This window comes from Rhizobium sp. P38BS-XIX (genome assembly GCF_012641435.1).
Lineage (GTDB): Bacteria > Pseudomonadota > Alphaproteobacteria > Rhizobiales > Rhizobiaceae > Rhizobium.
Map to the genome: position 1 here is coordinate 845,973 of NZ_JABAIJ010000001.1, position 57,671 is coordinate 903,643.

Genomic DNA, 57,671 nt, shown 5'->3' on the forward strand with positions numbered 1-57,671 from the left:
CGTTTTCAAATATGCGTCTTAGCGCTTACGCCTTGCCACCGTTCTTCTTGCAGTCGCTCCGGAACTTGGAGCGAGCTTTGCCATGCAGGCCCTTGGCGTCGGCCTGAGTCGAGCACGCCTTGGATACAGCGGTCTGCGCCGGCTTCGCTGCCTTAGGCTTCATCGTGGAAGACTTCATCGAGTTGGTTGATGTCGTCGTGGTGCTCGGCGCCGTTGCGCTTGGTGTCGTTGTGGTGGTGTCCGTGCTTGGGGTTGCCGTCTGGGCCATCGCGCTGACGCTGAAGAGGGCTACAAAGGCTGCAGTCGTGAACATGGTCGCAATTCTCATGGGGGCTTTCCTCCGTTAAATAAGCTTAGGTGGAATGTACGTTGTTCTACGAACGAGGGCAGCTTGGACTGAGAATTGGGCGAAAAGTGAATTCTTTCATTTGGTTCCCGTGCGGCGTTTTGTCGCGCATGTGGATAGGCCCATTTGCAGCGGGAAGGACGGGACTGCCTCTGATTGCTTTGCGTTCAGGTTGCCACCCGCGAAAAGGTGATTGGCTTTCCGGCTTTCGCAACGTTAGGAAAAGGCGAAATGACATAGCCGGAGTTCACCGTGTCGCTTGCCGATATTTCGATTCTGAGCGCCTTGCTTGCCGGGGCGCTTTCGTTTCTCTCGCCGTGCGTATTGCCGCTCGTGCCGCCCTATCTTTGTTACATGGCCGGCATTTCCGTCGAACAGTTCCGCAATGGTGGGGCGGCCGTCGCTGAAAAGCCGAGCGTTCGCGGCAATGTGCTGATCTCGGCGCTTTTCTTTACTCTGGGCTTTGCCACAGTATTCGTTGCACTGGGAGCCGGCGCATCGTCCATCGGTCTGCTGTTGCGTCAGCATCTGGACATCCTCGGTAAGATCGGCGGCCTTATCATCGTCATCATGGGCCTGAACTTCCTTGGCGTCTTTCGCATCGGCCTTCTTGCGCGCGAGGCTCGCTTCCAGGGCAGCGGCAAACCGGCGACACTGACGGGTGCCTATATTATGGGGCTCGCCTTTGCCTTTGGCTGGACACCTTGCATCGGGCCGGTTCTCGGCGCGATCCTCGGCATCGCCGCCTCGCGTGAGACGGTCGGCGCCGGCGCAGGGCTTCTGGCGGTCTATTCGTTGGGCCTGGCCGTTCCGTTCTGGATTGCCGCAGGTTTCTCAGGCGCTTTCATGAGCTTTCTGTCGCGCTTTCGCCGCCATCTCGGTACGGTCGAAAAGGCCATGGGCGGCCTTCTGGTGCTCACGGGCCTTGCCTTCATTTTCGGCTATGTCAGCGATATGGCCATATGGTTTCAGCAGACCTTTCCAATCCTGATGAAAATCGGCTAAGCCGGGCCTGATGAAAATCGGCTAAGTCGGGGCGATATATCTCGCCCCCAATCTTCCCTGATAAAATGGAGCATTCAGGATGGCTCACACCCATGTCTGATATCGTCGGTCTGCTGCTCCCATTTTTCGGCCTGATCCTGATCGGTTATATCGCCGCTCGCGTTACCCGGCAGCCAGCCGAAGCGCTTGGATGGCTCAATACCTTCATCATCTATGCCGCCTTGCCGGCGCTATTTTTCAAGCTGGTGTCGCAGACGCCGATCGAACAGCTCACCCGCATCGATTTCATCGTTACCGATATCGTCGCGACCTATATGATTTTCCTGGCGCTGTTTGTCGTCGGTCGTTTCCTGCGCCGCAATTCGCTGGCCGATAGCACGATCCAGGCCTTCGCCGGCGCTTATGGCAACATCGGCTACATGGGCCCTGGACTGGCGCTGCTGGCATTGGGAGAAAGAGCCGCCGTTCCGGTTGCGTTGATTGTCTGCTTCGAAAACTCGCTGCACTTTATCGTCGCGCCGGCTCTGATGGCGCTGGAGGGTGGCGACAAGCGATCCGCCTGGCGGGTTGCGGCGGATATTGCCCGCAAAGTGCTGCTGCATCCCTTTATTTTGTCGACTGCACTCGGCTTCCTTGTTGCTGCTCTTTCTCTCCCTCAGCCGGAAGCCTTCACGCGCTTCGTCAATTATCTTGCACAGGCGGCAGCGCCGTGCGCGTTGTTTGCCATGGGCGTGACGCTTGCCCTGCGTCCCCTCAAACGGATCCCCGTCGAAGTCGGCTACATCGTCCCGGCAAAGCTGATTTTACATCCGCTGCTCGTCTATATCGTGCTGCAGTCTGTCGGCGGCTTCGATCCGATCTGGATCGAGGCGGCTGTTCTGATGGCAGCGTTGCCTACGGCGACGAATGTCTTCGTCATCGGGCAGCAATATGGTGTCTGGCAGGAGCGGGCTTCCGCGACAATCCTGATCACCACGGCATGCTCCGTGGTGACGGTTTCGCTGGTGCTTTATGCGATGAGAACCGGAATGCTACCGGCGCAGCTTTTCCCTTAACATCGAGGGAAAGCTGCGCAGGCTGCCGCCAGGCTCGATCCCCTCACGCATCACGATATTTCTGAGCGGCGCCACGGCGGACAACACATGCAAGCCTGCCGCGCGCAGCATCTGCACCGGCAGGAAATCCGAAAGGAGCGAACGATTGAGGAGGTCGACGCTGGCTGTGCGGCTGATGATGTCGGTGCGTCTCTTCCGGTCAAAACTATCGCCAGCCGATGCGGCGATCGGTTGATCGGAGTGGGCACACAGGATGTCGGAGAGAACCAGTATGTCTCGCAGGCTCAGGTTCAGCCCCTGCGCGCCTATGGGAGGAAAGACGTGCGCGGCCTCGCCGATCAAGGCGGCACGGCCCTTGCCGAAGTGATGTGCCGTCATGCCCGACAATGGCCAGACCTGCACATTGTCCTCGATCGTCACCCGGCCCAGCATCGATTGCATGCGATCTTCGACCAGCTGCCCCAGTTCTTCCAGCGATTTTTCCGCGTTGACGGCTGCCTCTGCCGGCTTTTGCACCCAGACGAGACTGGACCGTTTGCCGGGCAGCGGCACTTGCGTGAAAGGACCGCTTTCCGTGTGAAACTCCGTCGAGATATTCTGATGCGGCAGCGAATGTTCGAAATTCAGAACCATCGCCGATTGCGGATAGGACCATCCCTTGACCTTGATGCCCAGGGTTTCGCGCACCATCGAATTGCGCCCGTCGCTACCGACGACGAATGCGGCGTCGATCTCTTCGCCGTTGTCGAGCGCAATCGCCGCACCGTTGTCGTGGAATCTGATGCTGGACGCGGTGGCTTCGATCCGCGTGATGTTGCCTTCGGACGCAATAGCCTCGGCCAAACCGTTCAGCAAGACCGAGTTCGGGATGTTATAGCCGAAGGCATCGAGGCCGATTTCGGATGCGCGGAAGGAAACGGTCGGCGCTCGCAGCAGCCTCGAAGTCCCATCGATGATCCGCATGGTCTTCAATGCTGCAGTCGAAGGCGCGATCTTCTCCCACAAGGTCAGGCGTTCGAGAAAGCGGATCGATTGATCCATGAGCGCCGTAGTCCGCTTGTCCGCTTTATTGTGCGGTGCAGCAACGAGAGCGACAGATCTGCCGCCACGCGCAAGCGCGAAGGCGGTGATCATGCCGGCCAAACCACCACCGATGACGGCTACTTCAATCTGCTTCATATCGATGCCTCAATTGACTCTGTTTTCCGAAAATAAGCGCTTAGCCTGTTGAAATCCATGGGATGAAACATCGCAATGGGTGAAAATGACAGGAAGTCGCGCTAGCGTGCCGGGATGAACGCTTTTGCGCTGGCGGTCGCGACCAAAGGATGCATATCTAACAACAAAAACCGTCTGCCGGGGGCAGGCGCATAAGCTAGCGAGTCGTGGGGCGGATGAAAGTCTTCAATTACAAACGGGTGCCTTATGCGGAGATTCGTGCCTTCTCCGTGCATATTTTGACGGCATCAGGTTCATTTCTCGCCTTTCTCGGGGTCGTTGCCGCATCCGAACATCGCTTCGTCGATATGTTCTGGTGGCTTGGTCTTGCGCTGCTGGTCGATGGCATCGATGGCCCGATTGCCCGCAAGGTGCGCGTCAAGGAAGTTCTTCCCAATTGGTCGGGCGATACGCTCGATAACATTATCGACTATGTGACCTATGTGCTTCTGCCGGCGTTTGCGCTCTATGAAAGCGGCATGATCGGCGAGCCCATGTCCTTTGTCGCCGCAGGCATGATCGTGGTTTCAAGCGCTATTTATTACGCCGATACCGGCATGAAGACCGACGAGTATTTCTTCTCCGGCTTTCCGGTCGTCTGGAACATGGTGATCTTCACGCTCTTCGTCATCGATGCGAGCGCCACAACCGCCATGATTCTCGTCGGCTTTTCTGTCGTCCTGACCTTCCTGCCGATCAATTTCCTGCATCCTGTGCGCGTCAAGCGTCTGCGACCGCTGAACCTCGGCATATTCCTTTTCTGGTCGGCGCTCGGCATCTATTCGCTGCTGATGCACTTCGTGATGCCGCAATGGGCCGTTGTCCTCTTCATCATCAGTGGTATTTATCTCTATTGTATCGGCGCGGTGCTGCAGTTTTTCCCGTCCCTTGGACGTCAATAAGGATTGCACGTCATGAAGAAGACCAAGGTCATTCGCATCCACGAAAACGGTGGTCCTGAGGTCATGAAGCTGGAGGAGGTTGATCTGCCGCCTCCAGGCGCCGGCGAGGTACAGATCCGCCACGCCGCCATCGGCCTGAATTTCATCGACGTCTATTTCCGTTCGGGCCTTTACAAGGCGCCGCAGTTTCCATTGCAGCTCGGCAAGGAAGCTGCCGGCACGGTGACCGAGGTCGGTCCAGGCGTCACCGATTTCGCGGTCGGTGATCGTGTCGCCTATGCCAGCAGTGACGGTGCCTATAGCACCGAGCGCAACATCGAGACCCGCCATCTGGTCAAGGTGCCCGACGATATCCCGCTCGAAACCGCAGCATCGATGATGCTGAAGGGGATGACTGCCGAGTATCTGCTGAACCGCACCTTCAAAGTCGGCCCGGGAACGACGCTGCTGTTTCACGCGGCTGCCGGCGGCGTCGGGCTGATTGCCGGGCAATGGGCGAAGGCGCTTGGTGCCGAAACTGTCATCGGAACTGCGGGCTCTACCGAGAAGGTCGAACTCGCTCTGGCGCATGGTTATGACCATGTCATCGACTACGGCAAGGAGAACTTTGCCGGACGTGTGCGCGAGATCACCGGCGGCAAGGGCGTTGACGTGGTTTATGACTCGGTCGGGAAGGATACCTTTCCGCAGTCGCTGGATTGCCTGAGACCACGCGGCATGTGGGTTACCTTCGGTCAATCGTCGGGTCCGATCGAGAATTTCAATCTCGCCATCCTCAACCAGAAGGGCTCGCTCTTTACCACCCGGCCGAGCCTTTTTGCCTATGTCGGAACGCCTGAGGAGTTGAGAGCCAGTGCAAAGGCGTTATTTGCTGTTGTGCAAAGCAGCAAAGTGCGTATCAATATTCATCAGACCTATCCGTTGAGCGATGCAGGGCGAGCGCATGCGGATCTGGAAGCCAGGAAAACGAGTGGAACTACACTACTGATCCCATAGATCCGTAAAGGGCAGGACGGTGGGAAGGAAATGAGGGGAACGTGTCGTCATCTGATGCGCCGGTAACCGGTGCACTATTGTCCGTTCGCAAACTGACAAAACTCTTCGGCAGTTTTGCTGCGTGCAACGAAATCGATCTGGAAATCCAGCCAGGAGAAATTCATGCGCTCCTTGGCGAAAACGGCGCAGGCAAATCCACGCTCGTCAAGATGCTCTTCGGCGTGCTCGAGCCGACCCATGGGCAGATCGTCTGGCAGGGGCAAACTGCTTCGATCGACGCGCCGGGTACCGCGCGCAAGCTCGGCATCGGCATGGTTTTTCAGCATTTTTCTCTTTTCGAAGCGCTGACTGTCGCGGAAAATATAGCGCTCTCGCTCGACAGCAATATCCCGCTTGCAAAAATTTCCGAAGAAGCCGCAAAGCTCTCTCACGCTTATGGGCTGCCGCTCGATCCGAATGCGCACGTCGCCGATCTGTCCGTCGGTGAACGGCAGCGCATCGAGATCGTTCGCGCTTTGCTACAGAATCCGAAGCTCATCATTCTCGACGAGCCGACTTCCGTTTTGACGCCGCAGGAAGCCGACCGGCTGTTTGAAACGCTGTTCAAGCTCAGAGACGAGGGGCGTTCTGTCCTCTACATCAGCCATCGGCTTGAGGAAGTGCAGCGCATCTGTTCTCGCGCCACCGTGCTGCGCCATGGCAAGGTTACGGGCGCTTGCGATCCCAGGCAGGAAACGACCGGCTCGCTCGCGCGCATGATGGTCGGCAACGATGTCGCCAGCGTGCAGCACGAGGGACTTGGCTCGAAAGGCGATATTCTTCTTGAGATTGCGGGTCTTTCGGCGTCGGCGCGGACCCCGTTTGCCATGTCGCTCAAAGATGTTTCGCTGCGTGTGCGTGCCGGCGAGGTGCTGGCGATTGCCGGTGTTGCTGGCAATGGACAAGGCGAACTGTTCGATGTGATCTCCGGCGAATACACGATGGCAGCGGACGATCTTGTCCAGCTTCGTGGTAAGTCCGTTGGGACCAAGGGCATCAACGCACGCCGGTTGATCGGCGCGGGTTTCGTGCCCGAAGAGCGCCACGGCCACGCCGCGGTATCGGCATTGAAGCTGTCGGATAATCTCGTCCTTGCTCGCCACCAGTCGGACCGCAAGTCGTTTTTAAGTGCCGGGTTTCTCAATGTCATCAGGCATGGCGTCGTCAAGCAGGCGACGAAGCGGATCTGCGAGGCGATGGACGTGCGCAAGAGCGGCGAGGACCCGGCTGCCGGCGCGCTTTCCGGCGGCAATCTGCAGAAGTTCATCGTCGGCCGCGAACTGGATCGGCAACCGAGTGTTCTCGTCGTCAATCAGCCGACCTGGGGCGTCGATGCAGGTGCCGCAAGCCGTATCCGGCAGGCTCTGGTCGATCTCGCTCGCGACGGGTCGGCCGTGCTCGTCATCAGTCAGGATCTCGACGAGATTTTCGAGGTCGCGACCGATATTGCCGTCATCTCGGAAGGGCGTTTGTCTCAGTCTTATCCCGCCGGCGAACTCACGCGCGAAAAGATCGGCCTGCTGATGGGCGGCCTGCATGAATCGAAGACGCATTCGGAGCCTGCCCATGCGCATTGAACTGGAAAAGCGCCCGCAGGTCTCGAAGCTGTTCGGCTTGCTCTCGCCGTTGCTCGCGCTCGTGCTGGCCCTGATCGCCGGCACCATCATGTTTGCCATCATGGGCAAGGATCCCGTCGAGGCACTCAACGCGTTCTTCGTCGAACCGTTGCTGGAAGTCTGGTCTTTGCACGAACTCGCGATCAAGGCGGGACCGTTAATCCTGATCGCGGTCGGCCTTTGCCTCTGTTATCGCTCCAACAACTGGAACATCGGCGCCGAGGGTCAGTTCACCATGGGTGCCGTTGCCGGATCGTTCATTCCGATCATCTTCACCGATTGGCATTCGCCGATGGTGCTTCCGTTGATGCTGGTCGCCGGCGCGATTGGCGGCGCTCTCTATGCGGCCATTCCGGCGCTGCTGAAGGCGCATTTCAACACCAACGAAATCCTGACGAGCCTGATGCTTGTCTATATCGCACAGCTGTTTCTGGATTGGCTGTCGCGTGGGCCCTGGCGCGATCCGCAAGGTCATAACTTCCCGCAGAGCATCGATTTTCCGCCCGAGGCTGTTTTGCCGGCGATCATACCGGATTACTGGGCTGATATTGCCGGTCGTGCGCATTGGGGCATCGTCTTTGCCGTGGTGGCAGCGGTGCTTGCGTGGTTCCTGATGAAATACACGCTGAAGGGCTTCGAGATCACCGTTCTCGGCCAGTCGGCACGGGCAGGGCGCTTCGCCGGCTTCTCCTCGCGCAAAATGGTCTGGTTCGCCTTCGTGTTTTCCGGCGCGCTTTCGGGCCTTGCCGGTATCTCCGAGGTTTCCGGCTCGATAGGCCATCTGCAGCCGGCGATTTCTCCTGGTTATGGCTTCACCGCGATCATCGTTGCATTCCTCGCGCGCCTCAATCCGTTGGGAGCTATCCTGTCCGGTTTGGTGTTGGCGCTGACCTATCTCGGTGGCGAAGCCGCGCAATTGTCGCCCGGCATTTCCGCCAAGGCTGCCAGCGTCTTCCAGGGGCTGCTGCTGTTTTTCGTGCTCTCCTGCGACACGCTGATCTACTACAAGATCCGAATTGTCTGGTCGCGGGTTCGTGGAGGTGCAGCATGAGCGTCTTCGAAGCCATCCTGCTCACCATCATCACCGCATCGACACCGCTCGTCATCGCCGGCCTCGGGGAACTCGTGGTGGAACGTTCGGGCGTTCTCAATCTCGGCGTCGAAGGCATGATGATCATCGGCGCGGTGGCTGCCTTCGTCGGTGCGCAGATGAGCGGGTCCCCCTATGTCGGCCTGTTGGTCGGCATTGTCGCGGGCGCGCTGTTCTCGCTGTTGTTCGGCTTTCTGACGCTCACACTGGTGACGAACCAGGTGGCGACCGGTCTGGCGTTGACCATTCTTGGTCTTGGCCTGTCCGGCATGATCGGTGAAGGCTATGTCAGCGTGCCGGGTGTGCAGTTACGGGAGATCGTTTTTCCGTTTCTCTCTGAAATCCCGTTCTTCGGTCCGGTGTTCTTCAAGCAGGATCTGACTTTCTACCTTTCGATCGCGCTGCTTGTCGGCGTCAATTGGTTCCTGTTCCGCAGTCGTGCCGGCCTCAAGCTGCGCGCTGTCGGCGACAGTCATGGCTCGGCCCATGCGCTCGGCATCGACGTCATCCGCACCCGCTATCTCGCGGTCATGTTCGGCGGCGCCTGCGCGGGGCTTGCCGGTGCGCAGTTGTCGCTGGTCTACACGCCGCAATGGGTCGAGAACATGTCGGCCGGTCGCGGCTGGGTGACGCTTGCCTTGGTGGTCTTTGCGTCCTGGCGGCCGTTGCGCGTCATGGCGGGCGGATATCTTTTCGGCGCCGTAACGATTCTGCAGTTTCATGCGCAGGGTTTCGGCGTCGGCATACCCTCGCAGTTCCTGTCGATGCTGCCCTACGCGTCGACTATTGTGGTTCTCGTCATCATCTCCCAAAATCGCCGCGCGACCTTGATCAATACGCCCGCGTCGCTCGGCAAGCCCTTCGTTCCGGAGCGTTGATCGCAATACCGGACGGATTTCTGCAAAACATGTCAAACCAACAGGGGTAACCATGAAAAAACTAGCACTCGCCCTCACAACGACAGCCGCCGCCATCGTTGGTTTCGCTGCCGCTGCCGAAGCAGCACCGACCAAGGTCTGCTTCGTCTATGTCGGCTCGCACACGGACGGCGGTTATTCGCAGGCGCATGACCTCGGCCGCCAGCAGATCCAGAAGGAATTCGGCGACAAGATCGATACGCCTTATCTTGAAAACGTTCCGGAAGGCCCGGATGCAGAGCGCGCCATCGAGCGTCTTGCCCGTTCCGGCTGCTCGCTGATCTTCTCGACGTCGTTCGGCTTCATGGACGCGACCGTCAAGGTTGCCGCCAAGTTCCCGAAGGTGAAGTTCGAACATGCGACCGGCTTCAAGAGCGGCCCGAACCTCGCAACCTACAACTCGCGCTTCTATGAAGGCCGTTACATCCTCGGCCAGATCGCTGCGAAGACCTCGAAGAACCACGGTGCCGCATACCTCGCGTCCTTCCCGATCCCGGAAGTCGTGATGGGCATCAACGCATTCGAGCAGGGCGCCCGCTCTATCGATCCGAGCTTCAAGCTGAAGGTCGTATGGGTCAACACGTGGTTCGACCCGGGCAAGGAAGCCGATGCCGCCAAGGCCATGGTCGACCAGGGCGTCGACGTCCTGACGCAGCACACCGACACGACGGCGCCGATGCAGGTTGCCGAAGAGCGCGGCATCCATGCTTTCGGTCAGGCGTCCGACATGATCGCCGCAGGCCCGAAGGCACAGCTGACGGCCATCGTCGACACTTGGGGCAACTACTACTCCAAGCGTGTTCATGCACTCCTCGACGGCAAGTGGAAGTCCGAGCAGAGCTGGGACGGCCTGAAGGACGGCATCTTGAAGATGGCCGACTATACCAACATGCCTGACGACGTGAAGAAGATGGCGCAGGAAACCGAAGCCAAGATCAAGTCTGGCGAGCTGGCGCCCTTTACGGGCCCGATCAACAAGCAGGACGGCACGCCCTGGCTGAAGGCCGGCGAAAAGGCCGATGACGGCACGCTGCTCGGCATGAACTTCTACATTGAAGGCGTCGACGACAAGCTGCCGGCTTCGAAGTAATTCAGGCCAAATCGTCAAGGTTGAGAAAGGGCGCCAATGGCGCCCTTTTTTGTTGCGCTGCATCAACGAATGCTGATTTACAAAAGTATTACTATATGATTTTTTGATCGCAGGCCTGAGGAGATGGCCTGTGGAGGGAAATCATGAAATTCAAAACTGCACTGATCAGTGCCACGATGCTTGCTGCCTGCATGTTCACATCGGCATCGGCAAAAGATCTGGTCGTCGGATTCTCGCAAATCGGCTCGGAGTCCGGTTGGCGTGCGGCCGAGACGACCTTGACCAAGCAGGAAGCCAAGAAGCGCGGCATCGACCTGAAGTTTGCCGATGCGCAGCAGAAACAGGAGAATCAGATCAAGGCGATCCGCTCGTTCATCGCGCAGGGCGTCGATGCGATCCTCTTGGCGCCCGTCGTCGAGACCGGTTGGGATGCCGTGCTCAAGGAAGCCAAGGAAGCCAAGATCCCCGTCATCCTTCTCGATCGCACGATCAACGCACCGAAGGATCTATATCTGACCGCCGTCACCTCCGATCAGGTTCACGAAGGCAAGGTTGCCGGCGACTGGCTTGTAAAGACGGTTGGCGACAAGAAGTGCAACATCGTCGAACTTCAGGGCACGACCGGCTCCTCGCCGGCCATCGCCCGCAAGAAGGGCTTCGAAGAAGCCATCAAGGGCCATGCCAATCTGAAGATCGTCCGCAGCCAGACGGGTGATTTCACCCGTGCCAAGGGCAAGGAAGTCATGGAAAGCTTCCTCAAGGCCGAGAACGGCGGCAAGGACATCTGCGCGCTCTATGCCCATAATGACGACATGGCCGTCGGCGCGATCCAGGCGATCAAGGAAGCCGGTCTGAAGCCCGGCAAGGATATCCTGACCGTGTCGGTCGATTCGGTTCCCGATCTCTTCAAGGCCATGGCCGCCGGCGAGGCGAATGCCACCGTAGAGCTGACCCCGAACATGGCCGGTCCCGCCTTCGATGCGCTCGATGCCTATCTGAAGACGAAGAAGGAGCCGCCGAAGTGGATCCAGACCGAGTCCAAGCTCTACACCCAGGCCGATGACCCGCAGAAGGTCTACGAGGCGAAGAAGGACCTCGGTTACTGAGAGGAAAGCCGATCGCATGGGCTGCGAATACTGCCCATGCGATTTCTTGAAAGATGCCGGCGCATGAACGCCATGCGCCGGCTATCGCTTTCGCCCATGACTCAATGCAGGGACATCAGCGCTTCATGGCTCAAGACATCGAGCGACTTCTGACAGCGACAGGCTTTTGCAAATATTTCCCCGGTTCGACCGCTCTGGATCATGTCGATTTCACATTGATGCGGGGCGAGGTGCACGCATTGCTCGGTGAAAACGGCGCCGGCAAATCTACACTGATCAAATGTATGACCGGCGCCTATCGACGTGATCTAGGCACGCTCGTTCTCGACGGGGCTGAGATCGATCCGCATGATACGCTGTCGGCGCAAAGGCACGGCATCGGCACCGTCTACCAGGAGGTCAATCTTCTCCCCAATCTGAGCGTCGCCGAGAACCTCTTCCTCGATCGCCAGCCGCGGCGGTTCGGTCTGGTCAGCAGCCGCGTCATGAATGGAATGGCGCGAGACCTACTGTCGCAATACGGCATGGATATCGATGTGAGCCGCCAGCTCGATCGTTTCTCGGTTGCCATTCAACAGGTCGTCGCGATTGCCCGCGCGGTCGATCTCTCCGGCAAGGTCTTGATCCTCGACGAACCGACGGCAAGTCTCGATGCGCAGGAAGTCGAGATGCTCTTCGGTATCATCAGACGATTGAAGCAGCGCCGCTTGGGAATTGTTTTCATTACCCATTTTCTCGAGCAGGTTTATGAGATCTGTGATCGCATCACCGTACTGCGCAATGGTCGCCTCGTCGGGACGCGTGAAGTAGAAGGCCTTCCTCGGCAAACCCTGATCGCCATGATGCTCGGTCGCGAACTCGAGCAGACCGAAAGCGCAGTGAAGCAGACGGAGATCGAAAGCGGCCCCGTCAAATACAGCTTCACGAACTTCGGCAAGCGCGGAAAGATAAAGCCTTTCGATATGGAGGTGCGTGTCGGCGAGGTGGTCGGCATTGCGGGTTTGCTTGGCTCGGGACGAACGGAAACGGCCGAAGTGCTGTTTGGTGTCGAGCGTGCCGACAGTGGGCAGGCAAGGATCGAAGGAAACTCCATCGCGCTGTCCAGTCCGCGCGCGGCGATCAAGAGCGGCTTCGGCTTCTGCCCTGAGGACCGCAAGACCGATGGCATCATCGGCGACCTATCCATTCGCGAGAATATCATCATGGCATTGCAGGCACGCAGAGGCTGGGCAAGGCCTCTTGCCCGCAGCGAGCAGAACGCCATCGCCGACCGCTACATCAAGGCATTGGATATCCGCACGACCGACCGCGAGAAGCCCATTCGGCTTCTGTCTGGCGGCAACCAGCAGAAAGCGATCCTGGCGCGTTGGCTGGCCACCAACCCGAGCTTCCTGATCCTGGACGAACCCACCCGAGGCATCGATGTCGGTGCGCACGCGGAAATCATCCGATTGATCGAGGACCTTTGCCGGCAGGGGATGTCGCTCGTGGTTATTTCATCCGAACTCGAAGAATTGGTGGCCTACAGTTCACGCGTGATCGTCCTGCGTGATCGGGAACATATCGCCGAACTGGCCGACGGCGAGATTACAGCCGGCAATATCGTCAATGCTATTGCCTCGGCTCAAAAGAAGCGGGAGGACGCATGAGCTCGCAAATTAAGTCTTCTCTTCTTCGTCTGATGCCGCAGTTGATTGCGCTTTTGGCAATTCTTCTATTGAATTTCATCATGTTCCCACAGTTTTTTCATCTGGAAATTCAAAATGGGCGGTTCTACGGAAGCTTGATCGATGTCGTCAATCGCGGCGCGCCGGTAGCACTTTTATCAATCGGCATGACGCTGGTGATTGCCACGAAGGGGATTGATCTCTCGGTCGGCGCAGTGATCGCAATCTGCGGCGCAGTGGCAGCCTCCTCGATCGTCGCGGGCCATTCGCTCGCCTATACGCTTCTGCTGACGATCGGCATTGGCCTGGCCTGCGGCCTCTGGAACGGCTTCCTCGTTGCCGTGCTCGATATTCAGCCGATCATCGCGACGCTTGTGCTGATGGTTGCGGGCCGTGGCATCGCGCAATTGATCACCGAAGGAACAATCCTGACCTTCAACAATGATGGTCTGGTGTTTCTCGGCAGCGGTGCCTTCGCGGCTCTGCCCATGCCTGTCGTGATCTGGATTCTCGCGGCGCTCCTGGTGATCGCCCTGGTCCGACGCACGGCACTGGGAATGCTAGTCGAGGCCATCGGCATCAATCGACGCGCAAGCACGCTTTCGGGCATCCAGACCCCGATCCTTCTGGTGGCCGTCTATGCGCTAAGCGGCCTTTGCGCCTCGATTGCCGGTATTATCGTGACGGCCGACATCAAGGGGGCTGATGCCAATAATGCCGGCTTGTGGCTCGAGCTGGATGCGATCCTGGCTGTCGTGGTCGGGGGCAATTCGCTGCTTGGCGGCCGTTTCAGCATCCTCGGCTCGCTGATCGGTGCGATGATCATTCAATCCGTCAATACGGGCATCCTGCTTTCCGGCTTTCCGCCGGAGTTCAATCTGGTCATCAAGGCGATCATCGTCATCGTCATTCTGGTCATCCAGTCGCCGGCCATGCAGTCCGCGACCGCCTTCTTCTGGCGGCGGCGCGGTGACGGGCGGATGGTTCAAAAGGAGCAGGCAAAGTGAACTCGAAATATCTTCCGCTGCTCGCGACGATCGTCATCTTCATCCTGGCCTATGCCGGCTGCGTGTCGCAATATCCGACCATGTTGTCGACAAGAGTTGCCGGCAACCTTTTGACCGACAACGCATTTCTGGGTATCGCCGCCGTCGGGATGACCTTCGTCATCATCTCCGGCGGCATCGATCTTTCCATCGGATCGATCATTGCCTTCACCGGCGTTTTCCTCGCCGTCATCCTTCGCGATACGACCATTCATCCCCTGATCGCTTTCGTGCTGGTCCTTGTCCTGACAACCATGTTCGGCGCCGGCATGGGGGCTATCATCCACTATCTGAGCATGCCGCCTTTCATCGTGACGCTGGCCGGCATGTTCCTGGCGCGCGGCATTGCCTTCGTGCTGTCGATCGACAGTATCCCGATCGAGCATGATTTCTATTCGCAGCTTAACGATCTTTATTGGCTGATGCCCGGTGGCGGGCGGCTGACATTGATCGGCGGCCTGATGTTGCTCGTCTTTGCCGGAGGCATCGTCCTTGCGCATCGTACGCGTTTTGGCGCCAATGTTTACGCGCTCGGCGGCGGTGCGCACACGGCCGAACTCATGGGTGTCCCGGTTGGCCGCACGACGATCCAGATCTACGCTCTTTCAGGCTTTCTTGCCGGCCTATCCGGAATCGTTTTTTCCATCTATACATCTGCCGGATATTCGCTTGCCACGGTCGGTGTCGAACTCGATGCGATCGCTGCCGTGGTCATAGGCGGAACACTGCTGACGGGAGGAGCGGGGTTCGTCGGAGGAACACTCATCGGAATTCTCATACAGGGCTTGATTCAGACCTACATCACCTTCGATGGAACGCTTTCCAGCTGGTGGACGAAGATATTGATCGGCTTGTTGCTGTTTGCATTTATTCTGATGCAGAAGGGGCTTCTGCTGCTTTCCCGTTTCAACCGACGTTACGCCTGAGGGGAAGGACAGAGTGCTTGCGCGGCCGATTTCTTGATACGAGGAAACCTGAGGGAAAATCGCGCACGAGCCATGCGCAAGTGGTCGATGACCTCGGCAAGGCGATCGTGTCGGGCGTTTTCCCGATCGGCAGCATTCTACCTGGCGACAGCGAACTGCTGCAGCGTTTCAAGGTGTCCCGCACCGTCCTGCGCGAGAGCATGAAGACTTTGGCGGCAAAGGGATTGGTGGTACCGCGCGCGCGCGTGGGGACCCGGGTCACTGAAAAGATCTACTGGAACATGTTCGACAACGAAGTCCTCAATTGGCACTTCGAAAGCGGCATCGACAAGGAATTCCTCCTTCATCTCTACGACATCCGCATGGCGTTCGAACCGTTTGCGGCGAGCCTCGTGGCCGAACGCGCGACGCAGGAGGACATCGATCTGCTGCGGCGGCTTGCAGCGGCGATGGCCGCGCCGGAGCATACGTCCGATAGTCTGGCCGTCGCCGACCTGTATTTCCATCTGGCGATTACCGAGGCCTCTCATAATCCGTTCATGCGGTCGTTGGGCGGCCTGATCGAGGCGGCGCTCGTCGGCATGTTCCGCATGAGTGCGCCCCCGGCCGACAATGGCTTCAGCAATATTGCCGAGACACATATGGCCATCGTTGACGCCATAGCGGCGCGCGATGGGCACGCAGCTCACAAAGCGATGGAATTCGTTATTGTCGACGGTCGCCAGCACGTCCTCGAAGCTTTCGCCGAACTTGCCGAGGTCCGACCGGCTACTCCAATTTTGTCGTAGTTCGCGACACGAGTAGTTGCTATGAGGAGCAGAGCCTGCTCAAGCGGGCACTGCCAGACCGCTTATCTCGGAGTTCGAAATGGAACGCACCTGCCTCGCCATCATCCTCGCCGCCGGCGACAGCACACGCATGAAATCGTCGATGTCGAAGGTTCTGCATCCGATTGCGAGCCGGCCGATGATTGCGCATGTCATGGATGCGATCGCAAAGACGGATATTTCGGCGGCAGCCCTGGTCGTCGGACGTAATGCCGATGAGGTCAGCGCAGCGGCGTCGATCGGTGGCATCTCTGTCGAATCCTATCTGCAAAAAGAGCGACTGGGCACAGGTCACGCCGTTTTGGCGGCGCGCGAGGCGATCGCGCGCGGGTATGACGATATCCTCGTCGCCTACGGTGATGTGCCGCTTTTGACCGACGTGCCTTTGCGCGCTGCGCGCCAGGGACTGGCCGACGGCAACGATATCGTCGTCATCGGTTTTCATACAGATAATCCCAATGCCTATGGCCGGTTGCTGATCGAGGATGGCGAGCTCATCGCGATTCGCGAGGCAAAAGATGCGACGGAGGCTGAGCTTAAGATCAACTGGTGCAATAGCGGCCTGATGGCAATCAACGGCCGTAAGGCTTTGGACCTTCTCGATCGCATCGGCAACAACAACGCCAAGGGTGAATACTATCTGACTGATCTTGTCGAGATTGCGCGCTCGCTCGGCGGCCGTGCTGTCGCAGTCGATGCGCCAGAGGTCGAGATGACCGGCTGCAACAATCGCGCCGAGCTCGCTTTCATCGAGCGCCTGTGGCAGGAGCGTCGTCGGCATGATCTGATGGTGTCAGGCGTGACCATGATCGCTCCCGAAACCGTGTTTCTCGCCTATGATACCGTGATTGGCCAGGATGCTGTCATCGAACCGAATGTCGTCTTCGGCCCCGGCGCAGTGATCGACGGTGGCGCAGTCATCCATGCCTTCTCGCATATTGAAGGCGCGCATGTCAGTGCCGGCGCAACTGTCGGACCTTTCGCCAGACTGCGTCCTGGTGCCGATCTCGGCACAGGTGCCAAGGTAGGCAATTTCTGCGAGGTGAAGAACGGCAAGGTCGGCGAGGGCGCCAAGGTCAATCATTTGACCTATATCGGGGACGCCACGATCGGCGCCGCCAGCAATATCGGCGCCGGCACGATCACCTGCAATTACGACGGGGTCAACAAGCATGAGACCTATATTGGCGCCAATGTATTCGTCGGCTCCAACTCCTCGCTTGTCGCGCCGATCCGCATCGAGGATGGCGCCTATATCGCCTCCGGCAGCGTTATCACCGACGACGTTCCCGCCGAGGCGCTGGCGTTCGGTCGCGCTCGCCAGGAGGTGAAACCCGGGCGGGCCAAGGTGCTGCGCGAGCGGGCTTTGGCGATCAAGGCGGCAAAGAAGGGCAGCCACTAAAATCGCTGGATGTTGCTCGTAACGGTCCGAAATCGAAAGTGACCGTCGAGCCAATTGAGAAAATGCCAGGAATCATTAGGACTTGCCCTCACATTTGAGGCCAAACGGAGAGTTGTATGTGCGGTATTGTTGGGATCGTCGGTACGGTGCCTGTGGCGGATCGATTGGTGGATGCGCTGCGGCGTCTTGAATACCGCGGTTATGATTCCGCCGGTGTTGCGGCGATCCACAACGGCGTGATGGATCGCCGCCGTGCCGAGGGCAAGCTCTTCAATCTCGAGAAGCGGCTGGAGTCCGATCCGCTGCCCGGTACGACGGGTATTGCGCACACCCGTTGGGCAACGCATGGCGTGCCGAATGAGACCAATGCCCATCCGCATTTTGTCGAGGGCGTTGCGGTCGTTCACAACGGTATCATCGAGAACTTTTCGGAACTGCGCGAGGAACTGCAGGCCGAGGGCAAGGTGTTTGCCTCGCAGACCGATACGGAAGTCGTGGCTCACCTGTTGGCAAAGTACGTCAACGAGGGTCTGGATCCGCGCGCGGCGATGCTGAAGATGCTGAACCGGGTGACCGGCGCATATGCGCTGGCTGTGATGTTCCACAACGATCCGGGTACGCTGATGGCCGCACGCTCCGGTCCTCCGTTGGCCGTCGGTTATGGCAAGGGCGAGATGTTCCTCGGCTCCGATGCGATTGCGCTTGCACCGTTCACCAACGAAATCACCTATCTCGTCGACGGCGACTGCGCCATCGTGACCCATGCCGGCGCGACCATTCTTGATTTCGACGGCAACGAGGTCCATCGGCCGCGGCAGATTTCCCAGGCGACCGCCTATGTGGTCGACAAGGGTAATCATCGCCATTTCATGGAGAAAGAAATCTACGAGCAGCCGGAGGTCATCTCCCACGCGCTCAGCCACTACGTCGATTTCGTCAGCCATCGTGTGCGTTCGGATGTGTCGACGATCGACTTCGGCGGCGTCTCCGGTCTCGCGATTTCTGCCTGCGGCACGGCCTATCTTGCCGGCCTCGTCGGCAAGTACTGGTTCGAGCGTTATGCGCGCCTTCCAGTCGAAATCGACGTTGCCTCCGAGTTCCGCTATCGCGAAATGCCTTTGTCGCCGTCGCAGGCCGCACTGTTCATCTCGCAGTCGGGCGAGACGGCCGATACGCTCGCGTCGCTGCGCTACTGCCGCGACAACGGCCTTAAGATCGGCGCCGTCGTCAACGTCAAGGAATCGACCATTGCGCGTGAGTCTGATGCCGTCTTCCCGATCATGGCCGGCCCGGAAATCGGCGTGGCCTCGACCAAGGCCTTCACCTGCCAGCTTGCCGTTCTGGCATCTCTGGCCATCGGCGCCGGCGTTGCCCGCGGTACCATCAGTGCGGCCGACGAACAGGAAATGGTTCGCCATCTCGTCGAGATGCCGCGCATCATGGCGAGTGTGCTGAACCTCATTCAGCCGCAGATGGAAAGCCTGTCGCGCGAAATCTCGAAGTTCAAGGATGTGCTCTATCTCGGTCGCGGCACCAGCTTCCCGCTCGCCATGGAAGGCGCGCTGAAGCTGAAGGAGATTTCCTACATTCACGCCGAGGGCTATGCGGCCGGCGAATTGAAGCACGGGCCGATCGCGCTTATCGACGAAAACATGCCGGTGATCGTTATCGCCCCGCATGACCGCTTCTTCGACAAGACCGTTTCCAACATGCAGGAAGTGGCGGCCCGCGGCGGTCGGATCATCTTTATCACCGACGAGAAGGGTGCCGCTGCATCGACCTTGCCGACGATGGCGACGATCACCTTGCCTGTCGTGGACGAGATCATCGCGCCGATCATCTTCTCGCTACCCATCCAGCTTCTGGCCTATCATACGGCCGTCTTCATGGGCACGGACGTCGATCAGCCGCGCAACCTCGCGAAATCCGTGACGGTGGAATAAAGCTCTCCGTCCATCCTCATCCGGCAGTCACGTCGTCGTGAGCAGATCGTCTCATCGCCATGTCGACACGACTGCCGGGTTGTATGCCTCATGGATTTCTGGCACCTTTCCATAAGGCGAGGAGGGGAAGATTTGCCGGTTGATGCGGGCGACGGAACGGAGTTTTTGAACGACGAATGACTGAAAAGCTCATCAAGATGTCGGTGACGACACGGATCAGAAACAACTTCCTGGCTGGCCTCATTATCTGCGCTCCGATCGCGATCACGCTGTGGCTGACCTGGTCTGTCGTTCATTGGGCAGATAGCTGGGTTCGCCCCTATATCCCCGCCCGTTACGATCCTGAGAGCTATCTGAACTTCGCCGTGCCCGGCACAGGCCTGCTGATCGCGATGATCTTCATTACGATCGTCGGTTTTCTCGCCAAGAACCTCATCGGTCAGAGCATCGTTCGTTTCGGTGAGTCGATCGTCAATCGCGTTCCGCTGGTCAGAACCATCTACAAGAGCGTCAAGCAGATCTTCGAGACCGTGCTGAAAGAGCAGGGCACCTCGTTCAAGAAGGTGGGGCTGATCGAATATCCGAGCCCGGGCCTCTGGTCCATGGTTTTCATTTCCACTGATGCGAAGGGCGAAATAGCCTCGAAATTCAACGCCATGGGTCAGGATATGGTGGCGGTCTTCCTGCCGCCGACGCCTGTTCCGACGGCCGGCTTTCTCGTCTTCGTCGCGCGAGAGAAAATCACCGTTCTCGACATGACCCCAGAAGACGGCGCCAAGCTGCTGATATCGGGAGGCCTGGTCTCGCCCGAATACAAGGACGAGCTGACGGAAGCCAAGAGCCTGCCGGCGCGTGCTCCCGTGAAATCCCTAACCTGAAGACTTGCCGTTCTCATGTCCGTTCGACCGGATCTGCGCCTCAGATGAGCTGTCATGTGTCTATCACGTTGACGCCTTAGATCGTCGTTGGGGACAGGCAATCGGATGGATTTCATCATTGGATGCCGGGTGTTCTAGCACCGGGCCATTCCTCTTCGACGCGAGCTTTCTGCCAGGCCGCGTATGAATGCCATTGTCTCCAGACGGGTTTTCATCAGGAGGATATATCTTGAGATCTTTGCGTTCTAAGAGCCTGCCGCTGCTGTCGGCAGCGCTCGCCACGTTTGTTTTTGCTGCACCGCTCGCAGCACTTGCCGATAGTTCCGTCACCGTCGAAGGCGTTACGCTCGTCAACAAGGGACGCGTTGCCATTGGTCGCATTCCGGCCAATCTGCGCGACAAGTTTGGCGAGACCTTCGGCTCCGGTTCGGGCATGTCGATCGATATGAAAAGCTGGGTCCGCAATGCTGACGGCAGCTACAAGGGTTCGCTGTGGCTGCTACCTGATCGTGGTTACAATGCCGTCGGCACGACCGACTACCGTCCGCGCCTCAACACGATCGAGGTCAACCTAACACCTGTCGCACCTGGCGCCACGCCGCCGGCCGGCAAGGAGCAGATGGGCGTCGATGCCAAGCTTGCAGACACCACGCTGTTGAAGGACGACAAGGGTGCCGACACCACGGGCCTCGACCCGGCCAATGGCACCCGCAAGGCGGAAGGCAAGATGCCGTTGCTGCCCGAGGCGCCGAATGGCAAGATCTCGCTCGACACCGAAGCTATCGCACATCTGCCCGACGGCACGATGTTCATCAGCGACGAATACGGCCCATACATCTACCGCTTCGCCGCTGACGGCCGCATGATGTCCGCCACGCAACCGCCCGCAGCGCTGCTGCCAATGCGCAATGGCGCCATCAACTTTGCCTCCAACAATCCCGGCCCCGGTGAAACCGCGCCGGAACCGAAGGACCCGACCAGCGGCCGCCAGAACAACCAGGGTCTGGAAGGCATGTCGCTGACGCCGGATGGCAAATTCCTGATCGCCGTGCTGCAGTCGGCAACCCGCCAGGATGGCGGCGATTCCAGCTCGACGCGCCAGAACACCCGCGCGCTGGTTTATGACGCGGCTGATCCGGCAAACCTGAAACTGGTGCACGAATATGTCGTGCCGCTTCCGGTCTTTACGAATGAGAAGGGTAAGACGGCTGTTGCGGCCCAGAGCGAGATCTATGCACTCTCGCCGCAGACCTTCCTGATGCTGGCCCGCGATAGCAACAACGGCTACGGCCAGAAGGGCGACAAGTCGCTCTATCGCAGCATCGTCGCCGTCGACGTCTCCGCTGCCACCGACATTGCGGGCAGCAAGTTCGATGCCGATACGGCGGTAGCACCCAAGGGCGTTCTCGATCCGTCAGTAAAGCCGGCATCGGTCAACCAGTTCATCGATATCAATGACAGCGCCGATCTCGCGCGTTTCGGCCTCCACAACGGCGCGCCGAACGACCGCAACAATCTCTCCGAAAAGTGGGAGGCCATGTCGCTCGTTAGCGTTCAGGATCCGAAGCTGCCGGACGATTACTTCCTGTTCGTCGCCAACGACAACGACTTCCTGACCCAGGATGGCTTCCAGGTCGGCGCCGCCTACAAGGGCGATGGCGGAGCCGATGTCGACACGATGTTCCAGGTGTTCCAGGTCACTATTCCCGGCCTGATTGCCAAGTAATATCTTGAAAACGGGATGGACGCGGCAGTCGCGTCCATCCGCTCATCCCGCCCGCAGGAAGCGGATCGCCTCGTCGCGGCGGAAGAGATAGAGCAGGGTACGAACCGCATTCCCGCGCTCGCTCGTCAGATCTGGATCCCGCTCGATCAGGTAGGCTGCGTCCTTGCGGGCGATTTCCAGCAGATCGGCGTGGGCTTCCAGACTGGCGATACGAAATCCCGGCGTGCCGGATTGGCGCGTACCAAGCAGCTCGCCTTCGCCGCGCAGCTTCAAATCTTCCTCGGCGATGCGGAAGCCGTCCTCCGTGTCACGCATGATCGACAACCGTGCATGGCCGGTTTCGCCGAGCGGCCCCTTGTAGAGAAGAATGCACATCGAGGCTTCGTCGCCGCGTCCAACGCGCCCTCGTAGCTGATGGAGCTGCGCCAGACCGAAACGCTCCGCATGCTCGATGACCATGATCGTCGCATCCGGCACATCGACACCGACTTCAACGACCGTGGTTGCCACAAGCAAACGGATCTCTCCGTTCTTGAAGGCCATCATCACGGCATCTTTTTCCGGGCCGCTCATTCGGCCGTGGATGAGACCGATGCTTGGGCCGAGCGCCTTGGTCAACGTCTCATGCCGCTCCTCGACGGACATTAAATCAGATTCTTCGGACTCTTCGACAAGTGGGCATATCCAATAGGCTTTCTTGCCTTCTGATAGCGCGCTTCTCAAGCGCACTACGATATCGCCGGTGCGCTCGTTCGGGATGGTGATCGTCTGGATCGGCTTGCGGCCTGCCGGCTTCTCGGTGAGCTTCGAAACGTCCATATCGCCGAAAGCGGCCAGCACCAGCGTTCGTGGAATGGGCGTTGCGGTCATGACCAGCATATGCGGCGAGATACCCTTCGCAGTCAGTCGCAGGCGCTGGTGGACGCCGAAGCGATGCTGTTCGTCGACGACAGCCAGCATGAGGTTGGCGTAGGCGACGCTATCTTGGAAAAGCGCATGTGTGCCGATGATGATCTGTGCCTCGCCAGAGGCGATGCGCTCAAGAATGGCATCTCGCTCGCGGCCCTTCGTCCGACCTGTGAGAACTTCGACGGAAAGGTTTGCACTGGCTGCGAATTTTGAGATCGTCGCATGATGCTGGCGAGCAAGAATTTCGGTCGGAGCCATCAGCACAGCCTGCCCGCCGCTTTCAATCACAGCGGCGATCGCCATCAGCGCCACCAGCGTCTTTCCCGCGCCGACGTCGCCTTGAAGCAGCCGAAGCATGCGTTCCGTGCCGGCCATATCCTTCAGGATATCGGCCACGGCGTCCCGCTGGCTGTTTGTCATGGAAAAGGGCAGGGATTCCAGTATCTTGTTGCTGACTTCTCCAGTTGCATTCACTGGCTGTCCTGCAACCTTGCGCAATCTCTGACGCACCAGCGAGAGTGACAATTGCCCTGCCAGGAATTCGTCGTAGGCCAGCCGGCGGCGGGCTGGCGCTTGCGGATCGATATCCGAGGCATCCCGCGGCGCGTGCAGCATGTGGAAACTATCGGAGATCGAGGGAAAACCTTGCTTCTGCGTCAGGGCGATATCGTCCCATTCGGCCAGCTCCGGTACGCGCGGCAGCGCGCCTTCGATGGTCTTGCGCAGGAATTTCGGTGTCAGGCCGGCGGTCAGCGGATACACGGGCTCAACGAGCGGCAGGTTTTCAGCCTCGCTCTCGCGCATGATGTAATCCGGATGCACCATCGACGGACGACCGTTAAACCAGTCGACCTTGCCGCTGACAGTCACCGTTTCGTCGATCGGCAACTGCTTTTCCAGCCATTGCGCCTTGCCGCGGAAGAAGACCAGCGCCAGCTCGCCGGTCTCGTCGTGCAGGTAGACGCGATAGGGCACATTGCTGCGTGGGTTTGGCGGCGGCTGATGGCGATCGACACGGCCGGTGATAGTGACGATGGCGCCCTGCGGCGCACGGGCGATACCCGGTTGTTCGCGGCGGTCGATAATCGAATGCGGTGCATGGAAGATCAGGTCAATGACGCGGCAGTCGTCGATCGTCTCGCGGTCGAGCAGCTTCACCAGTAGCTCGGATACCTTCGGCCCGACGCCGGGAAGCGAAGAGATGGAGGCAAATAGCGGGTCGAGGATGGCGGGACGCATGGCCGGCAAAATGCGACGGGCAGGGCGCATTTGGCAAGGGGTGGCAGAGAACTCGACGCCATTGAGCCTGACACTCCCCGGAAAATTGCGTTGCAGGTGCTTTTTTCTGAAAAACCGGTTCCCACCTTACAACGCTGGTTTTATAGAGACCCATCAACATAAAGGTGTTCTTGATGACTGGGCTTACCCTCAGCAGTGCCGATCTCGATCCCCGTCGTCGGCGAATCCTTTTCCGCTGCTGGCATCGCGGTATCCGCGAAATGGATCTGGTTTTCGGCCAGTTTGCCGACAATGAGCTGCCGGGTCTGCCCGAGGCCGACCTCGATGAGCTCGAGCGTATCATGGCCGAAGAGGACAATGATCTGCTCAAGTGGATACTCGGTAGCGAGCCGACGCCGCAGCATCTGCAGACGCCGCTCTTTGAGCGCCTGGCCTCCTACAAGCCCGATTTCGAAGAAATCGCCGAAAGGTTCGGATTAACCAAATGATCCCCGGTTTCGACGCGAAGAAGCTGCTTGCCGCAAGCGAGCCGATGACGATCGGTCACGTTCCGGCCGGACTTGAGCCATTTCTGATTGCCGAAATGGCGAAAGCCGGCCAGCCGATCGCCTATGTCATGTCCGATGGCCAGCATATGGCCGATGTTGAACAGATGCTCGGCTTCATCGCGCCTGAAATTCCGGTGCTCACCCTGCCGGCCTGGGACTGCCTTCCTTACGACCGCGTTTCGCCGAGCTCCGATACCTCAGCCCGGCGTCTTGCGGCCTTGTCCGGTCTCATCGCCCATCATCGCAAGCCGCATGCAGCCGTCGTGCTCGTGACCGTCAACGCCATGCTGCAGAAGGTGGCGCCGCAGGATATCATCGAGAGCCTGGCGTTCTCCGCCCGTCCAGGCAATCAGGTTCGAATGGACGACATCGCCGCGCGTCTGGAACGCAACGGTTTCGATCGTGTGGCGACCGTGCGCGAAGTCGGTGAATATGCGGTGCGCGGCGGCATTCTCGACGTCTTCGTGCCGGGCACTGAGGAGCCGGTGCGCCTCGATTTCTTCGGCGATACGCTGGAAAGCATCCGCAGCTTCGATCCGGCCAGCCAGCGCACGACGGGCCAGGTGCGCTCGCTCGATCTCAATCCGATGAGCGAAGTCACGCTGACGCCGGATACGATCAGCCGTTTCCGCAAGAACTATCTCTCCGCATTCGGCGCGGCCACGCGCGACGACGCACTTTATGTCGCTGTTTCCGAGGGTCGGCGCTACGCCGGCATGGAACATTGGCTGCCGCTCTTCTACGAGAAGCTGGAGACCGTATTCGACTATCTCAAGGGCTTCCGCATGGTCACGGACCATACCGTGCGCGAGGCGGCCGAGGAGCGCTCCAAGCTCGTCTTCGACTACTACGACGCCCGCCTTCAATCCGGCCAGCCGGCCAAGGGGCAGATGGCGCAGGGCACGCCCTATAAGCCGGTCACTCCAGGACAGCTCTATCTTGACGGCAAGGCTTTCGGGAATGCGCTCGATGCCTTCGGCGCGATCCGGATCTCGCCGTTCAACGAGCATGAGGGCGAGGCGCGCCGCGTCGTCAGCCTCGATGCCCGTCAGGGGATGCGTTGGGCGCGGTCTGCCACCGAGAGCGCCGATAGCGAGCGGGTCAACGTTTTCGACGCGGTCGTCAAGCATATTGCCGACAAGCGTGCCTCCGGCAGCAAGGTGCTGATCTCGGCCTGGACCGAAGGGTCGCTCGATCGCCTCCTGCAGGTGCTCTCCGAACATGGGCTGGCGCGCGTCAAGACGATCGAGGCCTTCAAGGATCTGGGCGGATTGGCGAAGGGCGAGGCGGCAGCGGCCGTACTCAGCCTAGAAGCGGGCTTCGAGGCCGGTGATTTCATCGTGATCGGCGAGCAGGACATTCTCGGCGACCGCATGGTGCGCCGCTCTAAACGCCGCAAGCGCGCCGCCGATTTCATCTCGGAAGTGGCCGGCCTGGATGAAGGCTCCATCGTCGTTCATGCCGAGCACGGCATCGGCCGTTTTGTTGGCCTCAGGACCATCGAGGCCGCCGGTGCGCCGCATGCCTGCCTCGAGCTGCTTTACGCTGACGATGCCAAGCTTTTCCTGCCGGTCGAGAATATCGATCTGCTCTCACGCTATGGCGGTGAGGGCACCGAGGCACAGCTCGACAAGCTCGGCGGCGGCGCATGGCAGATGCGTAAGGCCAAGCTCAAGAAGCGCCTGCTCGATATGGCGGGCGCCTTGATCCGCATTGCGGCCGAACGCCTGACGCGGCATGCACCCATGCTCACGACGCCCGAAGGGCTCTATGACGAATTCGCCGCGCGTTTCCCTTACGATGAAACCGAAGACCAGATGAACGCCATCGAGGCGGTGCGCGAGGATCTCGGCGCCGGCCGGCCGATGGATCGCCTCGTCTGCGGCGACGTTGGTTTCGGCAAAACCGAAGTTGCCCTGCGCGCCGCCTTTGTGGCTGCGATGAACGGCGTCCAGGTCGCAGTCGTCGTTCCGACAACGCTGCTGGCACGCCAGCATTTCAAGACCTTTTCCGAGCGTTTCCGCGGCCTGCCGATCCGCGTTCAGCAGGCCTCCCGCCTTGTTGGTGCCAAGGAACTGACACTGACGAAAAAGGAAGTCGCCGAGGGCAAGACGGATATCGTGGTCGGTACGCATGCACTGCTCGGCGCCGGCATCAAGTTTGCCAATCTCGGCCTGCTCGTTATCGACGAAGAGCAGCATTTCGGCGTGAAGCACAAGGAGCGGCTGAAGGAACTGAAGAGCGACGTGCATGTGCTGACGCTGTCGGCGACGCCGATCCCGCGCACATTGCAGCTTGCCATGACCGGCGTGCGCGAGCTTTCGCTCATCACGACGGCCCCGGTCGACCGCATGGCGGTGCGCACCTTCATCTCGCCCTTCGATTCCCTCGTCATCCGCGAAACACTGATGCGTGAGCATTACCGCGGCGGCCAGAGCTTCTATGTCTGTCCGCGTCTTGCCGATCTCGCCGATATCCATGCTTTCCTGCAGTCGGATGTGCCCGAGCTGAAAGTGGCGGTCGCGCATGGCCAGATGCCGGCCGGCGAGCTGGAAGACATCATGAATGCCTTCTATGAGGGCCGTTACGACGTGCTGCTCTCCACGACCATCGTAGAATCCGGCCTCGACGTGCCGACGGCCAATACGCTCATCGTTCATCGCGCCGACATGTTCGGTCTTGCGCAGCTTTATCAGTTGCGTGGCCGTGTCGGCCGCTCCAAGGTTCGCGCCTTCGCGTTGTTTACGCTGCCGGTCAACAAGGTGCTGACGACGACGGCTGAGCGCCGGCTCAAGGTGCTGCAATCGCTGGATACGCTTGGTGCCGGTTTCCAGCTTGCCAGCCACGATCTCGATATTCGCGGCGCCGGCAATCTGCTCGGCGAGGAGCAGTCGGGCCACATCAAGGAGGTCGGCTTCGAGCTTTACCAGCAGATGCTGGAAGAAGCCGTCGCGGAAGTGAAGGGTGTCGACGAAATCCAGGATACCGGTTGGTCGCCGCAGATCTCCGTCGGGACGCCTGTCATGATCCCCGACGATTATGTGCCTGATCTGCATCTGCGCATGGCGCTCTATCGTCGCCTCGGCGAGATCACCGAACTCAAGGAAATCGACAGCTTCGGCGCCGAAATGATCGATCGCTTCGGCCCATTGCCGATCGAGGTGCAGCATCTTCTCAAGATCGTCTACATCAAGTCGCTCTGTCGCGTTGCCAATGTCGAAAAGCTGGACGCCGGTCCTAAGGGCGTTGTCGTACAATTCCGCAACAAGGAATTCCCGAATCCGGCCAACCTCGTTGGCTACATCGCCAAGCAGGGCACGATGGCGAAGATCCGCGCCGACCACAGCGTTTTCCTGACCCGTGACCTGCCGACACCGGAAAAGCGGCTGCAAGGGGCGGCGGTTGTCATGACACAACTGGCGGAATTGGCGAAGTAGGATGTGGATCGTCGGCTGATCTTGCAGCTGACGAGATGCCCCGGGGCTGGCTGCTCCGTCACGCGAGGGCTTCGCCGACAGGATCATGGGGCGGCCCGCCCAAGATGGCGGTCGCCTGTACATCCCTCGCATATTGCCGGCCTAATCCTTGCGGTTGAGGTGCGATCATAGCGTGCCGGCAAAGGCAGCGGCAGCCAGCAGCAATCCCGTCAATATGTTTGCCAGAAACAGCCGGTAGTTGATCTCCGGCCGCGCAAGATCGAGGCGCCACGTTTGCCAGGCAAGATGCACGGCAATAACAAGCATGCCAATGGTGTAGGGAAGCGACATGCCGGTCATCCATCCACCGATTGACCAGGCAAGGACAGTTACACCGTAGAATAGGCCAATGATGATCTTGCCTTGCGCGCCAAACAGCAGTGCGGTTGATTTCAAACCCAATCGTGCGTCGTCGCGAACGTCGACATAGGCGTAAACGGTATCGTAGCCGATCTGCCAGGTCATTGCGCCAAGCCACATCACTAACGCGCCGACCGAGATCGCGCCGTGGACTTCGGACCATGCCATCAGCATTCCCCAGTTGAACGCCGCACCGAGTACTGCCTGGGGCCAATAGGTGAAGCGCTTGCAAAGCGGATAGATAAAGACGAGCGGCAGGACGCAGATGGCGACCAGGCGTGTGTAAGGCGTCAAAAAGACGAGGAGAGAAGCGGCTAGTGCGAGCTCTGCCACCAGGAATATCAGTGCTCGCGCCACGCCGATCTGGCCGCTCGCAAGAGGTCGGAAGCGGGTCCGCTCGACATGGCCGTCGAACTTGCGATCAGCAATATCGTTGACGGTCGAGCCTGCACTTCGCATTAGCAACGCGCCCAGCGAGAAGACGATGAAGAGCCGAAAGTCAGGGATACCATGCGAGGCCTGGATGAGTGCCGCCCAGCAGGGAAAAAGCGTCAGCCAAATTCCGACTGGGCGATCGAGACGCGCAAGCCGCGTATAGGGCCTCAATGCCGACGGCAGACGGCGATCCACCCAGTCTCCAAGTTTGATGTCGCTGAGATCATGCCGAGTGGAGGTGTTCATTGCCGTCGTCCGTTGGTTCGATCGAAGGCGAAAATAGCAACTTTCGTGTGCACCGCAACGGCCGGAAGCCGGCCTGCATCAATCTGGCCCAGGAGTGGCGCAGCGGCCCGCTGCGGTATTCCGCTGCGGGCTGCGTTCTGCATAGGCTTAAGCGGCCTGGGGCTTGTCAGCCCTTCCTGCATCCGGAATGCGCGCAATGACCTTGATTTCGAAGTCGAAACCCGCAAGCCAGTTGACGCCGACCGCAGTCCAGTTTGGATAAGGCTTCTCGCTGAAAATCCGGTTTTTGACAGCCATGATCGCGCCGAACTGCTGTTCGGGATCGGTGTGGAAAGTGGTCACATCGATGATGTCGTTGAAGGTGCAGTCTGCGGCTTCCAGGGTGGCCCGAAGATTGTCGAATGCAAGCTGAACCTGTTTTTCGAAATCCGGCTCCGGGCTCCCATCCGAGCGGCTGTCGACCTGGCCTGAAACGAACAGCAGATCGCCGGAGCGGATCGCGGCGGAGTATCCATGCTCATCATAAAGCGCGTGTCGGTTCTTCGGGAATATTGCTCTGCGTGTCGTCGTCATCTTTGGCTCTCATTGGTAGGGATGTGAAAATATCGGAAGGGCGCATGCCTGCGGGGCCATTCCAAAATGCCGCTCCATTTGATATACGGCATGTATGTGAGATATTAATGTACGCGACGTATGTCAATATTTCAAATACGAAACGTATATGAAATTGAGGGCGATATGGCAAAGCGCTTGGAAACAATGGAAGAAAACCGGCTCAAGCTTGTTGCCGCCGCCCGAAAGGCCTTCGCCGAAAAGGGCTTTGCAGCGGCATCGATGGATGAGCTGACGGCCGATGTCGGGCTGACGCGGGGCGCCCTCTATCATAATTTCGGAGACAAACGTGGATTGCTCGCCGCCGTCGTCTATCAGATCGATAGCGAATTGGCGCTGCGGGCAAAGGAGATCGGTGCCAAGGCCGGTGGCGGCTGGCCCGGTCTGCTGGCGGAAGGCGAAGCCTATATCAAGATGGCGCTCGATCCCGAGGTCCAGCGAATCGTTTTGCTCGATGGACCGGCAGTTCTCGGCGATCCCTCGAAATGGCCGAGCCAGAACAGTTGTCTCGCCGGGACGCTGCAGACCGTGTCAAAGCTGCAGGCGCAGGGGGTGGTGAAGAGGGTCGACGCGGAGGCTGCGGCGCGTCTTCTCTCCGGTGCAGCGCTGAACGCCGCCCTATGGGTTGCCGCCAGCGACAATCCCATGGACGTTTTGCCCAAAGCGATAGAAGCCTTTCGCGCAATGGCATCGGGATTTCTGGCCAAGCCGTGATAGAAAATCTCAGGGCTTCCGCTATCAGCGGATTTGCGCAATCGTCTCTGGCATGGAAGCGGTACACCGACGTCTAGTTCATCCCGGCCCGCGCCTCGGCCTTCATGTTGGCGATATCGCGCAATGCGCCGGCGATCACATCCGGCGTCTGAGCACCACTGACGGCATATTGCTGATCGAAGATGAAGAACGGCACGCCAGTGACGCCGATCTTCTGCGCGGCATCGATTTCAGCAATGATGAGATCGCGGTCCGCATCGGAGGCGAGCAGGGTTGAAATGACCGAGCGGTCCAGCCCGGCTTTCTCGGCAATGTCGAGCAGTACGGCATGATCGCCGACATTGCGGCCTTCTTCAAAATTGGCTTTGAAGAGTGCGTTGACGACTTTGTCCTGCTTCTCGCGGCTCTCGGTGACCGCCCAGTGGATCAGACGATGTGCATCGAGCGTGTTTGGACCGATCTTGATGGCGTCAAAATCGAAGTTGATGCCCACTTCATGGCCGAGGTCCGTCAGCATCTTGTGGCCTTCGGCAACTCGCTGCGCACCACCGAGTTTCTGTTCCAGCGCCTTTTTCTGGTCGACGCCCTCAGGCGGATAGTCGGGATTCAGGCGATAGGGCCGCCAGTTGAGGTCGACCCCGACTTCATCCTGCACCTCGGCGATGGCAAGCTCCAGTCGGGCCTTGCCAACATAGCACCACGGACAAACGACGTCCGAGACGATATCGATCGTGATGCGTTCCATGGCTTTATCCTTCCGGTTTGCTGCTTGTCTCCACCATCTAGGCCTTTGTGCCGATGGCTTCAACCGGTTACCGAAAGGGAACCAATCACGTCATTGCACCGATGCGTCCCACCATGTGGGCAGCTGGTAGCCGTAAAGCGGCAACATATCGGGATGGGCGATATGGCTTCGCCGTGCCACCCATTGCTGTGCGATGTGATAGAGCGGTGCAACGTAATAGCCGGAAATGAGGATTCGATCGAAGGATCGAACCGCGTCGCGGAAATCATCGGCGGAACGCGCGGTCAGAATGTGATCCATGAGCGTGTCGACATCAGGATTAGCAACCCCCGCGAAATTCAGACTGCCTGGCGCCTTGGCGGCAACCGAGCCCCAGCGCCCGACTTGCTCGATACCGGGCGACAGTGACGATGGATAGGATTTGATGATGACATCGTAGTCGTAGTTCGTGGTCCGTAGCTGATACTGCGAATCATCGACCGTGCGGATAGTAACGGCGATGCCGAGCAACGTCAGCGAACGGCGATAGGCGATTGCAATTCGCTCCTGATCCGCATTTTGCGTCATGATTTCGAAGCTGAGTTGTCGACCGGCGCTATCGACCATGCGCTCGCCCTTGATCGAATAGCCGCCCTGCTTAAGGAAGTTGACGGCTTTGCGCAGGATCTTGCGATCACGGCCAGAGCCGTCGCTGACGGGTAGCTTGTAGGTGCCGTCGAGTACATCGCTGTCGATGTGGTCCTTGATGGGTCCAAGCATGGCAAGCTCGCGGGCATCTGCCGGCACACCGAAAGAAGAGAGGTCGGAGTTCTGCCAATAACTTTCGGTGCGTGTATACGCACTTGAGGCCAGGCTGCGATTGAACCATTCAAAATCGAAGGCGAGCGTCAGGCCTTTGCGCACATTCTTGTCGGCAAAGATTGGGCGGCGCGTATTGAAGACGAATCCGAGCATGCCGCTCGGCAATTTCGGCGTAAATGTTTCTTTGACAACAGCGCCTGCAGCGACGCCGGGGAAATTATAAGCGTCCTGCCAATGAGCCGGGCTGCCATCCTGATAAATATCGAGATCACCTTTTTTGAAGGACTCGAACACAGTCGTATCCTGCAAGAAGTAGTTCACCACGATCTGATCGAAATTGTCGACGCCGACCTTTGCTGGAATGTCCTTGCCCCAATAATCGGGGTTACGCTCAAAGACGATTCGCTGACCGGGGTCGACGCTCTTCACGCGATAAGGGCCAGAGCCGATTGGTATGCTCAACGTCGTGCGTTCGAAGTTTTCAGCATCAATTGCGTGTTTGGGCAGGATCGGGATCGATGAGGCAATGATCAGCGGCGTTTCGCGATTGCCCTTTTCGTTGAAGCGGATCAGTACGCCATGGTCGCCGACCTTCTCCATGCTCGCCACGGTATCGAGCCACGACGACATCGGTATGCGCCCTTTGTCGCGCAACAGCTGGAATGTGAAAAGCACATCTTCCGGTGTTACCGGCTGTCCGTCAGACCATTTGGCGGCAGGATTGAGGTTGAACTGGATAAAGCTTCGGCTATCGTCCCACTCGACCGTCTGCGCCAGCAATCCATAGAGTGTAAACGGCTCGTCGCGCGAGCGCTGCATCAGCGGCTCATAGACGAGGTTGCCGAATTCCGGGTCCCACATGCCGCGCGCCGTTGTGCGCATGCTCTTCAGAATGAATGGGTTGAGATTGTCGAATGTGCCGACGACCCCGTAGCTTATGCGGCCGCCTTTTTTGACGTCCGGATTGACATAGGGGAAATGCTTGAAATCCGCCGGCAGGGCCGGATTTCCATGCATGGCGATGCCATAAAGCGGCTGTGCCGCTACGGCGTTGCACACTGTCGCGAAAAACAGGAAAACAGCGATCCGGAGCGCTTGCATGGCATCCTTTCCGGTAAGGGCGTTCGATTCGGCCGAACCTTATCATGAGCGTGCCGAATTCAACACGCGACCGCGGAATTCTTGCCTGAGGATAGAAAAGCCCAAAGAAATGCTGGATATCCGTGCCCGTGCGATGTAACAGGGGTGCCGGGTTTCTCGGGTCATGCATTTGCCTTATTCATTCGACAGGTGGACGACGGTTTGACCCGAATGGCATGGGACGGCACGCTGTCGTCCCGCAGCGGATTTCAGGAGGCGGTTTCGCTATGATGTTCAAGACTGACAACAAAATGCGGGCAGGTCTTTCTGCTCTGGCTCTCATGATCGGTGCGGCGCTTCCGGCTGCTGCCTTCGCTCAGGATGCGTCCAATGCTGCTCCAGCCGATGGCGGTGGCGATCCCAATCAGCCGCGTCTGGGCTGGTACAAGACCTGCGCCAAGCAGGACGATGCCGACATCTGCATCGTGCAGAACCTGATCATGGCCAACAACGGTCAGCTGGTGACGGCAGTCGGCCTCATCTCGGTCGACGGTAAGGTCAACCGCAAGATTCTGCAGATCTCCGTTCCGACGGCTCGCCTGATCCCCCCCGGCATCACCATGCAGGTCGATGGCGGCAAGGGCCAGAAGCTCGACTACGCCGTCTGCCTTCCCGACAAGTGCACCGCTGAAGTTCCGGTCACCGATGCGATGATCGCTTCGCTGAAGAAGGGTACCGACGTAACCTTTACCTCGATCAACTTCCGCCGTGCGCCGAACCCGATCAAGATCTCGCTGACTGGCTTTGGCGCCGCCTTTGACGGCCCGGCTATCTCCGACTCGAAGCTCGCAGAAAGCCAGAAGAGCCTGCAGGACAGCATGCAGAAGAAGGCTGAGGAAGCTCGCAAGAAGCTGGAAGACGCCCAGAAGGCTGCCAAGCAGCAGTAAGCTGGCGACTTCGCCGAATAGATCTAAGAAAAAGCCCGGAGAAATCCGGGCTTTTTCTTTTGAGCCAAAGCCGGCTCGTGCCGACAAATAAAAAGGGAAGGCCTTGGGATCCTTCCCTTCGAAATGAATGGGAATAAAGCGCTTAGTGAGCCATGCTCATCTTGGGCTTGAGCTGACCGGTCGGCGCCTGATCAAAAATCTGAGCGATCTGCGGATTGCGGAGCGGAACGCCGCTCTCGTCATTGACCAGATTCTGCTCGGATACGTATGCGACATACTCAGTCTCGTCGTTTTCAGCGAGAAGGTGATAGAAGGGCTGGTCCTTGCTGGGCCGCACTTCGGCCGGAATGGCATTCCACCATTCCTCGGTATTTGCGAATTCCGGATCGACATCGAAGATGACACCGCGGAAGGGGAACATCCGGTGTCGAACCACGTCGCCAATATTGAATTTTGCGTTTCGTTGTTTCATGGCACGACTTCCTTTCACGTAATCATGTGGTGACTTTCACCACTGATATCAAGGATTTTGCCCCCATTCCTTCATTGAACTGTCACACTCCGCCGTGTTCGGTCAGAAGTCGTGAACGAGCGTTCAAGGGAAAACGCAATCTGCGCGAGAGGCCTGCCACCGGCTTCCCATTTAGGATGAAAGCCCCGGCATTCCGGGGCTTTCGAGATCTTAAATCAGACCGAGTAGTACATGTCGTACTCGACCGGATGCGGGGTCATTTCGTATCGCATGACTTCCTGCATCTTGAGTTCGATGAACGCGTCAATCTGGTCGTCGTCGAAGACGCCGCCGGCGGTCAGGAACTTGCGGTCCTTGTCGAGGCTTTCAAGCGCTTCGCGCAGCGATCCGCAAACCGTCGGGATCTTCTTGAGCTCCTTCGGCGGCAGATCATACAGATCCTTGTCCATGGCCTTGCCCGGATGGATCTTGTTCTTGATGCCGTCGAGGCCGGCCATCAGCATGGCGGCGAAGCCGAGATAGGGGTTTGCGGTCGGGTCGGGGAAGCGGACTTCGACGCGCTTTGCCTTCGGGTTCGAGCCGAACGGAATGCGGCAGGAGGCGGAGCGGTTGCGTGCCGAGTAGGCAAGCAGAACCGGTGCTTCATAGCCCGGGACGAGACGCTTGTAGGAGTTCGTCGACGGGTTGGTGAAAGCGTTGATCGCCTTGGCGTGCTTGATGATGCCGCCGATGTAGTAGAGGCAGCTCTCGGACAGGCCTGCATATTCGTCGCCGGCGAAGGTCGGCTTGCCGCCCTTCCAGATCGACTGGTGAACGTGCATGCCCGAGCCGTTGTCGCCGAAGATCGGCTTCGGCATGAAGGTTGCCGTCTTGCCGTAGGCATTGGCGACCTGATGCACGACGTACTTGTAGATCTGCATGCCGTCGGCGCTGCGAACCAGCGTGTCGAACTTGATGCCGAGCTCGTGCTGGGCGGCGGCGACTTCGTGGTGATGCTTTTCGACGGTAACGCCCATTTCGGTGAGAACCGTGAGCATTTCCGAACGCATGTCCTGGCAGCTATCGATTGGTGGAACCGGGAAGTAGCCACCCTTGACGCGCGGACGATGGCCGAGGTTGCCGGTCTCATAGTCGGTGTCGTCGTTGGACGGGAGTTCGCTGGAATCGAGCTTGAAGCCGGTGTTGTAAGGATCGGCCTTGTACTTGACGTCGTCGAAGACGAAGAATTCGGCTTCTGGTCCGAAGAAGGCGGTGTCGCCGATGCCGGACGCCTTCAGGTAGGCTTCGGCCTTCTTGGCCGTGCCGCGCGGGTCGCGGTTATAGGATTCGCCGGAAACCGGGTCGAGAATGTCGCACAGGATGACCATGGTCGACTGTGCAAAGAACGGGTCCATGTGAACCGTGTCCGGATCGGGCATCAGCACCATGTCGGACTCGTTGATGGCCTTCCAACCGCCGATGGACGAGCCGTCGAACATGACGCCATCGGCAAACATGTCTTCGTCGACACAGATCACATCCATGGTCACATGCTGCAGCTTGCCCCTTGGGTCGGTGAAGCGCAGATCGACGAACTTGACGTCGTTGTCCTTGATTTGTTTCAGAATGTCGCTTGCGGTCGTCATTAAATTTCTTCCCTTGACTTAGATGACGATTAAACGAGCTCGGCCGCGAGGGCCGGGCGGATTAGATGGCGTCGATACCCGTTTCGCCGGTGCGGATTCGGATGACTTCCTCCACGTTGGAAACGAAAATCTTTCCGTCACCGATACGGCCGGTTTGCGCAGCCTTGCGAATGGCGTCTATGACGGCCTCCGCGTTTTCGTCTGCCAATACGACCTCAACCTTCACCTTCGGCAGGAAGTCGACGACATATTCGGCGCCACGGTAAAGTTCCGTATGGCCCTTCTGACGACCGAAGCCCTTCGCTTCCGTGACGGTTATACCCTGCAAACCGACTTCCTGAAGGGCTTCCTTCACTTCGTCGAGCTTGAAAGGCTTAATGATCGCTTCGATCTTTTTCATGAGAAAATGTCTCTCCGCTTCTCCTGTTACAGCAGGACTCTCCCCGCTCGGCCAACGTAATGCACGTATCGTGCCAGTTGGGAATCAATCGCTGTAAAAAATCCCGGCGAATTCGTACCGAGGCGATGGATTCATGAGGATTTTTCGGAAAAATGGAAGCGATTTCGCGTTGAAATGCGCTGTATAAGTAAATTTTCGCAAAAAACTCCCCTGAACGTCATATTCGTGCTTGAGCAAGGTGTTGACTGGTTTTGTTCAATCATTGTGCAAATGCATATTTAACGGTCAAATAGCAGTTCGCAATTGCGGTTGTTTTTAAGGCAGTTTTCGCATCTATAATATGATCTTATGATGTTACCGATTGCCGATCTCCTGATCTCTCCGCAAACCATGGCCGCTATAGACGGGGACGCCGCTGCTTCCGGCATCGACTCCTATGGCTTGATGGAAAAGGCCGGGCAAGCGGTCGCTGCAGGTGCGCTGCGGCACTTTCCCGAAGCGTTGCGCCATGTGGTTCTTTGCGGTCCTGGAAACAACGGCGGCGATGGCTATGTGGTTGCGCGCGCTCTTCAACAGGCCGGAGCAAGCGTTGAACTTTTCTATCTGGGTGATCCGGGCCGGCTGAAGGGTGATGCGGCGCGAGCCTATGCCGACTGCCCGATCAGGGGTGCCGCTATAGGAACGTACTCGCCGAGGCGCGGCGATATCGTCGTCGACGCCATCTTTGGCGCTGGCTTGTCACGGCCTGTCCCGGAAGAGGTGGCGGCGGTGATCGCGAGGGTCGGCGAGGCCGATGTTCCTGTGCTTGCCGTTGATCTGCCGTCCGGCCTTGACGGCTTGAGCGGTCAGGCTCTGGGCGCGGCCTTTCATGCTGTGCGCACGATCACCTTCATGACGCGCAAACCCGGCCACCTGCTGTTGCCGGGACGCGAGCTTTGCGGCGAAGTCGAGGTGTTCGACATCGGAATACCCGCACGCATTGTTCGAGCGCATGCCGATGCAATGATTGCCGAAAACACGCCGGCCCAATGGCAGCGGGAAATTCCCTCTGCGGATGCCGATAGCCACAAATACAAGCGTGGCCATCTTGTCGTCTTCTCGGGCGGACCGAATGCGACCGGTGCAGCGCGCATGTCTGCCATGGCAGGTCTGAAATCCGGGGCAGGACTCGTCACCATAGCGTCGCCGCAGGATGCGATGGCCGTCAATGCCGGCATGCTCACGGCGATCATGCTGCACGCTGTCGAGGATGAGACGACACTCAAGGCGTGGCTGGCTGACAAGCGTCTTTCGACGTTCGTCCTCGGCCCAGGTTTCGGCGCCGGCGACAAGGCGCGCAAATTCTGCCTTGCGCTTGCGGACCGGCATCTGGTGCTGGATGCGGATGGCATCACATCGTTTCGCGACAATGCGCAAGTGTTGTTCGATGCTTTTGCCGACGGGCCGACGCGGCTTGTGTTGACGCCCCATGAAGGCGAATTCGCACGGCTTTTTCCGGATATCGCCGGGGATGCAAGTTTGAACAAGGTCGATAAAACAAGAGCTGCCGCCGCCAGAGCCCATGCCGCTATTATTTACAAAGGTGCGGATAGCGTTATCGCCGCACCGGATGGAAGGGCCCTAATCAACGCCAACGCGCCGCCCTGGCTTGCGACGGCGGGCTCGGGGGATGTGCTGGCCGGTATTATCGGCGGGCTTATGGCGCAAGGCGCACCAGCATTCGAAGCGGCGGCGGCCGGCGTCTGGCTGCACGGTCTGGCGGGGCAGCGTGCCGGAAAAGGGCTGACGGCCGAAGAGCTCGTCGCAGCCGTGAAGCCCTTATAGACTTATTTCGCGACTTCCTTTTGCAGCGCGATCGCGCCGGGCGGCGCGTTCACCTTGCCCTCATGGATCATGAAGGCGAAGACATCGCGCGGCTCCACTTTCACCTTACGAGCGTCGTCGATCAGCGGCAGATCGTCCGGCACTTTACCATCCGCCCATGTTTTCAGTCGATCGGCCCACGCCTTCAGATCCTTCGGCGGATAGCAGGTGTCGATATCGTCAGATCCCTTTTGCAGACGGGCATAGACGAAATCCGCAGTGACGTCGGCGATCATCGGATACTCGAAATGCTCGGCGCACACAGGTGCCACTCCGTATTTCTCAAGCAGAGCGATAAACTCCGGCACCTTGAAGGAATCGTGTCGAACTTCGACTACATGCCTCAGCGGAAGGCCGTCCTGCTTGGCCGGCAGCAGTTTTAGAAACGCCTCGAAATCGTCCGGATCGAATTTCTTCGTCGGCGCGAACTGCCAGAGCAACGGACCAAGGTGATCGCCAAGTTCGCTAATGCCGGATTCCAGGAATTTCTGCATGGATTCACCGGCTTCCGCGAGAACCCGGCGATTGGTGACGAAACGGGTGGCTTTGAGGGAGAAAATGAAGCCATCCGGCACATCGGCCGCCCACCTGGCAAAAACCTCGGGCTTCTGCGTGCTGTAATAGGTGCCGTTAACCTCGATCACCTTCAACTGGCGGCTCGCGTAATTGAGCTCGTCCTTTTGCTTCAGCGTGTCGGGATAGAAGGTCCCGCGCCATGGCTCAAATGTCCAGCCGCCTATGCCTGTGCGGATGATGCCCGTTTTGGTCATTCTCTCCTCCTTGGCCATCCGGCCGGGTGAACCTATTCCGCCGCCGCAATCTTCTTGACCGGCCGCCGCTCCAGCAATTCCTTGAGGAATTGGCCAGTATAGGACCTCTTTTCCTTGACGATCGTCTCCGGCGTGCCGATCGCGACGATCTCGCCGCCGCCATCGCCACCTTCCGGACCAAAATCGAGGATCCAGTCGGCCGTCTTGATCACTTCGAGATTATGCTCGATGACGACGACCGAATTGCCTTGATTGACCAGTTCGTGCAGCATTTCCAGAAGCTTCGCGACGTCATGGAAATGCAGTCCGGTAGTTGGTTCGTCGAGAATGTAGAGCGTGCGGCCCGTCGATCGCTTCGACAGCTCCTTGGCTAGCTTGACGCGCTGCGCCTCGCCACCCGAAAGCGTATTGGCCTGCTGCCCCACCTTGATATAGCCGAGACCGACATCCTTCAGGCTTTGCAGCTTGTCGCGCACGGCTGGAACGGCCGCGAAGAAATCGACGCCTTCCTCGACCGTCATGTCGAGCACGTCGGCGATCGACTTGGTCTTGAAGGTCACGTCGAGCGTCTCGCGATTATAGCGCTTGCCGTGGCAGACGTCGCATGTGACGTAAACGTCGGGCAGGAAGTGCATTTCGATCTTGATGACGCCATCGCCCTGACACGCCTCGCAGCGGCCGCCCTTGACGTTGAAGGAGAAGCGGCCCGGCTGATATCCGCGCGCCTTGGCTTCCGGCAACCCGGCAAACCAGTCGCGGATCGGCGTGAAGGCGCCTGTATAGGTCGCGGGGTTTGACCGCGGCGTACGACCGATCGGCGACTGATCGATATCGATCACCTTGTCGATGTGTTCGAAGCCATCGATACGATCGTGATCGGCAGGGATTTCGCGCGCGCCCATGACACGACGTGCCGCCGACTTATACAGCGTCTCGATCAGGAAGGTAGACTTGCCACCGCCGGAGACGCCCGTAACCGCTGTGAACACGCCGAGCGGAATGGAAGCGGTGACATTCTTGAGGTTGTTGCCTCTTGCGCCGACAACCTTGATTTCCTTGCCCTTCTTCGGCTTGCGCCGCTCTTCGGGAACGGGCACGCCGAGCTCGCCGGAAAGGTATTTACCGGTCAGTGACTTCGGGTTCGCCATGATGTCCTGCGGCGTACCGTGCGCCACCACCTGACCGCCATGCACACCGGCGGCCGGGCCGATATCGACCACATCATCCGCCGTCAGAATGGCATCCTCGTCATGCTCGACGACGATGACGGTGTTGCCGATATCGCGCAGATGTTTCAGAGTCTCGAGAAGACGGGCATTGTCGCGCTGATGCAGGCCGATGGACGGCTCGTCGAGCACGTAAAGAACGCCCGTCAGACCGGAGCCGATCTGTGACGCAAGCCGGATGCGCTGGCTTTCTCCGCCCGAAAGCGTGCCGGAATTGCGCGAGAGGCTGAGATATTCGAGGCCGACATCGTTCAGGAAGCGCAGGCGATCGCGGATTTCCTTGAGGATGCGCACCGCGATTTCGTTCTGCTTGTCGGTGAAGGTGGCTGGCAGCGCCTCGAACCAGTCGCGGGCGATGCGGATGGACATTTCCGCCACCTGGCTGATGTGCAGCTTGTCGATCTTGACCGCCAAGGCCTCCGGCTTGAGGCGATAGCCGTTGCAGGCCGGGCAGGGCGCTGCCGACATGAAGCGCTCGATCTCTTCGCGCGCCCAGGCGGAGTCCGTTTCCTTCCAACGGCGCTCAAGGTTCGGCACGATGCCTTCGAAATTCTTGTGCGTCGTGTAGGAGCGGGCGCCATCGGCATAATGGAATTCGATCTTGTCTTCCGTGCCGTTGAGGATGACATCCTTGGCCTTGTCTGACAGCTCGTTCCAGCGGCTGCCGAGCTTGAATCCGTAATGCTTGCCGAGCGCTTCCAGCGTCTGGTTGTAATAGGGCGAGCTGGACTTGGCCCAGGGAGCGATGGCTCCGTCGCGCAACGTGCGCTCAGGCTCAGGCACGATCAGATCCGCGTCGATCTTCTGCTGCGAACCGAGACCGTCACAGGACGGGCAGGCGCCAAAGGGATTGTTGAACGAGAAAAGGCGCGGTTCGATTTCCGGAATGGTGAAGCCGGAAACGGGGCAGGCGAACTTCTCCGAGAACAGCACGCGTTCATGCGTCTCGTTCAGCGACTTGTTGGCAGAGCCGCCAGCGGCGGTCTCCTCATGTGGCAGCGGCTTGTCGGCGAATTCCGCAACGGCAAGACCGTCGGCCAGACGCAGCGACGTCTCGAAGCTGTCGGCCAGACGCGCCGCCATATCCGGGCGAACGACGATACGGTCAACCACGACATCGATGTCATGCTTGTACTTCTTGTCGAGCGCCGGCACATCGGCGATCTCATAGAACTGGCCGTCGACCTTGACGCGCTGGAAGCCCTTTTTCATGAGCTCCGCGAGTTCCTTCTTGTACTCGCCCTTACGGCCGCGCACGAGCGGTGCAAGAATATAAAGTCTGGTGCCTTCCTCATATGCGAGAACGCGGTCGACCATCTGGCTGACGGTCTGGCTTTCGATCGGCAATCCGGTGACCGGCGAGTAAGGAACGCCGACGCGCGCAAACAGCAGGCGCATATAGTCGTAGATTTCGGTCACCGTGCCGACGGTCGAGCGCGGATTGCGCGACGTGGTCTTCTGCTCGATCGAAATTGCCGGCGACAGACCGTCGATCTGGTCGACGTCGGGTTTCTGCATCATTTCCAAAAACTGGCGCGCATAGGCCGAAAGGCTTTCGACATAGCGTCGCTGTCCCTCGGCATAGATGGTGTCGAAGGCCAGCGACGACTTGCCCGATCCGGAAAGGCCGGTCATGACGATCAGCTTGTTGCGCGGCAGGTCGAGATCGATGCCCTTGAGATTGTGCTCGCGCGCACCACGTATGGAAATAGTCTTCAGCTCGCTCATCGTCTTACGCTTATCCCTTGGAGTCTGCCCTTATTTAGTGATGCCAAGCCGTGAGTCGAGGCTGAAATGAAGAGCCGCGCCAGGTTTTCGATTCGGTTGACAGGATCATAGGGATAAAATAGAACAAATAAAGAACAAAATTCCTTGTGGATGAAGCTCCCTTGGATGGTCGCTTAAATGGCACCTGATGGCGGCAATGGTCTAAGGTGTCCGGATAAAATTCAGAGCCGTCGATGGGCGGCAAGCAGGGTGGTGTTATGGCCGGTAGTGTGAACAAGGTAATTCTGATTGGAAATCTCGGGGCGGACCCGGAAATCCGCCGCACGCAGGACGGTCGCCCGATTGCCAACCTCAATATTGCCACTTCGGAAACCTGGCGCGACCGCAATTCAGGCGAGCGCAAGGAAAAGACCGAATGGCACCGCGTCGTCATTTTCAACGAAGGCCTCTGCAAGGTTGCCGAGCAGTATCTGAAGAAGGGCGCCAAGGTCTATATCGAAGGCGCGCTCCAGACCCGCAAGTGGCAGGACCAGAATGGCCAGGATAAATATTCGACCGAAATCGTGCTGCAGGGCTTCAATTCGACGCTGACCATGCTGGACGGTCGTGGTGAAGGCGGTGGCGGCGGCTCCTTCGAGGGCGGCGGTCGCGGCGGACGCGGCGGCGGTGGCGATTTTGGTGGCGGTGATTATGGCGGTGACGATTACGGCCAGTCTTCGTCGCAGGGATCGTCTCGTGGCGGCGGCGGCGGGAACCGTGGCGGTGGCAACCAGGGCGGCGGCGGCAACTTCTCGCGCGATCTGGATGACGACATCCCGTTCTAGAACCGAGGCGGAATGATCTTGGAAACTTGGCGGAGTCAATTCGTTGATTTCCATCATTATTTCCGTTTGCAAATCGCGTCACGGTGATGCCCTCGACCCAAGCTGGGGTGGAGGGCATTTTTTTTGTAAACTAAGCCTGAGACCTAATGTAATACGACCACTGATCGTAATAACTCCTTGTTTCAAATGATCAATGATCATTTAAGATTTGATTGACTGAACGTCTCTCACATTGCAAAGCTATTGCAAAAGGGAGCAGCCATGGCCAATTCGTTAGTCAATCCTTATTGTATACGGTGGGCGAAATTCAACGACGGCGAACGGATGCCGTTTCTCGTTAAGAGGTCAACTGGTACCCCCCTGGAAGACGCAACTTATTGGATGATTGCGCACCGACGAATACTTGGGGTGCAGTCCAACACACTCGGAAACGAACTTCGAGGCCTGTTCTTTATCTACTTATGGGCGGACGCCCGAGGGGTTGATATCCAACAGAGACTTGCCGAGGGAGTCTTCTTCTCGTTGAGTGAGATCACAGACCTCGGGAATTTCTGCGGTCTTTCTATCGAGAAAGCTGTCCGGCAAACCGCTTCGAGGTCCCCCAAAGTCGCTTCTCTTCAAGATCGTCGCAAAGCCACTAAAGGCCTGTCGGGTGAGAAACGAAATCGGCTGGCCGCTATATATTCGCTTATCGAGTTCACAAGTGCCGACTATCTCTCGCGGTTATCTCCATGGCCAAGCCGATGGGACCACTACAATTCGGTACGCAGTGAGTGTCTCAAGACGCTAGATGGTCAACGTAAGGGTGGAGGTCGTCGCAGTCGCGATGATGTCGGTCAACGTGAGGGCTTGGACGAAGATGTTCTGAACCGGCTGCGGGACGTTGTCGAGCCCGATCACTCGGAGAATCCATTCAAGCCTGAAGTTCGCTTCCGAAATTACGTGATTATCATGCTTCTGCTTGCATTGGGCATAAGACGTGGAGAGTTGTGCGGTTTGAAGGTAACGGATTGCCTATTCGGTACCAAAGGTACTGTGACGGTGCACCGTAGACCCGATGACCCGGCCGACCCAAGAAAACACAAACCTGCAACAAAAACAGCCGCACGAGTGATGCCCCTTAATCCTAAGCTCGTGGACTTGGTGCATGAGTGGATCACCCATCATCGATCAAAAATTGCAGGTGCGCGGCTTCATCCGTACTTAATCGTGAGTAGCGACACCGGGAAACCGATGTCGCTGTCCAACGTGAACAAGATCATGGAGCGTTTGCGGGACGCGGTACCTGGCCTACCGGTGGGACTGACTGCACACATTCTACGACACAGTTGGAACGACTGGTTCTCCCTTGAGATGGACAAAAAGGGCTACTCCGAAGATGAAGAGGTCAAGTGGAGAATGCGCCTGATGGGGTGGCGCGACCCCGACACTGCACGTCACTACCTTCGAAGAACTGTGCGTCGACGTTCGGACGAAGTCCTGCGTGAGATGCAAGATCAGTTGACCATTGGCGTCGGCGATAGGGAGCAGTAATGGGAAGTAGAATCGAATCTCAACATCTTCCACCTCTTCCCAACGTTGCCGTAACTCGGGACGGCTTCCGATTCGATCCGAGATTGCCAGACTGGTATATCCTTGGTCTTTTTGCGCCTGAACGGCTGAAGTTTAGCGAATTTGTCGCGCTGTCTCCCGATCTGGTACATAGCTTGAAAGTTGTGGTGCTATGGCACCTGCAGAACAGTTCGTATTCCCACGCTCGCAACTTATTCCAGAGTTTTGCTCGCTTCTATCGTCATCAGTACGCGAGCGCGAACACCGTATCTGACACCATCGAACTTCGTAATATATTGAACTTTCGTGCTGGTCTCGACGGTGCATCTGACTGGAAACTCGGCGTGCTGCGAATTTTACTTGAGGATATGCAGCGCCTTGGGGTGAATGTCACTTCACAAGAGAGCTTGGACTATCTCCGCGACGCAACAATTAGAGGCAACATCAAGGGCACCTCAATCCGTACGCGTGATCCGAGCGCGGGCAGTTTTAGCGACGGTGAACTTCTTGCCATCCAAGCTGAGATAAATGACGCTTACGCGAGCGGTCGAATTAGCCTCTACAATTTTGCAGTAACCTGGCTCTTCCTGGGGTACGGGCCCCGCCCAATTCAAATAGCAGCCTTGAAAGAGAACGATCTCATCGTGTCGGAAGGAAAGGAGGGTCGGTTCTATGCCCTGCGAATTCCGCGTGCAAAGCAACGCGGACACAATTTTAGATCAAGCTTTAAAACACGGTATTGCAGCAAGCAAATCGGCCAACTTTTGGAGGAGGTCATTCTACAGAACCGCCGATACAGGGCTGAGAGGGGCCTCCAGGGTAATGATTGGCCAATGTTCATTGCAAAAAGTCCAGGAGCTTTGCCCAACTTTCCATATCATATGACATCGAACAGGATTGCTTATCACTTGATGCACGTTGTTAGCCGCGTCACGGGTCTCAAAACCAATGCTCGCCGCTTTCGCATCACGCTTGCCCAACGAGCTGTCGATGACGGCAAAGACAAGCACACCGTAGCGGAACTGCTTGATCATTCCGACACGCAGAATGTCGGCGTCTATTATGAGGCCAGCCCAGCAATGGTGCCTCGCCTTGACCGGCATCTGGCAATGGAACTGGCCCCGATTGCTCAAGCCTTCGCTGGTGTGGTCGTCACCGTCAATGAGAAGCAAGGTTTGGAGGTCGATCCTTCCGCCCGAATATTCGACCGTTCCCTGAATAACGCTGAGAATGACGCTCTGGGCTCCTGCGGGCAAATGAGCTTTTGCGGATTGGCGATCCCGTTTGCCTGTTACACCTGTCGTCACTTCAAGCCGTGGCGTGACGGTCCGCACGAAGAGTTCATGGGAGCCCTGATCGATGATCGGGACAGGATGATAGCTGAAGAAATGTCACCGAAGCTCTACACGATCCGTGACCGGACGATCCTGGCTGTCGCAGAGGTAATCCAGCTCTGCGCAGCGCATCGAGATGGAGAAGAGGTCGCGGCATGAGCGGGAGCGTCGTCAAACTTTCATCAACCCAGATAGTTCATCCATCTGATCGGGTTCGCGATTTTATCGAGCTTGCCCAGAGCCAAATCGAGACTTTGATCCCGCATCACACTTGGGGCCAAGTCGTGTGGCCCGTTGGCGACAGTTTTATTACGAAGGGGCAAAACCGCGATAACCGAATCCTGGTCTACGTGAATAGGGATGCGACGATCTCATCGAAGCAGGAGGTCAACGGCGAGCCGTTGCATCCCGCCATCATTGATTTTGCCAAGGCTTATTGTCGTTATCTTCACGCGACATCGCCTGTGACCTTCGAAAACACCCGGAAGAGACTGGACGCGATACAGCTCATCGAAGCTGCATTCCGTCTATTGGGCCTCCACCCGGCAATTGAAAATCTCAACGTCGTCGTCCTGAATAAAGCCGTCGAGATTGCTCGGGAAGGAGTAGGCCCCGGTCGCCATTATCAGTTTGCGATCTATATCCAGCAGGTTCATCGCTTTTGTATGGATCGGCAGCTCCTGAATGCGCCGTTCCAATGGAAACACGGGGTCCGAAAGCCCAAAGACCGCACCGAGGAAATGGGGGCTGCCGCGAAGGAGTGGCGCGAGAAGAAGCTCCCAAGCCCTGAAGCGTTCCATGGCCTTGCACATGTCTATCGCAACGCCGAAACGGTGAGAGACAAGCTCTTTACCGCCGTCTGCGCCATTTGCATTGCTATTCCCATCCGGGCACATGAGGTGCTGCAGCTTCGTTTGGATTGCGAAGTAACGGGCAGAACGAAGTTGCCTGACAGTGGCGACGGAATCGAGACTTACGGTATCCGCGTTTGGCCGGGAAAAGGCAATCCACCCCAGGTAAAATGGGTTCCAACCCAGTTAGTCGACCTTGTAAAGCAGGCCGTACAACGCCTTCGTGACATGTGCGAGGACGCGCGAAAGACGTGTCGTTGGTATGAAGAAAACCCCGGAAAGCTCTGGCTTCCTGCTGCTTCAGAGCCTGCGAGGGTAACGGGGCACCTTCCGTTGACTGACCTTAATCAGTTTTTGAAGCATGAAGCCTCCGCCAGTAAGACCGCGATTAACGTGACGGCACAATGGGCACGTCAGATTGGCATTGAGCACGACAGTGATCGTAAGTACCAAGCGATGAAGAACGTGTCGTTGGCATCTCTATCACAGGCAATGTTGTCGCGGATGCCGAGAGACTTCCCGTACTACAATGGCGACAAGGATCAGCTTTACTCTAACACGCTGTTTGTTCTCGCGGGTAATGGGATATCCGAAATCCAGAAAACGGTCCCGTTTTACGTCGAGAAACCGACGGTTCAGGCCTTCGAACAGTGGCTATCCGGTCATGACAGCGGTGTAAAGCGCTCTGTCTTCCAGCGCTGGAACCTCAAAGAGCGCGATGGCTCTGACATTGAGATCACCACTCACGCATTCCGGCATTGGCTCAATACGGTTGCGCAGTTCCGAGGGATGAGTGACCTCGACATCGCGAAATGGAGCGGCCGTGACGTCGCCCAGAACAAGTCATACAACCACGTATCGCCAGAAGAGATGCTGTCCCAGATCAGGGAGGCAATCGGAGAGGGAAACGTGGCTGGACCGATGTTCGAAACGACCAGGGTCCAGGGCGTGAACCCGCCCGTTGACCGGCGAGCGTTTATCGAAGCACAAATTGGGTCCGCCTTGTTGAGCGACTTCGGCATATGTGTACACGACTATTCTCTGCTACCGTGCCAGAGCTTTGGTGATTGTCTCGGCTGTTCAGAAAATGTGTTCGTGAAAGGCGATCAGACCCATCGAACGAAGATCGAGAAGCGCCTCGCGACCACGGAAAAGCAGCTTGCTGATGCGCTCGTTGCGATGGGCAAAAGTTATTTTGGTGCCGATAAGTGGGTTGAGACCCATCAGCGTAGTGTCGAGCGCATGAAAGAGATGCTTGCGGTTCATGACAATCCAAGCATTCTCGACGGTACAATGGTCAACTTAGCCGAGGCCTCCCGCGATACCGCCGTTGCCATGGCAATCAGGGATCGTAAACAGAGCAACGAAGACCTCTTAGATGATGAAATCAATGCCGATGAGGATGACGATCTAGCCGAAATCTTTGCCATAATGGGTGAGGATTGATATGGCCGATGCCCGCCTGACCGACTCTGAGGTCGATAAGATCACAGGTCTCCTGACAACGTGGCAGGGAAAGCTAAGCTGGGAGCTTCTTATGCTGCGCGTTATCCCGATACTAGGGCGCGACTTCACGCGGCAGGGCCTCGATAAGCAGCCTTTGATTAGCGCGGCATTCAAACAAGCAAAAGATCGGCTTCGTATCCGAGCCAAAAAGGCGTCTCAACCGAGCGTCGACAGCAGGATGCCAGAGCTTGTGGCGGCAGAAAACCGGATCGAAAACCTTCTGGCCGAGATCGCGTTGATGAAAGCGGAGAAGGATCGGTTTCTGGAGCGGTTCGCGACCTGGTTATACAACGCTAGGAGCCGAGGATTGACGCAATTTGACCTGAGCCATCCGCTTCCGCGAATTGACCGCGATCACAGCGAGCGGAATACCGCTTCAAAACCGGGGCGCAAACGATGACCTTGAACCCTTTCCAGCAGGTCAGCGCAGAAAATTATGCGAAGTTTGAGCAATATCTGGACCGGCTCAAGGCTGCAGGCCTGAAACTCCCATCACGCGGTGGCAAGGTCAACAAGACCGCTGTCGCCACGGCCTGCGGTTTCAATCGCGAAACGTTCACCCAGAATGAGCGCTTCCACGAACGTCTTGTCCAAGGCGTCGCCGATCTGGGTCTTGAGGAAAAGAAAGCGCCGGAGGAAGTATCGGAGCCGAACGACACTCCGAAGCGCGATACGGCCGACAAAGCCCGGATTACGCAGTTGGAACAACATTTGGCGTCGGTGCGCAGCGAGAATTACGAGCTTCGCCGCCGTCTGGCACGGTACGAGCATGCGACCGCGACCGGAAAGAGAGTGATCCCTTGACGGTACTCCCCCGTGGCAAACACCTAATCGACTTCATGGCATCACGACCAGAGTTCGTCGGCGTGGGCAAGGCCACGGCGAACCGCCTTTGGGAGCGCTTCAATACTGATCTCTATGCAATCCTGGGCGATGGGGACATCGACCGACTCGCTGAGGTCTTGGATCGCAATCAGGCGGCAATCGTCATCGACGCATGGCGGACACAGCAGGCCACGGCCGATTGCGTCGTCTTCTTCGACGAACACGGGATCGACAACCGGCTCGCCAAAAAGGCTGTCGACTTCTGGGGTGATCAGGCCGTCCGGAGCATTCTGGACAATCCGTACCGTCTCCTGACCGTCTGCACCTGGAAGCAGATTGATGACGTTGCTCTTCGGCTAGGCGTGTCGAAGGACGATCCGAGAAGGCTGGTCGCGGCAGTAGAGAGTGTCCTCTATGATCGTCTGGATCGCAAACATACCTGGTGCTCAGGTTCCAAGCTTATCAAACTGACGGCCGAGCGGCTGCGCATGAGCCAGCAGGCTGCGGAAAAGGCTGTCGAGAGTGCCGTGCACGACGGCGCTGCTATCCCGATTGACGAGGGTTATCAGCCAGCGGGTGCCGCCTACATGGAGCGGTACATCGAGGACCGAATTCGTCGACACATTGCTCGAACTGTAACCAATGACCTTTTCCTTGATGGAATTCCTGCGGCGCAGGTCGATGCCTCCCTGCGGTCGTTTGGCTCATTGGTTCGACTGACGGAGGAGCAAGCGGCGGCCGTGAAGATGGTCATGGCCAACACGTTCTCGCTCCTCATCGGTGGCGCGGGCGTGGGGAAGACCACCGCGCTACGGGCGATCAATGCAACGGCGCGACACTTCGGAATGAAGGTCTACCAGTTGGCCGTCGCCGGAAGGGCTGCAAGCCGAATGTCAGCCTTGACCGGTCAACCAGCACAGACAATCGCCTCGTGGCTGAGGGCAGCCGCAGATGACAAGATCGAGGTCGGACGCCACACACTCATTATAATAGACGAAGCGTCGATGCTGGATTTGCCGACGCTATACCGCATTCTGTTTTACCTTCCGGACAACGCTCCATTGCTGTTGGTTGGCGATACCGCGCAGCTTCCGCCCATCGGGTTCGGCCTTACGCTTCATCGGCTCGTTCTGGAGAATGCCGTGCCGAAGGTCGAGCTTACGAAGATACTTCGGGCTTCGGAGGCCACCGGCATCCCGCAGGTGTCGGTCTCGATCCGCGAAGGTCGTCCCGAAAGGCTCGCCGAATATGCCGCTGGCGCGAAGGGCTGCTCCTTCCTCAGCGCTGATCCTCATCAGATGCTCGCCCGCCTGGAAGACGTGCTGCACGATCTTGCCAACGAAGAGGTCCAGATAGTCGCAGCGACGTACGGCGGCGCGGCCGGTATTGATGCCATCAATCAGCGCTTCCATCAAAGGAACAGGGAACGAGGCCAGCAGAGCCAATTTGGATTTGCGGTTGGGGACCCGTGTATCTGGCTTGTGAACGATTACGACCGCCGTCTTTGGAATGGCTCGATGGGTCAGGTGACCGGATTTGATGGTCAGAGTGTCCTCGTGGCCTTTGACGGAATCCGACACCGTATCCCGGTAACTGAACTGGACCGGCTGGGTCTCGCATATTGCATCAGTGTTCATAAGGCGCAGGGCAGCCAATTTGCCAACGTTCTGGTGCCTCTGCAAAAAGCTGCTAACCTGGATCGAGCGATGCTCTACACGTCCACGACTCGAGCCACCGACCGCGTCATCATGTTGGGATCGCGAGCGACATATGTGGATACGGCGACTTCGCGGCCGGTATCAATGGAGCGAGACGTCGCTCTCCATCTTCGCCTGCAAGCGGTTGATGTGAAAACGGGCCAGCCTTGCGGCTAGCCCGTCATCATTCACACGGTCATCGCCGTCCCCGGCTGTACCGTGAGGAACCGGTAGCATGGAAATCATTCACTGCAAATATCTTAGCCGGTGAATGGCGGGCTTGCCCGCCAGAGGGGCGGCAATGAGCCCCTGTCTTCAATTTAAAAGAGCCGGAGATTGAGTTGCACGCACTGACGTCCAGAATTGGCAGGCGGCAACTATTTTGCACCAAGTAAAATGCGCCTCGTGATCTCTGATAGCGCCAGTGTACAATTCGAATTGGTCTTCGAAGATCAGCAATAATAGCTAATTTTGGCGAATATGGCCGGGGCGATTTTTTTGTCGGGCATAACTGGTGGTTGATCGTAATCGAGCGAAGTGTAACGTCGTTGTAGTACGCGGATGATTCCCTCTATCAACATGATGTTGGTTGTAAACAATCGGATAGGGAGGCGTGTTCAGTGACATTTGGGCAAGACCGATTTGCAATTGACATACATATCCACAGCCATTCGGCAAGTGACGCTGGACAGCGAGGTCGCGCGGCAGCTACTCGGCCCGCAGCGTGCAAGCATCTATCAAGGCTTGATCGCTGACCTTCGGGAAGCCGACTTCTTAGGCGAGGTTCCCGGGGACCGGCTCGTTCAGGATACTGACAAGGGTCTTCTGGTATCATTTGATATCGGAGATCGGACTGCCCTGGTGGTTGAACCACTGGACAATGATTGGCAAAGCGCTCACCGGGTTTTGCTGCGGAACATAAATCGCGATCAAGAGGTCATTGTATGAGCTTTGAGCCGAATTGGGCTTCCGCGCCGGGCGCGACCATCATTCGCCTAATGGACGCGAAAGAGATACCTTTCGACGATATGGCGTCAGGACTTGGTCTTTCGGAGACTCAACTCCAGGCTCTTATTGACGGGCGTGCCCGGATCGATGGACAGTTGGCCTCGGCTCTTTCAGAGAATCTTGGTTCGACGCCACGCTTTTGGCTGGCACGCGACAAAACGTATGTTGAGGAACTCTCGCGCCTGGCCCCAGACAGCGGTGATGTCTCCCAGTGGATCAAATCTCTGCCGATCCGTTCCATGAGAAAATATGGATGGGTCGATGCAAATCGTGGAGAGGACGCCATTTTGGCTTCCGTCCTCCGCTTTTTCGGCTGCGATGACCTTCTTTCCTGGAATGCCAAGTATTCGGCAGGCGTGGGGGTTGTTGCTTTCCGTACCTCATTTGCGTTCGAAGCAAATGAAATGGCCACCCTTGTATGGTTGCGGGCTGGGGAAAGCCAGGCTGAAAGGTTAGGCTTGCCAGAATATGACCGGCAGGCATTTATCGATCTTTTGCCTCGCTTACGCCGGTTATCGGCATTCAAGCATCCGAAAACATTCCTTCCTCGACTGATCGAGGCATGCCGTGCGGTTGGTGTCGCAGTCACGACCGCCCGAGCGCCGGAAGGCTGCCGCGCCAGTGGAGCATCGTGGGTTCTGAGTTCGCGGCATCCGATCATTCATCTCAGCTTCCGACACCTGTCGGAGGACCACTTCTGGTTCACCTTCTTCCACGAAGCGGCTCACGTCGTGCTGCATGGGGAAGAACACATTGACGTCGATGGAAGCAATCCGTCGATGGAAACCAATTCAGCAAAAGAAGACGAGGCTGACGAGTTCGCGCAGCGCCTTTTGGTTTCGCCCGAAGCGCTCGATGATTTGAAGCGGAATCCCGCTCCGAGAAGGATATTAGCGGCCGCCCGACATCTTGGCGTGACGGCAGGTATCATTATCGGCCAGCTGGAAAAGGTGGGTGCACTCCCACCAGGTCGCTTGAATAGAATGAAACATCGCTACAGATGGTCTGAAGACGCGTTCTTTCCTGAATCCGCTTGAACCATTACCCTTTAAAGTAGATATATTTGTCTGGGGACTTTTGCCAGTTGCAGAGGCTGTCCTCTATCACCTGTTTGCCGGTCTGAAGATAGTTGTCTAAGCCATCGACGCGAAGTGATAGCGAGCTGGCTGATGCTGTGTGAGTGGTTGAGTTATAAAAAAGCAGCTTCGCGCCGGAGAGTGGGCCGGTCGCCCCGACGATATAGGCGCTTCCTGCTTCGATTGGAGCTAAGTCGAGCTTCGATAGCATCGTCAGGAAATCGAATTTTCCCAAGCGACCGAAGCCGTGGACCGCATTCAGCGAGCGGTACAGTTCATCAAAGACCTCCGTCGGGTTCTGACCAACACGCTGATGAGTGGACTGGATGAGTTGCACGAAGCCGCCGACCTTGAACTGCCAATCGTAATATGTGTCGAACACCGCCGAAATGGCCGAAGGCTTCTTCGATTGGTATTGGCGGTGGTTCGAATATCTGCCGGATTTGGTGGGGTCAGCGAGAGCAGCCTGGTTTTGAACCAGCATCTGATTGAAAGCGGCCGGGCTATTGCCGTAGGTCACGACGTCCCAAACAGGCCCCGCGCCGAACGAACCAAAGACATTGGCTGCCAATTTCCATCCGTCGACAACGTGCTTCCCAAAATGTGTCGCGACAAACGCCATCCACACAGCCTCGTCACGCTTGCCTAACTTGCCGAGACGAGCTGCAGCTCGGATCGGATCGAACAAATGGTCGTGGGGGTCATCTCGCGAAGGATCGATTTTAGCCGTCGTCAGCAGCTTGATGTACTCAATCCGACGCAGGCTGGAGATCAACTGATCGAGCCAAGTATCCTTGCGAGCTGCGGTCGACAGGCCCGCCAGTTTGCCATGAGCTTGCTCATAAGCAGTGATCGCCGCGTCAAGCTGGGCTCGCCGATTGTAATGTGCGCGTTGCAAATCTATTTCCCTCTAAGGTAGTCTTTGGCGCTCTGATCGCTACCTAAGACCTTTTTCAATCTATCGATAGCAAATGTTTTGAACCCTGGAGAGAGGTCCTCTATGTGTGTTTTGATCACGGCCGCTGTCTCAGCGTCCTCCAAGCTCGCATGGATTTTCAACATGACCGCCAGGTCGCGCCAATAAGGTGTCATAGATGCGGGAATGTCGGTGGCCGGTAACCCAAGTCGCAAAGCTTCCTCCACCCCAAGGAATTTACGGATGCTTTCCCAAGGGTCACCTGCGGGCATCGGGGTCATCGGCACGTCATCAAGATAGTGCTCGCTGATATAGCTCTGTGCCATCTTTCGTGGCTTTAGGTCTTCGGTGTCGTCATAGAGGTGGAGGCTGCCGACCGAATGGAAATAATGGCCGACCTCGTAACCGAGTTGGCGTGCTGCAATCTCCTGGAACATTGTAAATGAGAAAATGTCGTGCGGAAGGCCAAGGTAGGCATCATTGGACCGCATATGTGCTTCCAAATCCAGTAGTCCGTCCCTAACAACAAACTGCAGGCTGCAGGTGCAGGGTATATCCAGGCTGCCGCGCCTGACGTCGGCATTGGAAAACAACTGGATCGTCGCGTTTCTCGATCCGGGCCGCTCCTTAAGTGTATCGATCACGCGCTGCCACTCTGTACCGATTTTTACCTTATCTCCGACCTTGTATCGCCCGCGAATGCCAAACATCCGCTTGCCATAAGCTCCATTGAGCGTCGTTTTATCATCTGAAAACTCGTCGTACCGGTCGAGGTAGTGCTTGATGAAAGGAAGGGCGTCGCTACCAGCGAGATACCAAGACATTTCGCCCAAGGCGCTGGTGATTTTTGAACGGCCGATTGAGCGACTGATACGCGCCCTCGGATTCTTCAGCTCAAGAAGGGCGGCGAAGATTTCCGTGCTGAAGCCCTTCCGCGAGTAAACGCGTCTGTTCCGCTGATCATCGGAAAGGAGCTGCTGATATACCTGCCGCAGCAGGCCGTCGATGGTTTCTGCGGTGGCTGTGAACAAGAGTCACCCGAATCAAGCGCTGTTAAACTTTAGCAATATTATATTCGTTGCTTCGAGATACTAGGGGTGGAATAGATTTGCAGGTCTTCCCGTCGCAACCACGTTGAGATCAAGAGGACAGGCATCTTGGAAGGTCAAGGGCAACCCGAGCGCATCCACATTGAATTCGGTCTGCGCTCCAGGAAGGCGACGAAGGCTCCGTTTCTCGCCGTAAAAGTTGTAGAAAATCGTTTCGGGACCATTGGCGACGCACGCCTATTTTCGTATTTTGTGATAATAAATTATCGTCGGACGCAGCCAAGATGAACACCCAGGAATATCTCAATCAGATAAAGCGATATTTTACCCATCTGGTTGTGGACATTAAATGTAATAATGCCTCCGATCATTTTGACATTAATAAGATCGCCGAAAATTTCTTCATCCCGATACTTTCGATCATTTTCGATTGTCCAGACTTGAACAATCAAAACCTAATCAAAGCGAACTTTCCTTCGGTCGACTTAGGAAGCATCGCTAGAAAATTGTCGTTCCAGATAACGTCGGATGGAAGCAGCTCGAAAATAATCCATACGCTTGAGAAATTTCGTGAGCATAAGCTTGAGGCGTTATTTGACGAGCTGTACATCCTGGTCATCACCGAGAAGCAAGGGTCGTATACTTCCAAGGCGCTAATGGAAGAGGTTGAAAAGCATTCGATTGCTTTTAACGTAAATGCTCACGTCATCGACTACACTGACCTGATGGCGAACATCGCAGGCGCACCCATCGAGAAGTTGAGGGCTTTGCATGAGGCGCTGACAGCGGAATTCGAGCGATACAGCGATTACAATCGTTTCCGGAACGACCTGGAAGGCTTCCTTCACTTCAGCAACTCGAAGATTGAGATTGAGAAGAATACAAAAAAATATATTCCTTCGATATATGTGGAGCCAATCAAATCCAAGGAAACGACCCGAATTTTTGGTCACCCAACCTTCTTTGGGCGGAAAATCGAAGATGAGATACGCAAGGTCGATTATTCCTATTTGAACAAGCAGCTTGCGAAAATTGCTATTGCGCCGCTGACGTCCGCCATCATTCCTCTTTCCGACAATGACTTTCCTCGTTCGATTGAAGAGGTCGGTGAGTATCTAACGGAGCGGAAGGCGCTGATCGATTCGGAAATTGAGCGCGTCAATCCTTTCGGGCACTCACCGAAGAATCCTGCATCCACGCCAGCGATTGCTCCCGAAAAGGAGGCGATGCAATCCCTTTTAAAGCTCAAGACCGAGGGAATGGCGAGCTACGCAGAATGGACCTACATTGAGGCACTTGGCCTGATAAAGAAGGCTCAGTCCAAGATTCTCCTGATCACAAGTGTGGCTGGACAGGGAAAAACCAATTTCATCTGCGATCTTGTCGAAAACCAGTTCGCGAAGTTCGAAATCCCGACAGTCTTTATTCCGGCGCGGGAATTGAACAAATATCCCCATCCAAACCGAATTTTCTCTTTCATTTCCCAAAACAGGTTCTTGCCAAAGTGCGACGACGTTTACGACGTCCTGGACCTGTTCAACCAGGTCTCGAAGGGCATCAATAAGGCGTTTATCGTCGCGATTGACGGAATCAACGAGGTAAAGGAACTGGATAGCTTTCTCTCGGAGCTTTCTGATTTTCTCAATGCTGCCAGTCAGTTCGAATTCATCAAAACGATCATCACCTGCCGAACAGAGTTTTTTGACAGCAAATTCTCATCTCTTCTAAGCGAGCCATTTTCCGATTTTATTCTGCGGATCGAAGACCTGAAGGCAGAGATGTCGGACGAAAGCCTCCGCAGGATGCTTCGCTCCTACTTAAAGCACTTTCAGATAAAGATTGAGCTTTCCAGGAGCGCAGCAAGCTTTCTGAAAAGCGACCTTCTGATGATGAGGATTTTCTGCGATCTGAATGAGGGGAAAGACAAAGGCTATATTTCGGACATCTACAAAATCCAGCTGTACCAGGATTACCTTCTTCGCAAGGGAGAGAGTCTACCGAAACAATTGAAGAAGGAACTCCTTCCGTCTCTTTATCGGATCGCACAGCACATGCTTTCCGACAATTGCTTTCACAATATCAACATCGGTGGTTACACGGTAGAGCAACAAGAGATCGTAGAGCGCCTTGTCTCGGAGGATATAATTCTCAGACGTGAGCCGTCTGAAAAGACGCTGGATACGATGCTCGATGAGACGATTTCCTTCACCTACGACGAGCTTCGAGACTTTATAATTGCCACCTACCTCGTGAAAGATTTGGCGAAAACGGACTCCTCAGCATTTTGCAGTATATTTGCTAGCTTGGAGCCGCTTCCAATCTACGAAGGCGTTTTTAAGTACGTCTATCTGATTGCACGGCAGTCGAAAGACGATTTCATTCTGAAGCAATGCGAGGATGCCAAAAGTTTTGATGAGCATTATTCTCACGCAATTGCGACCCTGCCTCACGAACTTCAAACTGAAGACGACGTCGAACGTGTAATCCAGTATCTTGATGTCAACGGCGACAAGCACGTTCTCGCAAGAGTTGCAGTCTTCCTTTTCAACAACGACAGTTCCGACCGCTTGCTAAATAGACGGTTGCTCGTCGAGCATATCAATTTAGTTGATGATCCAGACGCAGAGAACCTGCTGTTTGCCATGTTTAGAACTCAGGCGTCTGCACGAACGTGGGGAGAGGACCCCATCAAGGACTTCCTAAGGGCCTGGCTGGAAAACCCGACACCAGATGACGGCGAAGACCTCTATTTGATCTTTATTATACAGCTCGCATTCTTAGCCGATTATGGGCTACGGTTCGAAGTCGAATCCGAGTTGGAGCAAATCAAGGGGCGGGGTAAGAATGCAGCTTGCTTCGCGTTTGTCGAGAACGCACGCTCATCGGACATTTCAACTTTCGCAAAATCAATCGATGCGTTTGTGGGAAAATCCAAATGAAGGAAGCGAAATTATTTCTGCCATTCCCCACGCCGCCATCGCTATCGGAGTTTCTCGAAATTCTTTCAGTAAAGCCGGGTGGCCTTGCCGCTCAGCTTACCAAG

General features: G+C 57.4%; 46 protein-coding genes (1 of these 46 only partly in view). 32 read left to right on the forward strand and 14 right to left on the reverse strand.

The window, feature by feature from the left end; translation table 11 throughout:
* Positions 1-25: 25 nt before the first annotated feature.
* Complete coding sequence (locus tag HGP17_RS04165; protein WP_168806189.1) at positions 26-328, reverse strand: PsiF family protein; 303 nt, start codon at positions 326-328, stop codon at positions 26-28.
* A gap of 270 nt (positions 329-598) precedes the next feature.
* Here HGP17_RS04165 and HGP17_RS04170 point away from each other — a divergent pair, with 270 nt between their 5' ends.
* Together HGP17_RS04170 and HGP17_RS04175 are read left to right on the forward strand one after the other, a co-directional pair.
* A complete protein-coding gene (locus HGP17_RS04170) occupies positions 599-1,351 on the forward strand; it encodes a cytochrome c biogenesis CcdA family protein (RefSeq protein ID WP_168806191.1) in 753 nt (250 codons plus the stop codon).
* Positions 1,352-1,443: 92 nt separating this feature from the next.
* Positions 1,444-2,406: an AEC family transporter gene (locus HGP17_RS04175; RefSeq protein ID WP_168806193.1), complete on the forward strand. Its 963-nt coding sequence runs from the start codon at positions 1,444-1,446 to the stop codon at positions 2,404-2,406.
* Here the strand turns inward: HGP17_RS04175 and HGP17_RS04180 are convergent.
* Positions 2,383-3,585, reverse strand: a complete 1,203-nt coding sequence (locus tag HGP17_RS04180) for a UbiH/UbiF family hydroxylase (protein WP_168806195.1) — start codon at positions 3,583-3,585, stop codon at positions 2,383-2,385. The genes HGP17_RS04175 and HGP17_RS04180 overlap by 24 nt on opposite strands.
* Positions 3,586-3,800: 215 nt before the next feature.
* Here HGP17_RS04180 and pcsA point away from each other — a divergent pair, with 215 nt between their 5' ends.
* The 15 genes from pcsA (at position 3,801) to HGP17_RS04255 (ending at position 21,795) form a co-directional block, all read left to right on the forward strand.
* Entirely contained in the window at positions 3,801-4,526 is a 726-nt protein-coding gene (pcsA, locus tag HGP17_RS04185; RefSeq protein ID WP_168806197.1) for a phosphatidylcholine synthase, read from the forward strand.
* 12 nt (positions 4,527-4,538) lie between these two features.
* Positions 4,539-5,522, forward strand: a complete 984-nt coding sequence (locus HGP17_RS04190) for a quinone oxidoreductase (RefSeq protein WP_168806199.1) — start codon at positions 4,539-4,541, stop codon at positions 5,520-5,522.
* Between the two features lie 41 nt (positions 5,523-5,563).
* Complete coding sequence (locus tag HGP17_RS04195) at positions 5,564-7,138, forward strand: ABC transporter ATP-binding protein (protein WP_168806200.1); 1,575 nt, start codon at positions 5,564-5,566, stop codon at positions 7,136-7,138.
* The gene (locus tag HGP17_RS04200) at positions 7,128-8,228 is read left to right on the forward strand and encodes an ABC transporter permease (RefSeq protein WP_168806201.1); all 1,101 of its coding nucleotides are present in this window, start codon (positions 7,128-7,130) and stop codon (positions 8,226-8,228) included. The genes HGP17_RS04195 and HGP17_RS04200 overlap by 11 nt, the downstream gene beginning before the upstream one ends.
* The gene (locus HGP17_RS04205) at positions 8,225-9,145 is read left to right on the forward strand and encodes an ABC transporter permease (protein ID WP_168806202.1); all 921 of its coding nucleotides are present in this window, start codon (positions 8,225-8,227) and stop codon (positions 9,143-9,145) included. The genes HGP17_RS04200 and HGP17_RS04205 overlap by 4 nt, the downstream gene beginning before the upstream one ends.
* A 52-nt stretch (positions 9,146-9,197) precedes the next feature.
* On the forward strand, positions 9,198-10,274 hold the full coding sequence (locus tag HGP17_RS04210) for a BMP family ABC transporter substrate-binding protein (RefSeq protein ID WP_168806203.1): 1,077 nt from the start codon (positions 9,198-9,200) through the stop codon (positions 10,272-10,274).
* Between the two features lie 143 nt (positions 10,275-10,417).
* Positions 10,418-11,380, forward strand: coding sequence for a galactofuranose ABC transporter, galactofuranose-binding protein YtfQ (gene ytfQ, locus HGP17_RS04215; RefSeq protein ID WP_168806204.1), 963 nt, complete (start codon positions 10,418-10,420; stop codon positions 11,378-11,380).
* Between the two features lie 125 nt (positions 11,381-11,505).
* Positions 11,506-13,029, forward strand: coding sequence for a galactofuranose ABC transporter, ATP-binding protein YtfR (ytfR, locus tag HGP17_RS04220; protein WP_168806205.1), 1,524 nt, complete (start codon positions 11,506-11,508; stop codon positions 13,027-13,029).
* Positions 13,026-14,054, forward strand: coding sequence for an ABC transporter permease (locus HGP17_RS04225; RefSeq protein ID WP_168806206.1), 1,029 nt, complete (start codon positions 13,026-13,028; stop codon positions 14,052-14,054). Before ytfR ends, HGP17_RS04225 begins: the two co-directional genes overlap by 4 nt.
* Entirely contained in the window at positions 14,051-15,019 is a 969-nt protein-coding gene (yjfF, locus tag HGP17_RS04230) for a galactofuranose ABC transporter, permease protein YjfF (protein WP_168806207.1), read from the forward strand. Before HGP17_RS04225 ends, yjfF begins: the two co-directional genes overlap by 4 nt.
* A 17-nt stretch (positions 15,020-15,036) precedes the next feature.
* Positions 15,037-15,807 carry a FadR/GntR family transcriptional regulator gene (locus HGP17_RS04235; protein ID WP_168806208.1) on the forward strand — a complete coding sequence of 257 codons (771 nt, stop codon included), beginning with the start codon at positions 15,037-15,039 and terminating at the stop codon, positions 15,805-15,807.
* Positions 15,808-15,886: 79 nt separating this feature from the next.
* Positions 15,887-17,248 carry a bifunctional UDP-N-acetylglucosamine diphosphorylase/glucosamine-1-phosphate N-acetyltransferase GlmU gene (glmU, locus tag HGP17_RS04240; protein ID WP_168806209.1) on the forward strand — a complete coding sequence of 454 codons (1,362 nt, stop codon included), beginning with the start codon at positions 15,887-15,889 and terminating at the stop codon, positions 17,246-17,248.
* Between the two features lie 116 nt (positions 17,249-17,364).
* Positions 17,365-19,191: a glutamine--fructose-6-phosphate transaminase (isomerizing) gene (gene glmS, locus HGP17_RS04245; protein WP_168806210.1), complete on the forward strand. Its 1,827-nt coding sequence runs from the start codon at positions 17,365-17,367 to the stop codon at positions 19,189-19,191.
* Positions 19,192-19,367: 176 nt separating this feature from the next.
* Positions 19,368-20,069 (forward strand): DUF502 domain-containing protein, encoded by a 702-nt coding sequence (locus HGP17_RS04250; protein WP_168806211.1) that lies wholly within the window; start codon positions 19,368-19,370, stop codon positions 20,067-20,069.
* A gap of 229 nt (positions 20,070-20,298) precedes the next feature.
* Positions 20,299-21,795 carry an esterase-like activity of phytase family protein gene (locus HGP17_RS04255; protein ID WP_168806212.1) on the forward strand — a complete coding sequence of 499 codons (1,497 nt, stop codon included), beginning with the start codon at positions 20,299-20,301 and terminating at the stop codon, positions 21,793-21,795.
* A gap of 42 nt (positions 21,796-21,837) precedes the next feature.
* Here the strand turns inward: HGP17_RS04255 and recG are convergent, their stop codons facing one another.
* Positions 21,838-23,943 (reverse strand): ATP-dependent DNA helicase RecG, encoded by a 2,106-nt coding sequence (gene recG / locus HGP17_RS04260; protein ID WP_168806213.1) that lies wholly within the window; start codon positions 23,941-23,943, stop codon positions 21,838-21,840.
* 173 nt (positions 23,944-24,116) lie between these two features.
* On the opposite strand from recG, the gene HGP17_RS04265 reads away from it, so the two are divergent.
* Together HGP17_RS04265 and mfd are read left to right on the forward strand one after the other, a co-directional pair.
* A complete protein-coding gene (locus HGP17_RS04265) occupies positions 24,117-24,431 on the forward strand; it encodes a succinate dehydrogenase assembly factor 2 (protein ID WP_168806214.1) in 315 nt (104 codons plus the stop codon).
* Positions 24,428-27,928 carry a transcription-repair coupling factor gene (mfd, locus tag HGP17_RS04270; protein WP_168806215.1) on the forward strand — a complete coding sequence of 1,167 codons (3,501 nt, stop codon included), beginning with the start codon at positions 24,428-24,430 and terminating at the stop codon, positions 27,926-27,928. Before HGP17_RS04265 ends, mfd begins: the two co-directional genes overlap by 4 nt.
* Before the next feature lie 165 nt (positions 27,929-28,093).
* Here mfd and ubiA read toward each other — a convergent pair whose 3' ends face one another.
* Both ubiA and HGP17_RS04280 read right to left on the reverse strand, forming a co-directional pair.
* A complete protein-coding gene (gene ubiA / locus HGP17_RS04275) occupies positions 28,094-29,008 on the reverse strand; it encodes a 4-hydroxybenzoate octaprenyltransferase (RefSeq protein ID WP_168806216.1) in 915 nt (304 codons plus the stop codon).
* Between the two features lie 147 nt (positions 29,009-29,155).
* Positions 29,156-29,581, reverse strand: a complete 426-nt coding sequence (locus tag HGP17_RS04280; RefSeq protein WP_168806217.1) for a RidA family protein — start codon at positions 29,579-29,581, stop codon at positions 29,156-29,158.
* 165 nt (positions 29,582-29,746) lie between these two features.
* Between HGP17_RS04280 and HGP17_RS04285 the strand changes: the two genes are divergently transcribed.
* Positions 29,747-30,334: a TetR/AcrR family transcriptional regulator gene (locus HGP17_RS04285; protein ID WP_168806219.1), complete on the forward strand. Its 588-nt coding sequence runs from the start codon at positions 29,747-29,749 to the stop codon at positions 30,332-30,334.
* 73 nt (positions 30,335-30,407) lie between these two features.
* On the opposite strand, the gene HGP17_RS04290 is transcribed toward HGP17_RS04285, so the two are convergent.
* Together HGP17_RS04290 and HGP17_RS04295 are read right to left on the reverse strand one after the other, a co-directional pair.
* A complete protein-coding gene (locus HGP17_RS04290; RefSeq protein WP_168806221.1) occupies positions 30,408-31,079 on the reverse strand; it encodes a DsbA family oxidoreductase in 672 nt (223 codons plus the stop codon).
* Positions 31,080-31,169: 90 nt separating this feature from the next.
* Positions 31,170-32,981 carry an extracellular solute-binding protein gene (locus tag HGP17_RS04295; RefSeq protein ID WP_168806223.1) on the reverse strand — a complete coding sequence of 604 codons (1,812 nt, stop codon included), beginning with the start codon at positions 32,979-32,981 and terminating at the stop codon, positions 31,170-31,172.
* 266 nt (positions 32,982-33,247) lie between these two features.
* On the opposite strand from HGP17_RS04295, the gene HGP17_RS04300 reads away from it, so the two are divergent.
* Complete coding sequence (locus HGP17_RS04300) at positions 33,248-33,907, forward strand: invasion associated locus B family protein (RefSeq protein WP_168806225.1); 660 nt, start codon at positions 33,248-33,250, stop codon at positions 33,905-33,907.
* A 142-nt stretch (positions 33,908-34,049) separates the two neighbouring features.
* Here the strand turns inward: HGP17_RS04300 and hspQ are convergent, their stop codons facing one another.
* The 3 genes from hspQ to HGP17_RS04315 form a co-directional block, all read right to left on the reverse strand.
* On the reverse strand, positions 34,050-34,379 hold the full coding sequence (gene hspQ, locus HGP17_RS04305; protein WP_168806227.1) for a heat shock protein HspQ: 330 nt from the start codon (positions 34,377-34,379) through the stop codon (positions 34,050-34,052).
* A 215-nt stretch (positions 34,380-34,594) separates the two neighbouring features.
* Positions 34,595-36,004: a type I glutamate--ammonia ligase gene (gene glnA / locus HGP17_RS04310; protein WP_168806229.1), complete on the reverse strand. Its 1,410-nt coding sequence runs from the start codon at positions 36,002-36,004 to the stop codon at positions 34,595-34,597.
* Positions 36,005-36,065: 61 nt separating this feature from the next.
* Positions 36,066-36,404, reverse strand: a complete 339-nt coding sequence (locus HGP17_RS04315; protein ID WP_003539626.1) for a P-II family nitrogen regulator — start codon at positions 36,402-36,404, stop codon at positions 36,066-36,068.
* 348 nt (positions 36,405-36,752) lie between these two features.
* On the opposite strand from HGP17_RS04315, the gene HGP17_RS04320 reads away from it, so the two are divergent.
* A complete protein-coding gene (locus HGP17_RS04320) occupies positions 36,753-38,228 on the forward strand; it encodes an NAD(P)H-hydrate dehydratase (protein ID WP_168806231.1) in 1,476 nt (491 codons plus the stop codon).
* 2 nt (positions 38,229-38,230) lie between these two features.
* Here HGP17_RS04320 and HGP17_RS04325 read toward each other — a convergent pair whose 3' ends face one another.
* Entirely contained in the window at positions 38,231-39,037 is an 807-nt protein-coding gene (locus tag HGP17_RS04325) for a DUF72 domain-containing protein (protein ID WP_168806232.1), read from the reverse strand.
* A gap of 32 nt (positions 39,038-39,069) precedes the next feature.
* Positions 39,070-41,991 (reverse strand): excinuclease ABC subunit UvrA, encoded by a 2,922-nt coding sequence (uvrA, locus tag HGP17_RS04330; protein ID WP_168806234.1) that lies wholly within the window; start codon positions 41,989-41,991, stop codon positions 39,070-39,072.
* A gap of 257 nt (positions 41,992-42,248) precedes the next feature.
* On the opposite strand from uvrA, the gene HGP17_RS04335 reads away from it, so the two are divergent.
* The 8 genes from HGP17_RS04335 (at position 42,249) to HGP17_RS04370 (ending at position 52,624) form a co-directional block, all read left to right on the forward strand.
* A complete protein-coding gene (locus tag HGP17_RS04335) occupies positions 42,249-42,815 on the forward strand; it encodes a single-stranded DNA-binding protein (RefSeq protein WP_168808082.1) in 567 nt (188 codons plus the stop codon).
* Between the two features lie 261 nt (positions 42,816-43,076).
* Positions 43,077-44,348 carry a site-specific integrase gene (locus HGP17_RS04340; RefSeq protein ID WP_168806236.1) on the forward strand — a complete coding sequence of 424 codons (1,272 nt, stop codon included), beginning with the start codon at positions 43,077-43,079 and terminating at the stop codon, positions 44,346-44,348.
* Positions 44,348-45,859, forward strand: a complete 1,512-nt coding sequence (locus HGP17_RS04345) for a site-specific integrase (RefSeq protein ID WP_168806238.1) — start codon at positions 44,348-44,350, stop codon at positions 45,857-45,859. The genes HGP17_RS04340 and HGP17_RS04345 overlap by 1 nt, the downstream gene beginning before the upstream one ends.
* On the forward strand, positions 45,856-47,997 hold the full coding sequence (locus tag HGP17_RS04350) for a hypothetical protein (protein WP_168806240.1): 2,142 nt from the start codon (positions 45,856-45,858) through the stop codon (positions 47,995-47,997). Before HGP17_RS04345 ends, HGP17_RS04350 begins: the two co-directional genes overlap by 4 nt.
* Position 47,998: 1 nt before the next feature.
* Positions 47,999-48,457, forward strand: a complete 459-nt coding sequence (locus HGP17_RS04355) for a hypothetical protein (protein WP_168806242.1) — start codon at positions 47,999-48,001, stop codon at positions 48,455-48,457.
* Entirely contained in the window at positions 48,454-48,861 is a 408-nt protein-coding gene (locus tag HGP17_RS04360; protein ID WP_168806244.1) for a hypothetical protein, read from the forward strand. The genes HGP17_RS04355 and HGP17_RS04360 overlap by 4 nt, the downstream gene beginning before the upstream one ends.
* Entirely contained in the window at positions 48,858-50,756 is a 1,899-nt protein-coding gene (locus tag HGP17_RS04365) for an AAA family ATPase (protein WP_168806245.1), read from the forward strand. Before HGP17_RS04360 ends, HGP17_RS04365 begins: the two co-directional genes overlap by 4 nt.
* Before the next feature lie 767 nt (positions 50,757-51,523).
* On the forward strand, positions 51,524-52,624 hold the full coding sequence (locus HGP17_RS04370; protein ID WP_168806248.1) for an ImmA/IrrE family metallo-endopeptidase: 1,101 nt from the start codon (positions 51,524-51,526) through the stop codon (positions 52,622-52,624).
* A 4-nt stretch (positions 52,625-52,628) separates the two neighbouring features.
* Here the strand turns inward: HGP17_RS04370 and HGP17_RS04375 are convergent, their stop codons facing one another.
* Both HGP17_RS04375 and HGP17_RS04380 read right to left on the reverse strand, forming a co-directional pair.
* Positions 52,629-53,561 (reverse strand): hypothetical protein, encoded by a 933-nt coding sequence (locus HGP17_RS04375; RefSeq protein ID WP_168806250.1) that lies wholly within the window; start codon positions 53,559-53,561, stop codon positions 52,629-52,631.
* A gap of 2 nt (positions 53,562-53,563) precedes the next feature.
* A complete protein-coding gene (locus tag HGP17_RS04380) occupies positions 53,564-54,610 on the reverse strand; it encodes a thymidylate synthase (RefSeq protein ID WP_168806252.1) in 1,047 nt (348 codons plus the stop codon).
* A gap of 302 nt (positions 54,611-54,912) precedes the next feature.
* Here HGP17_RS04380 and HGP17_RS04385 point away from each other — a divergent pair, with 302 nt between their 5' ends.
* Positions 54,913-57,567 carry an SMEK domain-containing protein gene (locus tag HGP17_RS04385; protein ID WP_168806253.1) on the forward strand — a complete coding sequence of 885 codons (2,655 nt, stop codon included), beginning with the start codon at positions 54,913-54,915 and terminating at the stop codon, positions 57,565-57,567.
* Positions 57,564-57,671, forward strand: partial view of a hypothetical protein gene (locus tag HGP17_RS04390; RefSeq protein WP_168806255.1) — the 5' end (the start) only. Its footprint extends 258 nt past the window's final position; 108 of the gene's 366 nt are visible here — the first part of the coding sequence; it begins with the start codon at positions 57,564-57,566; its stop codon lies beyond the right edge, outside the window. The genes HGP17_RS04385 and HGP17_RS04390 overlap by 4 nt, the downstream gene beginning before the upstream one ends.

Bases quoted from the DNA above. Each gene is read 5' to 3' on its own strand.
- HGP17_RS04370 (WP_168806248.1), top strand. From the start codon at position 51,524: ATGAGCTTTGAGCCGAATTGGGCTTCCGCGCCGGGCGCGACCATCATT.
- HGP17_RS04320 (WP_168806231.1), top strand. From the start codon at position 36,753: ATGATGTTACCGATTGCCGATCTCCTGATCTCTCCGCAAACCATGGCC.
- recG (WP_168806213.1), bottom strand. From the start codon at position 23,943: ATGCGTCCCGCCATCCTCGACCCGCTATTTGCCTCCATCTCTTCGCTT.
- mfd (WP_168806215.1), top strand. From the start codon at position 24,428: ATGATCCCCGGTTTCGACGCGAAGAAGCTGCTTGCCGCAAGCGAGCCG.
- HGP17_RS04285 (WP_168806219.1), top strand. From the start codon at position 29,747: ATGGCAAAGCGCTTGGAAACAATGGAAGAAAACCGGCTCAAGCTTGTT.
- HGP17_RS04205 (WP_168806202.1), top strand. From the start codon at position 8,225: ATGAGCGTCTTCGAAGCCATCCTGCTCACCATCATCACCGCATCGACA.
- HGP17_RS04335 (WP_168808082.1), top strand. From the start codon at position 42,249: ATGGCCGGTAGTGTGAACAAGGTAATTCTGATTGGAAATCTCGGGGCG.
- HGP17_RS04325 (WP_168806232.1), bottom strand. From the start codon at position 39,037: ATGACCAAAACGGGCATCATCCGCACAGGCATAGGCGGCTGGACATTT.
- HGP17_RS04345 (WP_168806238.1), top strand. From the start codon at position 44,348: ATGGGAAGTAGAATCGAATCTCAACATCTTCCACCTCTTCCCAACGTT.
- HGP17_RS04355 (WP_168806242.1), top strand. From the start codon at position 47,999: ATGGCCGATGCCCGCCTGACCGACTCTGAGGTCGATAAGATCACAGGT.
- HGP17_RS04180 (WP_168806195.1), bottom strand. From the start codon at position 3,585: ATGAAGCAGATTGAAGTAGCCGTCATCGGTGGTGGTTTGGCCGGCATG.
- hspQ (WP_168806227.1), bottom strand. From the start codon at position 34,379: ATGAAACAACGAAACGCAAAATTCAATATTGGCGACGTGGTTCGACAC.
- glnA (WP_168806229.1), bottom strand. From the start codon at position 36,004: ATGACGACCGCAAGCGACATTCTGAAACAAATCAAGGACAACGACGTC.
- HGP17_RS04210 (WP_168806203.1), top strand. From the start codon at position 9,198: ATGAAAAAACTAGCACTCGCCCTCACAACGACAGCCGCCGCCATCGTT.
- pcsA (WP_168806197.1), top strand. From the start codon at position 3,801: ATGAAAGTCTTCAATTACAAACGGGTGCCTTATGCGGAGATTCGTGCC.
- HGP17_RS04200 (WP_168806201.1), top strand. From the start codon at position 7,128: ATGCGCATTGAACTGGAAAAGCGCCCGCAGGTCTCGAAGCTGTTCGGC.
- HGP17_RS04385 (WP_168806253.1), top strand. From the start codon at position 54,913: ATGAACACCCAGGAATATCTCAATCAGATAAAGCGATATTTTACCCAT.
- ytfQ (WP_168806204.1), top strand. From the start codon at position 10,418: ATGAAATTCAAAACTGCACTGATCAGTGCCACGATGCTTGCTGCCTGC.
- HGP17_RS04295 (WP_168806223.1), bottom strand. From the start codon at position 32,981: ATGCAAGCGCTCCGGATCGCTGTTTTCCTGTTTTTCGCGACAGTGTGC.
- HGP17_RS04340 (WP_168806236.1), top strand. From the start codon at position 43,077: ATGGCCAATTCGTTAGTCAATCCTTATTGTATACGGTGGGCGAAATTC.
- HGP17_RS04315 (WP_003539626.1), bottom strand. From the start codon at position 36,404: ATGAAAAAGATCGAAGCGATCATTAAGCCTTTCAAGCTCGACGAAGTG.
- HGP17_RS04225 (WP_168806206.1), top strand. From the start codon at position 13,026: ATGAGCTCGCAAATTAAGTCTTCTCTTCTTCGTCTGATGCCGCAGTTG.
- HGP17_RS04165 (WP_168806189.1), bottom strand. From the start codon at position 328: ATGAGAATTGCGACCATGTTCACGACTGCAGCCTTTGTAGCCCTCTTC.
- uvrA (WP_168806234.1), bottom strand. From the start codon at position 41,991: ATGAGCGAGCTGAAGACTATTTCCATACGTGGTGCGCGCGAGCACAAT.
- HGP17_RS04350 (WP_168806240.1), top strand. From the start codon at position 45,856: ATGAGCGGGAGCGTCGTCAAACTTTCATCAACCCAGATAGTTCATCCA.
- HGP17_RS04280 (WP_168806217.1), bottom strand. From the start codon at position 29,581: ATGACGACGACACGCAGAGCAATATTCCCGAAGAACCGACACGCGCTT.
- ytfR (WP_168806205.1), top strand. From the start codon at position 11,506: ATGGCTCAAGACATCGAGCGACTTCTGACAGCGACAGGCTTTTGCAAA.
- HGP17_RS04175 (WP_168806193.1), top strand. From the start codon at position 1,444: ATGTCTGATATCGTCGGTCTGCTGCTCCCATTTTTCGGCCTGATCCTG.
- HGP17_RS04360 (WP_168806244.1), top strand. From the start codon at position 48,454: ATGACCTTGAACCCTTTCCAGCAGGTCAGCGCAGAAAATTATGCGAAG.
- glmS (WP_168806210.1), top strand. From the start codon at position 17,365: ATGTGCGGTATTGTTGGGATCGTCGGTACGGTGCCTGTGGCGGATCGA.
- HGP17_RS04250 (WP_168806211.1), top strand. From the start codon at position 19,368: ATGACTGAAAAGCTCATCAAGATGTCGGTGACGACACGGATCAGAAAC.
- HGP17_RS04300 (WP_168806225.1), top strand. From the start codon at position 33,248: ATGATGTTCAAGACTGACAACAAAATGCGGGCAGGTCTTTCTGCTCTG.
- HGP17_RS04190 (WP_168806199.1), top strand. From the start codon at position 4,539: ATGAAGAAGACCAAGGTCATTCGCATCCACGAAAACGGTGGTCCTGAG.
- HGP17_RS04265 (WP_168806214.1), top strand. From the start codon at position 24,117: ATGACTGGGCTTACCCTCAGCAGTGCCGATCTCGATCCCCGTCGTCGG.
- HGP17_RS04290 (WP_168806221.1), bottom strand. From the start codon at position 31,079: ATGGAACGCATCACGATCGATATCGTCTCGGACGTCGTTTGTCCGTGG.
- ubiA (WP_168806216.1), bottom strand. From the start codon at position 29,008: ATGAACACCTCCACTCGGCATGATCTCAGCGACATCAAACTTGGAGAC.
- glmU (WP_168806209.1), top strand. From the start codon at position 15,887: ATGGAACGCACCTGCCTCGCCATCATCCTCGCCGCCGGCGACAGCACA.